The 57,671-nt window shown below is 34.5% G+C and carries 45 protein-coding genes and 2 other annotated features (1 of these 47 running past the window's edge); of the genes, 18 read left to right on the top strand and 27 right to left on the bottom strand.

Annotation, left to right across the window (positions count from 1 at the left end):
* Positions 1 to 707 carry the start of a GspE/PulE family protein gene (locus J2Z35_RS05710; RefSeq protein WP_209660389.1) on the bottom strand. It extends 973 nt beyond the left edge of the window, so only the first 707 of its 1,680 coding nucleotides appear in the window; its start codon is at positions 705 to 707; the stop codon falls past the left edge of the window.
* 622 nt (positions 708 to 1,329) lie between these two features.
* Here J2Z35_RS05710 and J2Z35_RS05705 point away from each other — a divergent pair.
* On the top strand, positions 1,330 to 2,394 hold the full coding sequence (locus tag J2Z35_RS05705; protein ID WP_209660387.1) for an FAD:protein FMN transferase: 1,065 nt from the start codon (positions 1,330 to 1,332) through the stop codon (positions 2,392 to 2,394).
* A 117-nt stretch (positions 2,395 to 2,511) separates the two neighbouring features.
* Here the strand turns inward: J2Z35_RS05705 and J2Z35_RS05700 are convergent, their stop codons facing one another.
* The 4 genes from J2Z35_RS05700 to J2Z35_RS05685 all read right to left on the bottom strand — a co-directional run bounded on the left by J2Z35_RS05700 (position 2,512) and on the right by J2Z35_RS05685 (position 7,472).
* A complete protein-coding gene (locus tag J2Z35_RS05700) occupies positions 2,512 to 2,862 on the bottom strand; it encodes a hypothetical protein (protein ID WP_209660385.1) in 351 nt (116 codons plus the stop codon).
* 27 nt (positions 2,863 to 2,889) lie between these two features.
* The gene (locus J2Z35_RS05695; protein ID WP_209660383.1) at positions 2,890 to 4,323 is read right to left on the bottom strand and encodes a YfcC family protein; all 1,434 of its coding nucleotides are present in this window, start codon (positions 4,321 to 4,323) and stop codon (positions 2,890 to 2,892) included.
* Positions 4,324 to 4,440: 117 nt separating this feature from the next.
* Entirely contained in the window at positions 4,441 to 7,089 is a 2,649-nt protein-coding gene (locus tag J2Z35_RS05690) for a M14 family metallopeptidase (RefSeq protein WP_209660381.1), read from the bottom strand.
* A 68-nt stretch (positions 7,090 to 7,157) separates the two neighbouring features.
* The gene (locus tag J2Z35_RS05685; protein ID WP_209660380.1) at positions 7,158 to 7,472 is read right to left on the bottom strand and encodes a hypothetical protein; all 315 of its coding nucleotides are present in this window, start codon (positions 7,470 to 7,472) and stop codon (positions 7,158 to 7,160) included.
* Between the two features lie 147 nt (positions 7,473 to 7,619).
* Between J2Z35_RS05685 and J2Z35_RS05680 the strand changes: the two genes are divergently transcribed.
* Both J2Z35_RS05680 and J2Z35_RS05675 read left to right on the top strand, forming a co-directional pair.
* Positions 7,620 to 7,853, top strand: a complete 234-nt coding sequence (locus J2Z35_RS05680; RefSeq protein ID WP_209660378.1) for a glutaredoxin domain-containing protein — start codon at positions 7,620 to 7,622, stop codon at positions 7,851 to 7,853.
* Positions 7,854 to 8,062: 209 nt separating this feature from the next.
* Positions 8,063 to 8,683 (top strand): glycoside hydrolase family 73 protein, encoded by a 621-nt coding sequence (locus J2Z35_RS05675; protein ID WP_209660375.1) that lies wholly within the window; start codon positions 8,063 to 8,065, stop codon positions 8,681 to 8,683.
* Positions 8,684 to 8,722: 39 nt separating this feature from the next.
* Here J2Z35_RS05675 and J2Z35_RS05670 read toward each other — a convergent pair whose 3' ends face one another.
* From J2Z35_RS05670 to J2Z35_RS05660, 3 genes are all read right to left on the bottom strand, one after another.
* A complete protein-coding gene (locus J2Z35_RS05670; RefSeq protein WP_209660374.1) occupies positions 8,723 to 10,681 on the bottom strand; it encodes an endonuclease MutS2 in 1,959 nt (652 codons plus the stop codon).
* Positions 10,682 to 11,029: 348 nt separating this feature from the next.
* A complete protein-coding gene (locus tag J2Z35_RS05665; protein WP_209660372.1) occupies positions 11,030 to 12,265 on the bottom strand; it encodes a glycosyltransferase family 4 protein in 1,236 nt (411 codons plus the stop codon).
* A 111-nt stretch (positions 12,266 to 12,376) separates the two neighbouring features.
* On the bottom strand, positions 12,377 to 14,638 hold the full coding sequence (locus J2Z35_RS05660) for an ATP-dependent Clp protease ATP-binding subunit (RefSeq protein ID WP_209660429.1): 2,262 nt from the start codon (positions 14,636 to 14,638) through the stop codon (positions 12,377 to 12,379).
* A 400-nt stretch (positions 14,639 to 15,038) separates the two neighbouring features.
* Between J2Z35_RS05660 and nox the strand changes: the two genes are divergently transcribed.
* Positions 15,039 to 16,373, top strand: a complete 1,335-nt coding sequence (nox, locus tag J2Z35_RS05655) for a H2O-forming NADH oxidase (RefSeq protein ID WP_209660370.1) — start codon at positions 15,039 to 15,041, stop codon at positions 16,371 to 16,373.
* 233 nt (positions 16,374 to 16,606) lie between these two features.
* Positions 16,607 to 17,629: a branched-chain amino acid aminotransferase gene (locus tag J2Z35_RS05650; protein WP_209660368.1), complete on the top strand. Its 1,023-nt coding sequence runs from the start codon at positions 16,607 to 16,609 to the stop codon at positions 17,627 to 17,629.
* An 86-nt stretch (positions 17,630 to 17,715) separates the two neighbouring features.
* Here J2Z35_RS05650 and J2Z35_RS05645 read toward each other — a convergent pair whose 3' ends face one another.
* Entirely contained in the window at positions 17,716 to 18,309 is a 594-nt protein-coding gene (locus J2Z35_RS05645; RefSeq protein ID WP_209660366.1) for a 50S ribosomal protein L25, read from the bottom strand.
* Between the two features lie 93 nt (positions 18,310 to 18,402).
* Complete coding sequence (locus J2Z35_RS05640; RefSeq protein ID WP_209660365.1) at positions 18,403 to 18,546, bottom strand: hypothetical protein; 144 nt, start codon at positions 18,544 to 18,546, stop codon at positions 18,403 to 18,405.
* A gap of 225 nt (positions 18,547 to 18,771) precedes the next feature.
* On the opposite strand from J2Z35_RS05640, the gene J2Z35_RS05635 reads away from it, so the two are divergent.
* Complete coding sequence (locus J2Z35_RS05635; RefSeq protein ID WP_209660363.1) at positions 18,772 to 20,271, top strand: leucyl aminopeptidase; 1,500 nt, start codon at positions 18,772 to 18,774, stop codon at positions 20,269 to 20,271.
* A 136-nt stretch (positions 20,272 to 20,407) separates the two neighbouring features.
* On the opposite strand, the gene J2Z35_RS05630 is transcribed toward J2Z35_RS05635, so the two are convergent.
* From J2Z35_RS05630 to J2Z35_RS05615, 4 genes are all read right to left on the bottom strand, one after another.
* Positions 20,408 to 22,144 carry a cyclic nucleotide-binding domain-containing protein gene (locus J2Z35_RS05630; RefSeq protein ID WP_209660361.1) on the bottom strand — a complete coding sequence of 579 codons (1,737 nt, stop codon included), beginning with the start codon at positions 22,142 to 22,144 and terminating at the stop codon, positions 20,408 to 20,410.
* Position 22,145: 1 nt separating this feature from the next.
* The gene (locus J2Z35_RS05625; RefSeq protein WP_209660359.1) at positions 22,146 to 23,342 is read right to left on the bottom strand and encodes a glycosyltransferase family 4 protein; all 1,197 of its coding nucleotides are present in this window, start codon (positions 23,340 to 23,342) and stop codon (positions 22,146 to 22,148) included.
* Entirely contained in the window at positions 23,339 to 24,565 is a 1,227-nt protein-coding gene (locus J2Z35_RS05620) for a hypothetical protein (RefSeq protein WP_209660357.1), read from the bottom strand. The genes J2Z35_RS05625 and J2Z35_RS05620 overlap by 4 nt, the downstream gene beginning before the upstream one ends.
* 105 nt (positions 24,566 to 24,670) lie before the next feature.
* A complete protein-coding gene (locus J2Z35_RS05615; protein ID WP_209660355.1) occupies positions 24,671 to 25,069 on the bottom strand; it encodes a hypothetical protein in 399 nt (132 codons plus the stop codon).
* A 182-nt stretch (positions 25,070 to 25,251) separates the two neighbouring features.
* Here J2Z35_RS05615 and rpsD point away from each other — a divergent pair, with 182 nt between their 5' ends.
* On the top strand, positions 25,252 to 25,830 hold the full coding sequence (gene rpsD, locus J2Z35_RS05610) for a 30S ribosomal protein S4 (protein ID WP_209660353.1): 579 nt from the start codon (positions 25,252 to 25,254) through the stop codon (positions 25,828 to 25,830).
* A gap of 97 nt (positions 25,831 to 25,927) precedes the next feature.
* Here rpsD and J2Z35_RS05605 read toward each other — a convergent pair whose 3' ends face one another.
* The 3 genes from J2Z35_RS05605 to J2Z35_RS05595 form a co-directional block, all read right to left on the bottom strand.
* Positions 25,928 to 27,010 carry an HD-GYP domain-containing protein gene (locus tag J2Z35_RS05605; protein ID WP_209660346.1) on the bottom strand — a complete coding sequence of 361 codons (1,083 nt, stop codon included), beginning with the start codon at positions 27,008 to 27,010 and terminating at the stop codon, positions 25,928 to 25,930.
* 37 nt (positions 27,011 to 27,047) lie between these two features.
* Positions 27,048 to 27,737, bottom strand: coding sequence for a beta/alpha barrel domain-containing protein (locus J2Z35_RS05600; protein ID WP_209660344.1), 690 nt, complete (start codon positions 27,735 to 27,737; stop codon positions 27,048 to 27,050).
* 213 nt (positions 27,738 to 27,950) lie between these two features.
* A complete protein-coding gene (locus J2Z35_RS05595) occupies positions 27,951 to 28,979 on the bottom strand; it encodes an HD-GYP domain-containing protein (RefSeq protein WP_209660342.1) in 1,029 nt (342 codons plus the stop codon).
* A gap of 386 nt (positions 28,980 to 29,365) precedes the next feature.
* Here J2Z35_RS05595 and J2Z35_RS05590 point away from each other — a divergent pair, with 386 nt between their 5' ends.
* On the top strand, positions 29,366 to 31,009 hold the full coding sequence (locus J2Z35_RS05590; protein ID WP_209660340.1) for a methyl-accepting chemotaxis protein: 1,644 nt from the start codon (positions 29,366 to 29,368) through the stop codon (positions 31,007 to 31,009).
* Between the two features lie 55 nt (positions 31,010 to 31,064).
* Here J2Z35_RS05590 and carB read toward each other — a convergent pair whose 3' ends face one another.
* The 4 genes from carB to J2Z35_RS05570 form a co-directional block, all read right to left on the bottom strand.
* Positions 31,065 to 34,274 (bottom strand): carbamoyl-phosphate synthase large subunit, encoded by a 3,210-nt coding sequence (gene carB, locus J2Z35_RS05585; RefSeq protein ID WP_209660338.1) that lies wholly within the window; start codon positions 34,272 to 34,274, stop codon positions 31,065 to 31,067.
* Positions 34,275 to 34,283: 9 nt separating this feature from the next.
* Complete coding sequence (carA, locus tag J2Z35_RS05580; protein WP_209660336.1) at positions 34,284 to 35,336, bottom strand: glutamine-hydrolyzing carbamoyl-phosphate synthase small subunit; 1,053 nt, start codon at positions 35,334 to 35,336, stop codon at positions 34,284 to 34,286.
* A gap of 48 nt (positions 35,337 to 35,384) precedes the next feature.
* Positions 35,385 to 35,605 (bottom strand) — a binding site (T-box leader).
* Between the two features lie 205 nt (positions 35,606 to 35,810).
* On the bottom strand, positions 35,811 to 36,164 hold the full coding sequence (locus J2Z35_RS05575; protein ID WP_330623397.1) for a GIY-YIG nuclease family protein: 354 nt from the start codon (positions 36,162 to 36,164) through the stop codon (positions 35,811 to 35,813).
* Complete coding sequence (locus J2Z35_RS05570) at positions 36,157 to 36,612, bottom strand: GNAT family N-acetyltransferase (protein WP_209660334.1); 456 nt, start codon at positions 36,610 to 36,612, stop codon at positions 36,157 to 36,159. The genes J2Z35_RS05575 and J2Z35_RS05570 overlap by 8 nt, the downstream gene beginning before the upstream one ends.
* 268 nt (positions 36,613 to 36,880) lie before the next feature.
* Positions 36,881 to 37,101: a binding site (T-box leader), on the top strand.
* A gap of 163 nt (positions 37,102 to 37,264) precedes the next feature.
* Between J2Z35_RS05570 and J2Z35_RS05565 the strand changes: the two genes are divergently transcribed.
* The 7 genes from J2Z35_RS05565 to J2Z35_RS05535 all read left to right on the top strand — a co-directional run bounded on the left by J2Z35_RS05565 (position 37,265) and on the right by J2Z35_RS05535 (position 45,021).
* On the top strand, positions 37,265 to 38,542 hold the full coding sequence (locus J2Z35_RS05565) for an argininosuccinate synthase (protein ID WP_209660332.1): 1,278 nt from the start codon (positions 37,265 to 37,267) through the stop codon (positions 38,540 to 38,542).
* Between the two features lie 13 nt (positions 38,543 to 38,555).
* Positions 38,556 to 39,872, top strand: coding sequence for an argininosuccinate lyase (argH, locus tag J2Z35_RS05560; RefSeq protein ID WP_209660330.1), 1,317 nt, complete (start codon positions 38,556 to 38,558; stop codon positions 39,870 to 39,872).
* An 80-nt stretch (positions 39,873 to 39,952) separates the two neighbouring features.
* Positions 39,953 to 40,999, top strand: a complete 1,047-nt coding sequence (gene argC, locus J2Z35_RS05555; RefSeq protein WP_209660328.1) for an N-acetyl-gamma-glutamyl-phosphate reductase — start codon at positions 39,953 to 39,955, stop codon at positions 40,997 to 40,999.
* Between the two features lie 13 nt (positions 41,000 to 41,012).
* Positions 41,013 to 42,233 (top strand): bifunctional ornithine acetyltransferase/N-acetylglutamate synthase, encoded by a 1,221-nt coding sequence (gene argJ / locus J2Z35_RS05550; RefSeq protein ID WP_209660326.1) that lies wholly within the window; start codon positions 41,013 to 41,015, stop codon positions 42,231 to 42,233.
* Positions 42,234 to 42,243: 10 nt separating this feature from the next.
* Complete coding sequence (argB, locus tag J2Z35_RS05545; RefSeq protein WP_209660325.1) at positions 42,244 to 43,098, top strand: acetylglutamate kinase; 855 nt, start codon at positions 42,244 to 42,246, stop codon at positions 43,096 to 43,098.
* Between the two features lie 10 nt (positions 43,099 to 43,108).
* Entirely contained in the window at positions 43,109 to 44,296 is a 1,188-nt protein-coding gene (locus J2Z35_RS05540; RefSeq protein WP_209660323.1) for an acetylornithine transaminase, read from the top strand.
* 185 nt (positions 44,297 to 44,481) lie between these two features.
* Positions 44,482 to 45,021, top strand: coding sequence for a GNAT family N-acetyltransferase (locus J2Z35_RS05535; protein ID WP_209660321.1), 540 nt, complete (start codon positions 44,482 to 44,484; stop codon positions 45,019 to 45,021).
* A gap of 106 nt (positions 45,022 to 45,127) precedes the next feature.
* Here the strand turns inward: J2Z35_RS05535 and J2Z35_RS05530 are convergent, their stop codons facing one another.
* On the bottom strand, positions 45,128 to 46,429 hold the full coding sequence (locus J2Z35_RS05530; RefSeq protein ID WP_209660319.1) for a DEAD/DEAH box helicase: 1,302 nt from the start codon (positions 46,427 to 46,429) through the stop codon (positions 45,128 to 45,130).
* 467 nt (positions 46,430 to 46,896) lie between these two features.
* Here J2Z35_RS05530 and J2Z35_RS05525 point away from each other — a divergent pair, with 467 nt between their 5' ends.
* The gene (locus J2Z35_RS05525; protein WP_209660317.1) at positions 46,897 to 48,480 is read left to right on the top strand and encodes an ABC-F family ATP-binding cassette domain-containing protein; all 1,584 of its coding nucleotides are present in this window, start codon (positions 46,897 to 46,899) and stop codon (positions 48,478 to 48,480) included.
* A gap of 144 nt (positions 48,481 to 48,624) precedes the next feature.
* Here the strand turns inward: J2Z35_RS05525 and J2Z35_RS05520 are convergent, their stop codons facing one another.
* The 3 genes from J2Z35_RS05520 to J2Z35_RS05510 form a co-directional block, all read right to left on the bottom strand.
* Positions 48,625 to 49,491 (bottom strand): radical SAM protein, encoded by an 867-nt coding sequence (locus J2Z35_RS05520; RefSeq protein WP_209660315.1) that lies wholly within the window; start codon positions 49,489 to 49,491, stop codon positions 48,625 to 48,627.
* Between the two features lie 57 nt (positions 49,492 to 49,548).
* Positions 49,549 to 51,369, bottom strand: a complete 1,821-nt coding sequence (pepF, locus tag J2Z35_RS05515; protein ID WP_209660313.1) for an oligoendopeptidase F — start codon at positions 51,367 to 51,369, stop codon at positions 49,549 to 49,551.
* A gap of 92 nt (positions 51,370 to 51,461) precedes the next feature.
* Positions 51,462 to 53,768, bottom strand: a complete 2,307-nt coding sequence (locus tag J2Z35_RS05510) for a bifunctional diguanylate cyclase/phosphodiesterase (RefSeq protein WP_209660311.1) — start codon at positions 53,766 to 53,768, stop codon at positions 51,462 to 51,464.
* Between the two features lie 314 nt (positions 53,769 to 54,082).
* Between J2Z35_RS05510 and J2Z35_RS05505 the strand changes: the two genes are divergently transcribed.
* Complete coding sequence (locus J2Z35_RS05505) at positions 54,083 to 54,673, top strand: biotin transporter BioY (RefSeq protein WP_209660309.1); 591 nt, start codon at positions 54,083 to 54,085, stop codon at positions 54,671 to 54,673.
* Between the two features lie 112 nt (positions 54,674 to 54,785).
* Here J2Z35_RS05505 and J2Z35_RS05500 read toward each other — a convergent pair whose 3' ends face one another.
* Positions 54,786 to 55,898 (bottom strand): DUF3810 domain-containing protein, encoded by a 1,113-nt coding sequence (locus J2Z35_RS05500; RefSeq protein WP_245330780.1) that lies wholly within the window; start codon positions 55,896 to 55,898, stop codon positions 54,786 to 54,788.
* An 18-nt stretch (positions 55,899 to 55,916) separates the two neighbouring features.
* Positions 55,917 to 56,906: an ornithine cyclodeaminase family protein gene (locus tag J2Z35_RS05495; RefSeq protein ID WP_209660305.1), complete on the bottom strand. Its 990-nt coding sequence runs from the start codon at positions 56,904 to 56,906 to the stop codon at positions 55,917 to 55,919.
* Positions 56,907 to 57,161: 255 nt separating this feature from the next.
* Between J2Z35_RS05495 and J2Z35_RS05490 the strand changes: the two genes are divergently transcribed.
* On the top strand, positions 57,162 to 57,605 hold the full coding sequence (locus J2Z35_RS05490; protein WP_209660303.1) for a DUF3841 domain-containing protein: 444 nt from the start codon (positions 57,162 to 57,164) through the stop codon (positions 57,603 to 57,605).
* Positions 57,606 to 57,671 lie beyond the last annotated feature (66 nt).

The raw sequence follows: 57,671 nt of genomic DNA, 5'->3' as shown, positions 1-57,671 counted from the left end.
ATCTTTATCCTTGTTACAAGGGCTGAGTGTGTTGATTTAGCTGGGGACATTACTTCTTTAAGCTCTCCATCTACTCTATATCTTATTCTTACGGACTTTTCAAATGGCTCTATATGTATATCACTGGCCTTTGATTTTACTGCCTGACTTATTACAGAGTTTACTAGCCTAACCATTGGTGCATTAGTTACATCTTCGTCTTCTTCTTGCTCTGCTAGATTATCAGATAATCCACTTTGAGATTTAAATTCTTCTACTGCTTTTTCCGCTTCTTCACTAGAATCGTAATACCTAACTATTGCTTTTTTTATATCTATTTTTGAGCTAATAGCAACATCCACACTTAATCCTGTTGATATCCTTATATCATCTATGGCCACCATATCAAGTGGATCAGACATGGCTACCATTATTTTTCCCCTATCCATTGATACAGGGATTGCATTGTGTTTTTTTGCAAGTGATTCACTTATTATCTTTGGCACCTTTGGGTCAATAAAGTATTTATTGAGATCTATATATGGTATTCCTAGTTGGTACTCTAGTACCCCAAGAATCTGTTCTTCCGTCAGTATCTTTTCAGCTATAAGCAACTCTCCAAGCTTCATCCCTTTTTGTTTTTGGAGACTTAGTGCGTTTTCCAGCTGTTCATTTGTGATTATTCCAGAAGATGTTAGGATATCTCCAAGTCTCATTTTAGGCTTCATATTTTCAACTCCCTTTAATATTACTCTTTGGACTAACAATCTATTTTTATGTGATTTACTAGATATATTGTTTTAATTTTCATAGTCTTGTTACCCAGTTTTTATAGGCTTAAAGAATTGTTTTGGGAATTAGTCTTGTTTTTTTGTATAAAAAAAGCCGAAAGGAAAAATCCTATCAGCCGGTTACGCCACTGCATCCATGCAGCATAAGGCGTCCATCTTTAGCTGCAGTTCATTTGCTCTGTTTCATTTTTTATAATTTAACAGAAATGTAATTGATTCTATTTTACTATATTTTTCATTATAATAAATAAATAGTCCTATGTAAAGAACTAAAATTAAAATAATTTATTTTACATTTTTTGACAAAAATACATTTATAGTTCATTTTGTAACTTAAGTTTATCCAAATTCATTATATATTAATAATTACTAAACAGGAACCAATTTTTCCAATTAATATAAATAATTTTTTTAATAGCCTATTATTAAAACGCTACTTAAATTGTATGTATTCTTATTTATTCTTTTCATATTCTTTTAAATGATGTATCCTATTTAGGTAGAATTTTAATTACAAAGTGAGGTGTAAAGTGGTAAGAAATTTCTTACTACGATTGTCATGATTAAAAAGATCTTATTGTTTAGTTTTTTAATATTATTTATAGCATTTTCAGCTATTGGATGTACTGAAGAAATTCCTGAAGATGAAACATACGCTACAGAAGATGAAGAATCTCTATCTGGTCCATTTTTCTTTTTAAATTCTGTAATGGATGTAAGAATATTTGATGAGGATAACGACACTGAAGAGGTCAGAAGGGCTATTTCAAAGGAAGTACAAAGAATAGAATCTCTAATGACTATGAGAGATATGAATAGCGATGTATCAAAAATAAATGAAAATGCTGGAAAAGAGCCTGTAATTATAGATAAAGATACTTTTCACGTAATTGAAAGATCTCTTTACTATAGTGAAATCACAGATGGAGCTTTTGATATTACAGTTGGCCATCTTGTAGACCTTTGGGGTATAGGAACAGAAGACCAAAGACTTCCTTCTGAGGAGGAAATAAACCTTTCTTTGTCCTTAATAGATTATAGTGAAATAGAGCTAGATAAAAAAAATCTTTCTGTTTTTCTCAAAAGAGAAGGTATGATGATAGACCTTGGGGGTATAGCTAAAGGATACGCTGCTGATAGGGTCACTTCCGTCCTTGCCGAGCATAACGTAGAATCTGCTATCATTAATCTTGGTGGAGATGTGTATGTTCATGGGGATAGAGATAATAGAGATTTTAGAGTAGGAATACAGGACCCTTTTTCAGACAGAGGGGAGCATATGGGGATATATAATGCGAGAGATAAATCTATAGTGACTTCTGGAAACTATGAAAGATTTTTCGAAGAAGATGGGGTTACTTATCACCATATTTTATCCACAAAAGATGGATATCCTGTGCAAAACAACCTCGTATCTGTAACAATCATCTCTAATCTTTCTATAGATGGTGATGCACTATCAACCGCCATATATGCTATGGGCATAGAAGATGGACTTAATCTTGTGAATAATCTTGATGATGTTGAGACTATTATAGTAACTGAAGATAAGGAAGTATATGTATCAAATGGAGTTATGGATTTTTTCACTATATCAGATGATTCTTTCAACCTTAAAAATTAAAACCTTTTAAAAAAATATTACTAGGCAAAATATATCTCTACTATAATATAAATACTTAATATAAATACTTCAAAAGATAAAGGTATGAACAGAAAAATCTGCTCATACCTTTTAAATTTAAGATTTTTGGTCTAATCCGTAGCATTCTATAACTGGAACTACAAATAAAAATCCCATCCCAGTCTTTTTTTCTATTTCCAGCTCGTCCTTAACCATAGATACTGCTTTATCTAAAGTCTCTTTATCTTTAATTACGCTCAAAATAGTTTTGTTGTATGGTCTATTTCCCTCTATCATTTGTCTTATTGTCCCAAAAAAAGGTATTGATATATCATTTTCTAGTAGAAATTTTCCCATTCCCATACTATCAAGAGATGTGGCTCCAAGACCCATATCAAACATTCTTTTAAGAACATAATCATATTTTGAAAGGTCATTGACTATTAGTATCATGCAGTATCCTTGCATATTTATCTCCTACTTCCCACTATATTTTTAAATTATCCCTAAAGCTCCTATTATTAACATTATAATAGTTATTGCAAAAATTATTAATAAAAATTTCCAAACAAATTTTAGCCATTTGTCATAAGGTACTCTTGCTATTGCAAGTCCTCCCATTACAACAGCACTTGTTGGAGTAATAAGGTTTACTATTCCCGATGCAGATTGATATGCAGTGATTACTACATCTCTACCAACACCTGCAAAATCACCAAGAGGCCCCATTATAGGCATGGAAAGAGTAGCAAGACCTGATGTGGATGGTATTAAAAATGACATTGGAATATAAAATAAATAGGCAAGTACGCTAAAGGCTATGGATCCAGCGTTTGCAAGGGTCTGCTCTCCAAGGTTTAGTACTGTGGCAGTCATATTACCTTCATTCATTACTACAGTAATTCCTCTAGAAAGTCCTACTATAAGGGCCACTCCAAGCAAATCTCTAGACCCTTCTACAAAGCTTGCAACAAGCTCTTTTTCGTTAAGCCCTGCAACAATACCAATAAGTATTGCCATTATTAAAAATAGGGCCGCTAATTCTCCAAACCACCACCATAGTGTTGGGATAGCTTCTATTCCCATGTCTTCAAAAGGTATAACCCCATAAATCATAACAATAAAAGTTATGGCAAATAGCGCAAGTATACCTTTTCTTTTTCCTGTAAGCTCTGGAAACTCGCTATCATCTTTTTGGGATAAGAAATGCTCCTTATCTGCCTCTCTAGAGCTATAGGTAAGAGATTTTGTAGGGTCTTTTCTTACTTTTTCTGCATACCTCATTACAAAAAGTATTGCTGCAATCTCTCCTATAATCAAGATAGCTAATCTAAGCACTATACCCTGTCCAAGGGATATCCCTGCAAATCCTGATGCTATACCTGTTGCAAAAGGGTTTACTGTAGAGCCCAAAACTCCTACTCCAGCTCCTAGAAGTATTACGGCAACAGCTGTGATAGTATCATAACCTGCGGCTATAAACACGGGTACGAGAAGGGGGTAAAAGGCTATGGTTTCCTCTGCCATACCGTAACTTGTTCCTCCAAGTCCAAATAATACCATAAGGATAGGAATCATTATCCTTTCCTTTCCTTCAAGGGTATGGGTGACCTTTGCTATCCCTGCATCGATAGCTCCTGTCTTCATTACTACTCCCAAAAATCCACCAATTACTATGATAAAGAGAGCTACGTCAACCGCATCTTGAAATCCTTCAATGGGAGCCATAAGGACATCAAACGGACCTTGAGGGTTGCTATCCACTTCTTGATAAGTTCCAGCTATAGGTACATCTCTGCCGTTTAGCTCTTCAGTTTCATACTGACCCGCTGGAACAACCCACGTCAGTATAGCCACTATAATAATAATTCCAAATAAAATACTATAGGCTGTAGGCATTGAAAACTTTCTTTTGCTTTGCTCTGACATTTTCTTTCCTCCTTTTTTAATTAAATCAAATTCCTTTAATTTACTACCCTAAAAAAAAAATTAAAAACAGAGCCTCAAGACCCATAAAAAAAGGAGCCCGAAGGCTCCTTAATGGTTTTAGTTTGTATTATAGATGCTGTTACTAATCCATCTGTAAAGATGTCTAGTATGAAGCTTGTTAAATACATTTCCAGCTATAAGAGTCAGTTCTTGTCCATCTACTCTTCCTTTAGCTGCCATGGATTTTCCGCTTAGCTCTTCATTTCCAGGCCACCACCCAGATACATAAAAATCTCCCGAATTTCTTACATTTACAAGAGATTCAAATCCAGAAGGAATTTGCTCTATCCATGTTCCTGAATTAGAATACATATAATCGTTGCTTTTATATCCAAGGGTATTTAGGCTTGATTTATTCATTACTGCATGAAGAAGTCCTTCATGATAGAAATCGGTGGTCTTAACTTCAAGACCTTCCAACTTTCCGCTTTCAGCAATCACACTTAAAGCTGAGCCTCCTATAGCTATCATTGGCTTTGTACCAATCAGCTCAGGATCTAATGAACCTGAATCTGTTACGATAATGTCTCCACCTTCGTCTACAAGAGTAAATCCCATCTCTTCAAGTACTATTTTTAATGCTTTACTTCCTATTGCCTCTATTTTAAATTCATTTAAAACTCTTCCCTGAGGCATCTCAGAAAGGACTTCAAATCTTAGCTGATAATCATCCCCTAGGGATTCAACTGCATCAGAAGAAACAGCAAAACCTTCTCTTCCTTGTCCAAGGCTCACTATAGTAACAGGCATATCTTGTGCTATAATCTGGTTTACAGCTTTTATAGCTTCTACAGAGTTATTATGAATAAGGTGGTATTCTCCTTCTTCCATAGTGCTTGAAGGAGCCTTTTCCCAACTTACATCTCCTAATCTTCCTGTAAAGTATCCATCTTCTCTAACTTCAAATATATCAAATCCTCTAAGTGCAGGGAAGTTCATTACTATCTCGGCATACATCTCTTCCCAACCAGATTCATCCATACCACTATAAAGTACGTGATTTGCATACCCTCTTTTTGCCTGTTTCATATCTATTACAAGGTCCCCTGATTTAAACTCTCCTATATCATATAGAAGCTGAGATACCTCTACAGAATTTCTTGTAAAATACTCTATCATTCTAAATGCTTCATTATTGTTCTTTTGTCTATCAAGTCCCATTGGTATTACATAGTAGTCAGGGAAGAAGTTGTCGTTATCTCCTCTTAATCTTCCTACTACTTCTCCTTCAGGGTTTACTAGAGCTTCATCAGCAGCTCTATCATCTATATTTTCTATTCCTCTTTGGAAATATCTTAGCTGATTTATAGCAAGCATATCTTTTTCCTCAAGGGCATAATGAACTGCAGCATATCCTGCATAAAGACCAGCCTTGTATGATTCTTGATTCATCTCAGGCACTTCTATAGTATGTCCAAGGGCTCCATGATGCATAGCATAGGTTGCTGTATATGCAGATGTAGCATCATCCCATCCAGTTCCCCAGTCAGTAAGAGGTATTAGATAAGATTCATATTTAGAGTTTGCCACTCCTGCTCTTCCCATTCTATTTGCATTTTCTAAAAGACTATCATAAAGAAGGTCAGTCTCATAATTTGGATCATGAGGTGGAGTACAAGGCTCTATTAGGAAGCCTCCTACAAACCCATGAAAATCAAGGAATATAAGGGGGTTATATCTAGAAATCTGCCCTGACATTGCCTTTGTTTCAGGTTGAGTCTGATATCCGTTGTCTCTATTTATATCTAGCTCGTTGGCATTTGCTCTTGTGTTTGCATAAAGTCCGTCTGGATTTTGAGTAAAGCTAAATATAAATATAAAGTTGTCTAAAATCTCATCCATATTCATAGATACATTTAATCTATCTCCACTTTCATCTGTTGTGGCATATTCAATTGTGTCTTTCATTGCAAAATCTTCAAATAGCCCGACAATAACATCTACCATAGGTTGCTCGTCTGGATGGATGTTGTTCATAAATATAACATTTTTATAATCCCCATCTCCACTTTCAATCATGTTTATCATATTTTGAGGATTATTAACCATCATAGGAACAGTTACATCAAGATAATTACTTACATCCTCTTGAGTTTTTGCAATTATTCCAATTTGAAGTGGTCTTCCCTGTACAGAGGTACCATATTGCTCCACTGTCACATATCTATCTGTGTTTGCATTTCTTCTTATTTGGTCTACCTTAGCTACCATAGCATCATAATTCATATAGCTTTCATAAGGCATCAGGTTAATAGATATAGAAGCTTGAATATTATTTTCAGTATCTACCGCCTTAAGCTCATATAAACCTATGTGGTTAGGATATTCAAGTCTTATATTGTAAGGTCTTCTAAGACTAAGGTCTGTAGTATCAAAAAGAAGTCCAAAGTTAAGATTTGCTTTTAACTGTCCGTTTTCAATTACAGGATCACCTTCAAAGGTTATGTAATCTCCTCCTGTAAATCCTCCTGTTTCCATACTCCATTTTTTCCACTCGGATAACTCTTTATCTTCCATATACCACTTTACATTTTCAATCTTAGAATTTTGACCAAGGTTAGCCACAAATTCTATCTGAGATTCTTCTGTCATATACACAGTTGTAGTAGGAAGGTTCCCATTGTTTTGCTGGGCAAAACCGGGAGTAATTAGGGACAACAGTATAGCAAAAACCGTTATCAAAGATACAATACTTCTTTTTCTCATACACTTTCCTCCTTTTTATTTTAATCATGATATTCTTACCCCTATTAATTCAGAATCTTCACATAAATTTATAAATTTTCCAAAAATTTTCTTATTTTTATTTCATTTCCTTCGTTTGTGAGTAAAATATTTGTTTCCCTAAGTTCATTATTCTGTGGATATCTCACCCTTATCATAAAGTCATCTTTGTCTGCACCATATATTTTTATGAGCTCCATATCTGGACTTATACTTACTTCATATTTTCTTAAATTTTTAAAGTGCTCAAGTTTTACTCTTTTTTTAAAATCTGAGGACATCAAATCATATATTCCTTTTGTATCATCTTTTTTTAAAAGTGTATTTAACTTTCCTATCATCTCTTTGATTTCATTTGTTTTCATAGCCCAGCCTCCTCTTTTATGGCTATTTTTTACCCTTTTGAAAAATTTGCAAACTACTATTGACAGGATATAATATCGATGTTATTATATCTGTATATTAGGATATATAGATATAATAAAAAAATTAATATTTGGAGGTTTTTATAAATGAAAAAAGTAGTAGTATATACAAGCCAAACTTGTCCGCATTGTCCCCCTGTAAAGGATTATCTTACAGAAAACAACATTCCTTTTGAAAACAAAGATTTAAGCACCGATGCAGCTGCTAGGAAAGATCTTATGAAAAGAGGAATAATGTCTGTACCTACTATCATCATAGACGATACGGATATAATAGTTGGATTTGACAAAGATAAGATTGACGAAACATTTGGATTATAAGTATTTTAAAAATACAAATCATTAACCCTCCCTCAAAAGAGATGACCTATAGGTTGTCTCTTTTTTTTGGAAAAATATACCTTAATTTACCCTATTTGGTATATAATTTTGGTAAGGTAAATCTAATTAAGTCATTCTTATTCTTATTCTTTTAAGCAAAGCCTAAAACTCCTTTGTTTTAATATAGATTCGATACAGGAGAGGATATAATGTCCCGAAAACCAAAAAGAAAATCAAGAAAAAACAAAAATTTTTTTATATATCTACAGTTGGCCTCTACTGCCATAATTTCGATTTGCATAATGATAGTAGTCATTTTTACTGCAAACAGAATTTCAAATATTTCGGATGTAGATGAGGACAGTTTAACACAGTCCAGAGAAAATTTCATAACTGCTGTTGCGCCCTATGCAGTAGAAAATCACAAAAAATATGGGATTTATCCTAGTATTACAATCGCTCAAGCAATCCTTGAGAGCAATTGGGGAGAATCTCAGCTATCTAGAGAATATAACAATTATTTTGGAATCAAGAGCTTTAATGAAAGTGATCAGAGAGTCGTCCTTCCCACCTACGAATATGTAAGTGGAGAAAGGGTAAAAATAGATTCCGCTTTTAGGGCTTATGACAATCTTAGCAAGTCTATAGAGCATCATGGAATTTTGCTTGGGCAAGCAGATAGATATGAAAAGGTCAGATCTGCATCTGGTTATATAGAGGCCGCTAAGGCTCTTTATGAAGCAGGTTATGCCACAGACCCGAGATATCCCGAAAAAATTATGAATATAATCGAAGAATATAATTTATTTATATATGATAGCGAAACATAACAAATATGTTACTTTTATTGAGATAAAAAAATACCGCCTCTAATGGCGGTTATTTTTTTGCATCTCTTTTCTGATTTTTTTTAGGGCTTTTTTAGAACCTCTTTCTAAGTCATGATTTAATTTTCGTTCTTTATAATCCTTAAATAACGTATCTAAATCATAACCAGCAGGATAAAGTTCCCCTGCTTTTCCAAGTAGTTTTACTCTAGTGCTATGAGGTTTATAGATAGTTTTGTCTACCATGACTTCAATATTTCCAAATTTATCCTCTAAGGAGTATACAAGACCTATAAGATTTTCCTCAAGTAGCTTTACTCTATCTCCTCTTTGAAATATTATTTTGTCTCTTTGAGCTAAAAAGGCTTCTTTACTTTCTTTATTTTTTTCGACTTCTTTTTTCTCTTTTAAAACCTTTAAGACCTTTGATTTTTCCTCATCTGAGATATAAGGAGGTGGTTTAATAGTTGGGGCTTTAATATAGTTTTTTGCCCTTTCTATAATCTTATTACCTATATCAAATTTTTCTATTATCCAAAATGCATTGCTATCTCCCGACTCTCCTAGTACTAGTTCATAAAGAGGCCTTAGAGTTTCTTTATCAAATTTTACTGATGCATTTTGAAATCTTGGATGCTCTAGTGCAAATTCCTTTATTTCTCCATAATGGGTTGTGGCAACTGTAATGCATCCCTTGTCGCTCAGCTCCTCAAGTATTGATATTGCAATTGCCGCGCCCTCCCTTGGATCTGTCCCTGTACCTATTTCATCTAATATGATTAGACTGCTCTTTGTGGAGCTTTTAATGATATTTGATATATTTTGCATATGAGATGAAAATGTACTTAGGGAGTTTTCTATGCTCTGATTGTCCCCAATATCTGTAAGTATTTCCTTAAATATGCTTAATCTAGTTCCCTCCTTAGCTGGAATATGAAGTCCAGACTGAGTCATTAACGAAAGAATCCCTACAGTTTTCAGGGTTACTGTCTTTCCTCCTGCATTAGGTCCTGTGATTACGAGGGTATTTTTATCTTTTCCAATTAAAAAATTAAGAGGTACTACTTCTATTTCTTTAAGGAGGGGATGTCTTCCTTCTATTATTTCTATTATTCCTTCTTCATTTATCTCTGGCTCTACTGCATCAAGGGCAATTGAATACCTTGATTTCGCAAAAACCATATCATACTGTGCCATAAGCTCTAAATTTTGATTGATGCTCTTTATCTTTTCATATATGATGCCAGTCAAATATGCGAGCACCTGATATTCCTCAATCGCCTCTTCTGCTTTTAGAGCCTTTAGCTCAGAGTTTGCCTTTGATACCGCTTTTGGTTCAATAAAGGCAGTGGATCCTGTGGATGAGACTTCAACTATACTGCCCTCTATTTGGTTCTTATATGCAGCTTTGATTGGAATTGTATAAAATCCGTTTTTAATACTTATAAAAAACTCCTGTATATATTTCTTATTTTTAGAGGAACCTAAAAAGTCTCTTACTAATTTATCTATCTTCTCTTTAGTGTTTTCTATATGTCTTCTTATTTTAGATAGCTCTTTTGTAGCCTCAGATGACACAGACTGACCTTTGATGCACCTATTTATTTCTTCTTCTATACCCATGCAGTCTATCATAGAGAAAGCATAGGCTCCTATGTTAGGGGCATACTCTAGATTTTTTTCCATAAAGGCTTTAGTGTTTCTGCTTGCTCTCAAAAAATCTCCGATATTCCTTATATCCTCTGGCTCTAGTATTATCCCTTTGTCTGCCTTTTCTATGACTGATTTTATGTTATTAAGCCCTCCAAGGGGAGGTACGAGATTTTTTTTCAGTAGGTTTTTTCCTTCACTAGTCTCTTTTAATCTATTCTTTATAGCACGTTTATCTTTAAATGGAGCTAATGCCTCTACTAGCTCTTTTCCTAGTCCGCTTTGACAATATAGCTTCAGCTCTTCTTTTATTTTTTCATATTCTAGAGTTTTAATAGTGTTTTGATTCATTGCTTTTCTCCTTATAATCATGTTATATTTTCGCTCCATGATTCACCGGGAAAAGTCCTTTAATATTAACTGCTTCATCCTTAGTTATATTTCCACAAAAAAGCTACAGTCCAACTGTAGCTAGTTTAATCTCATCTAATATAATTAGGGGATTATATGGGCTCAATTAGTCACTTTATCGTTTTTTTCACAGCAAACAAACCTGCATCATGGATTACAGATTTTTGAAGCTATGAAAATATACAGTTAACGATTAAAGGACGAAATCACTCATAAAACACCTCTAGATTTTTTATTATTACTCTTTTATTTTACTCCCTAAGGAAAATTTTGACAAGTTTTATATTTTTAATTAAAATTATGTTCTTTTTTGATTATTGCATCTATTTTTTTGCAAAGTCCCTCCCATGATATCTTTTCGATTTCTAGGTTAGTCTCTTCATTGGAATATAAGGACTTTTCTATCATGGTTTTTATGGAGTCTCCAAGTCTTTTTTCAAAATCCTCTAAATCCTCTTCATATGGAGTATCCACAAGCTTCATCCTTGGTAGTTTTACAAATGATAGCCTATCTATCTCTCCAAGACTTTCATATATCCACTTTTTAACTCCAGGTATGTCTGTGCAAACCACAGTCAACCCAGATGCAAGTGCCTCTATGACAACTATTGGAAGTCCTTCATAAAAGGAAGGAAGGACGAAAATATGACTGCTGCTATAGATTTGGGCTATATCATATTGATTGAGTCTTCCTAGTACTTCTACTTTATAATCTACAGAAGCTATCTCTTCATCTATAAGGTCCATTTCCTTTTTCGAGCCGCTTCCCCCTATCAGTCTCAGTCTTATATTTTTATAGGATTTACTAACCTTTGAAAGGGCTTTTATAAGAGAAAGTACTCCTTTTTGCTTGCTAAGCTTTCCTGTGTATACTATATTTATAGTTTCTGTAGGCTTTTCATGCTTTCTGTCAAAGAATATACTACTATTGTAGCCTGTCCCTGCCACCTTTATATTAGAAAATCCAAATATTTCTTCTATGGATTTTTTTTGATCTTCATGAAGGGCAATTGCCAAATCAAGTCTTCTTATATTATCTATAATATAGCTCTTTTTTAAATCATGACTCTTTAGCTGTCTAAGGCAGGTACCATGGCATATCCCTATAACTTTTTTGTCCTTTGCTATATCTCTAATCATAGCTGTAAGGAGGTAGAGATGATGACTGATAATTAAATCAGGCTCAAATTCATTTATTGCATTTTTAATCACCTTTTCAAATGAAAATTTGAAGGAAAGGTACATCTCTTCGTCCATATCTCTATATCTTGTACTTTCATAGGGCATTACATCACTCATCCCTAAGACCTTAAATGGCATATCCGTTGTTTCGTAATAGACAGGGTATACATCTACCCCTTCAAGGACATCCTTCATATCTTTAGGGACTCCTTCATTTTTAGATATTCCTGCAACAAGACCCTGGGTATAACCAAGGTTTTTGAACCCTTCTATCAGTCCACAAAGGTATACTCCACTTCCTGTGCTATGGGGTTTTTGAGTAATTACATGAAGCACCTTCATATTATCCTCCAGATAAAATAACTCTTTAATTAAAGAATTTATTAGATTTTTTATTCACAAAAAGGGCAGTAAATCATCTGGATTCTGCCCTTTAATGTATTTTAATAATTTTTATCTTGATTTTACTATGCTTACTGATGTATCTATCATAACGGCTAGTATATCATCTTGATCCCTTACTTCTTTTCTAAGATAAAGCTCTGCAATTTCATCCTCTATATATCTTTGGATTGCTCTTCTTAGAGGTCTTGCTCCATACTGCTCATCATAACCTTTTTCAAAGAGGAAGTCCTTGACGTCATCACTAACATGAAGGTGAATTCCCTTTTCCATAAGCTCCAGCTTTACCTCTTCTATCATAAGGTCTATTATAAGTCTTACTTCATCTTTTCCAAGCTTGCTAAAGACTACTATATCATCTATACGATTTAAAAACTCCGGTCTAAATACTTCCTTTAGGGCTGACTTTACTTGCTCTTTTGATTCCTTTACCTCTTCTTTTCCAAATCCAAGACTCTTATATCTATGGGTAGTTCCTGCATTTGAGGTCATAATAATTACCGTGTTTTCAAAAAATACTGTGCGGCCATGTCCGTCTGTAAGCCTTCCATCCTCAAGAATCTGAAGAAGCATATTGAAGACATCGCTATGGGCTTTTTCTATTTCATCAAATAGGATTACAGAGTATGGTCTTCTTCTGACCTTTTCTGTAAGCTGGCCTCCTTCATCATAACCTACATATCCAGGAGGAGAGCCTATGAGCTTGGAAACCGTGTGTTTTTCCATGTATTCACTCATATCTATCCTTATCATATCATCTTCACTTCCAAAGAGTTCCTTTGCAAGGGCTCTAACTACTTCTGTCTTTCCCACTCCTGTAGGTCCAACAAATATGAAGGATGCAGGTTTCTTTCTTTTCCTAAAGCCTGATCTATTTCTTCTTATTGTTCTTGATATGCTATTTATAGCTTCATCCTGACCTATTACTCTTTTGTGAAGTCTTGACTCCAGATTAAGAAGCTTTATAGCCTCTTCCTCAGTGATTGCTTTTAGAGGTATCTTCGTCCATCCTTCAATGACATTTGCCACATCATCTACAGTGATTGGAGTCATTATTTTGTCTTTTTCAAGGAGTGCTATTTTTTCTTCGAGACGTATCTCCTCAGCTTTATAATAAGCTGCGTCCTCAAAGTTATTTATAAGGATTGCCTTTTCTCTTAATCTATTTATTTTTGAAAGCTCTATCTTGTAATCCTCTATATCTACAAGAACTTCATTTAAAAGATTGGCTCTAGATCCAGCCTCGTCTATGACATCGATAGCCTTGTCTGGAAGGAATCTATCTGTAATATATCTCTTTGACATCTTCACAGCTGCTTCTATAACTTCATCAGAGATACTCACCTTATGAAAATCTTCATAATAACCTTTGATTCCCTTTAATATTTCGATTGAATCCTCCTCTGAAGGCTCATCAACGATAACAGGCTGAAATCTTCTCTCAAGTGCTGAGTCCTTTTCAATATGCTTTCTGTAATCCTCAAGAGTAGTGGCTCCAATAATCTGTACCTCTCCCCTTGCAAGGGAAGGCTTTAGAATATTTGCAGCGTTCATAGTTCCTCCATGAACCTCTCCTGCTCCCATAATATTGTGAACCTCATCTATTACAAGAATTATATTTCCAAATTTTTGAGCCTCTGTGATTATAGACTTCATTCGTCCTTCGAACTGTCCTCTAAACTGAGTCCCTGCAACTATAGCTGTCATATCAAGAAGATATACCTCAGCCTTTAGAAGCTTTGATGGAACCTGTTTTTCAGCGATTCTAACTGCTAATCCCTCAGCTATAGCAGTCTTTCCTACTCCCGGCTCTCCAATTAGTACTGGATTGTTTTTTGAACGTCTGTTTAGGATTTGTATTACTCTTTGAATCTCCTTTTCTCTTCCTATTACCTTGTCCATCAAATGCTCTTGAGCTTTTTCTGTAAGATTAGTGCCATAGGTGTCCAGAAATTTTTTCTTTTTTCTTTTTGGTTTTTCATCATCTTCTTCATAAACACTTTCGCTGTATTCATCTGACTTTTCCTTTTGTAACATATCAGAGCTATTTGAGTCTTGAAAGTTGGAAAGAAAATCTGTATCGTCCCCTTCGTCAAAGTCGTCCATTCCATCTTGAGCTGCATTCATCTGCTCTGTTACTGCTTGGATCTCATCAGGAGACATACCGGTTTGCTCTATAAGCTGGTCTATTCCAGGAATATTAAGTTTTTTTGCACATTCTATGCAAAGCCCTTTCATTTCAGGCTTTCCATTTTCATATGTGGATGCAAAAAGCATGGCAACGTTCTTGTTGCAAGAAGAGCATTTTTTCATTTTACTTCTATCCTCTCTATATATATCAAATGAATTTTTATTTGAGTTTTTGTTGATACCCATTTACAAACTTTCCTACCATTATTATACAACAGTTTATATATAATCATCAAATCGCATATCCAAACCCAATATTTTTAAACATTTTTTTCTTGAAAATTTTTTAAAAATTTTTCTATAAAGTGTTGCTAAATTTATAACCAGTGATATAATTATTTCCAAAGTTAATTTATACTATTTAGGTATAGATTAACTTTATGACGAGTAATGTTAACTTTAAATATAGTTTATTAGGTATGGGATTATTTGAAAAAGTATTGGGTAGGAATTGTTTTGATAGATAAATATCAAACTAAGCAGATGATTAATTAATTTAAAATATAATTTAGGAGGAAATTAAATGAGCAAAATACTTATAGTAGGGGCAAATCACGCAGGAACTTCTGCAGCAAAAACCATTTTAACTAATTATCCAGAGCATGAGGTTACTGTACTTGATGCAAACTCAAACATCAGCTTTTTAGGATGCGGGATGGCTCTATGGATTGGAAACCAAATAAGCGGACCTGAGGGACTTTTCTACTCAAGTAAAGAACAACTTGAATCACTGGGAGCAAAGGTTTATATGCAGTCTCCAGCTGAAAAGATAGATTATGATCACAAGGCTGTATACGCAAAGGATATGGATGGAAACGAATTTAGCTTAAACTATGATAAGCTTATACTAGCTACAGGTTCACTTCCTATAATTCCAAATCTTCCTGGAAAAGACCTTGAAAATGTACAAAAGGTTAAGCTTTATCAGCATGCACAAGATGTAATTGCGAGACTTGAAAATCCTGATATAAAAAATGTTGTCGTTGTAGGTGCTGGATATATCGGAGTAGAGCTTGCAGAAGCCTTTGAAAGACATGGAAAAAATGTGACTCTTATAGATGTTGCAGATACATGCCTTCCAACTTATTATGACGAGCCTTTTACTGATATGATGAGAGAAAACCTTAGAGAAAATGGAATAAATCTTGCATTTGGAGAAACTGTGGTTGAGCTAAAAGGAGATACTAAGGTCAAAGAGGTAGTTACAGACAAAAATACTTACCCAGCTGATATGGTAATTCTTTCAATAGGATTTAGACCAAATAACGAGCTAGGAAAAGACAAGCTAAAGCTTTTCAAAAATGGAGCTTACCTTGTTGATAAAAAGCAGCAGACAAGTATAGAAGATGTATATGCTATTGGAGATTGTGCAACTGTCTACGATAACTCAATCCAAGATACTAACTATATAGCTCTTGCTACTAACTCTGTAAGATCTGCAATAGTTGCAGCTCATAATGCTGCTGGAAGCTTCATAGAATCTCCAGGAGTTCAAGGGTCAAACGGAATAGCAATATATGACCTAAAGATGGTATCTACAGGTCTTACCTTAAAAAGAGCAATAGGCCTTGGAATCGATGCTTTGGCTACAGATTTTGAAGATTTTCAAAAACCTGAGTTTATAGAAGAAGGAAATGAAAAGGTTAAGATAAGAATAGTCTATGATAAAAACACAAGAAGAATAATAGGAGCTCAAATGGCATCAAAGCATGATATGTCCATGGGAATTCATATGTTCTCACTTGCTATTCAAGAGCAGGTTACAATCGACAAGCTTGCACTTACTGATATATTCTTCCTTCCGCATTTTAATAAACCATATAACTATATTACTATGGCGGCTATATCGGCAAAATAAAATCTTAATCTAAAATTAAGAAGCTTCATTAAAAGAAATTAATTTTTCTTTAGTGAAGCTTTTTTAAATTTATTTTTTATTAAAGATACTTTTTAGCATTCTGAGCTAACCTATAGATTTTTATTAATAAAAGCTATTTCCGCCTTGATATTTTTGAATATTCTAATCTTTAGGCAAACGTTTTTTATATGTTATAATGTATTTAACTATTACCTAATGGGAGGGATATGATAATGAGTACAGAAACTATAGACTGGGGAAAGCTTGGATTTAGCTATATGAAAACAGACTTCAGCTACATATCATACTATAAAGACGGACAATGGGATGAAGGTAAGCTAGTTGAAGAAAACACTATAACAATAGCTCAATCTGCAACAGCGCTTCATTATGGACAGCAGTGCTTTGAAGGACTAAAAGCTTATAGAGCAAAAGATGGAAGCATCCAGCTTTTCAGACCTGATGAAAACGCAAAGAGAATGAACAGAAGTAATGAAAGAATCATGATGCCAGAGCTTCCTGTTGAGAAATTTATAGATGCATGTATGCAAGTAGTAAAAGCTAATGAAAGATTTGTACCTCCTTATGGAACTGGTGCTACTCTTTATCTTAGACCATTTCTAATTGGAGTTGGAGACAATCTTGGGGTAAGACCTGCACCAGAATATCTATTCTGCGTATTTTGTGCCCCTGTAGGACCATACTTCAAAGGTGGACTTGCTCCAGTAAACTTTATGACTTCTGATTTTGACAGAGCTGCTCCTTACGGAACAGGAGCTGCAAAGGTTGGAGGAAACTACGCTGGAAGCCTTATGCCTCACGAAGAAGCTGTAAAAAAGGGTTTTGCTGATTGTATATATCTTGACCCAGCAACTCATACTAAAATAGAAGAAGTTGGAGCTGCTAACTTCTTTGGAATTACAAAAGATGATAAGTTCATAACTCCAAAGTCACCATCTATACTTCCAAGTATTACAAAGTATTCTCTAATGCACATAGCTAAGGAGTATCTTGGAATGGATGTAGAAGAAAGAGACGTACTAGTTGACAATCTAGATGAATTCAAAGAAGCTGGTGCTTGTGGTACTGCTGCTGTAATTACTCCTATTGGAGGAATATCTCATAAAGGCAATCTACATGTATTCCATAGTGAAACAGAAGTAGGCCCTGTAACTAAAAAGCTTTATGATACACTTTACGGAATTCAGTTTGGAGATGTAGAGGCTCCTGAAGGCTGGATATATAAAGTAAAATAGTAGATAGCATAAAAAAAGGATTTGCATACCCTCTAGTGGTAGGCAAATCCTTTTAATTTTATTAAATCATAAAAATTTTTCAGATTTTATTCTTCTGATTTTTGACCTATAACCTCAGGCTCAGTAATCTCATCTTCATCAGACTCAGTCTCTACTTTAGGAACTGTAACTGTTACTACCACAGAGTCCATAGCATCAAGAACTTCAAGATAATCTGGAAGCTTTATATCTGAAAGCAGCATAGTATCTCCTGCAACCATTTTTGATACATCTATATTTATATCTTCTGGACTTTCATTAATAGAATACTTAGCATCTAGCTCTGTAAGTATTTGCTGTACTATAAGGCCACCTTTTTCTACAAAATCCTTACCTTCAAGATGTATTGGTATTCTCGCATGAATCTTGTCCTTAGCTGTCACTTTTAGGAGGTCGAAATGGATTATTTTTTCATGGTTAAGTACATCCCTTTGAATGTCTTTGATATAAACCTTATGGCTTTCTCCGTCTACCTCGCAAGAAAAAACTGAACTTTGCCCATGTCTTTCATACTCTTTGAAGAATTCTTTTCTTGGTACCTTTATACTTTTGGGATCCATTTCATGACCGTATAGTACTCCCGGAATCATATCCTCATTTCTAACTACTGCAGGTTTTTCTTCTCTGATTTGTGTTTTCATGGTCCATTTCTCCTTTCATATTTTAGTGCTCTATGTACTTTTACCCTATGCACATCCCTAATTAACATTTATAGTCAAAAAAGACAAGTAAGTTTATTGCTTACTTGTCTTTTTTGTGTTTTCAACCTTTATTTTGTGAACAACTTTTGTGAGAAGAGAAGATATCCTTCTTCTCTCATAATCGCGTCTAAAATCTGATTTGGCTTGAATATCCCTGCAGATGTCTTTTTCCTTCATAAATTATCACATCCCAAAGCATAACTATTAAAGTATTTCACATTATTATAATTCTACTAAGAAATGGAAAATCCTTCAAAATGATTAAAGATAATATATTCAACGATTTCAGAAAATACTATATGTATAAAAATTTCTAAATATTAACTTTATAGTTCTGTTCAGTGTAGTTTTATTAGGGTATAATCTTATTAATATTGACTATAATTGAAAGGGGATTTAAAAATGGATATAAGAATAAGCAAACATGGAGAATCTACAGCTCTTTGTGATACTGCTATAATACCTTTTACAGAAGGAATAGAGATTTCCGAAGATTTACTTTATCTTGATAGTGACATAGAAGCAATGGTTAGCCATCTACTTAGAACTGAGGTCTTTACCGGAAAAAAAGACCAAATAGAGTCATTTAGGCTTGCTCGAGAGGAAAATCCTAGAAACGTAATACTAGTAGGACTAGGAAATGAAAAGTGTGCAGATGCTTTTACAGTTCAAGCGGCTATATCCTCTGCGGTAAAGGAAGCTAAAAAACTTAAATCCAAAGCTATTGAGATACATCAGATATTTAGCTCATGTGCTATATCAAAGAGTGAAATGGTTGCCGAAATCGCTAAAAGTGTAATCCTTGGAGATTATGATTTTCTATCATACAAGACTGCAAATGAAGAAACTAAAGAAATCGTGGAAGCAAATATCCTTGTACACAATGAAGATGATATAGAAGAACTAGAAAGAGGCCTTGCAGAAGGAATGATGGAAGGTCACTCTATATGTGTAGCTAGAAATCTTGTAAACGAGCCCTCAAATATTATGACTCCTTCGATGCTTGCTCAAGAAGCTGAAAAATTTGGCAAGGAATATGGATATTCTGTGAAAATTCACAATGAAAGTGATATAGAAGCATTTGGAATGGAAGCTTTTCTTGCGGTTGCTAAAGGTTCCGCTGAGCCTATGAAGCTTATAGTAATGAAATACGAAGGAAACCCAAATAGCAATGAGGTTTATGGATTAATCGGAAAAGGACTTACCTATGACAGTGGCGGATATTCAATCAAGCCTACAGATGGAATGCTTACTATGAAATCTGATATGGGCGGTTCTGCTGCTACTATAGGTGCTATGAATATGATAGCTTCTCAAGGCTTGAAAGTTAATGTGACTGCAGTTGTAGCAGCCTGCGAAAATATGATTTCTGGACATGCCTACAAACCTGGAGATGTGATTGGTTCAATGGCTGGAAAATATATTGAGGTGAATAACACTGACGCCGAAGGAAGACTTACCCTTATAGATGCTGTAACCTATGCCATTGAAAAAGAAGGAGTCAGTAAAATTATTGACATAGCTACACTTACAGGAGCAGCTCTTGTAGCTCTTGGAGATAAAATCACATCTTGTGTAGCTTCTGATGATGATATGTACAAAACAATGGAAGATGCTTCAAAGATATCTGGAGAAAAAATATGGAGACTTCCTGCGGAGGAAGCTTACAAAAAACTCCTAAAGTCTGATGTCGCAGACCTTAAAAACTCTGCTGGAAGACTTGCAGGTACTATAACTGCAGGATTATTTATAAAGGAATTCACCAAAGACCTTCCGTGGGTACATCTTGATATTGCAGGAACATCATGGAGTGACAAGCCTTCTGCAAATTGCCCAAGTGGGGGTACAGGAGCTGGAGTTTCTCTTCTTTATAACTTCTTTAAAAGAGTGCAGCACAGATAGAATTATTTTTAAATCAAGGTTTAAATTATATAAAAGCTTATTACACAAAAAAGCTGGGAATATTTCCCAGCTTTTTATTTTGCGTAAAATCATAATATAATTTTATTGCCCTTTAACTTTTGAGGTTTTCTTAATGCTAATATATACTCTGGCCTCTGCCTGTAAGATCTGTATATTTTTCGTTTAGCTTTTTAAGTTTTAGTGAAAGTTTGGCATTTAACATTTTAAAGATTCTCATACCTAGAATTGGATTTGAGTCTACAAGACTCAAAAGCTCATCATGGTCTATTTCAATTAATTCGGAATCTTCGTATGCTATTATATCAACATAGGACATAAATGTCTTATCCATAGTCTCTCCAAAATATTCCCCTTCTTTAAGATGAGCCAGCTCCACCTGATCTCCATCATTATCCTCTTTGACAATTCTAACAGAACCATTTGAAACTATTCTCATAGTCCTTACTTTTTCGCCACTTTTTCCTACATAGGCTCCCTCAGGATAACTGCGTATTTTTGCAATTGCAGATAATGTCTCTACATCTCTTCCTTCAAGTGCATTAAAGAAATCCATTGATTTTAGAAGCAATTCGATTTCTTCTCTAGGCATTGATTTTACAAAGACCTGCTTTTCATACTTCTTTACATATCCCAGCTCAGCTTCATTTATTATCTCTCTAATATCAACCATATATTTCTTTGTAAATGCAAGTAGCCCTTTCCAGTCTTTTTGAAGTCTTTGAAATTCTTGAAAAACGTTAAATTTAGGCTTTGCATCGTATTTTGAAAGATAAATATTGTTCATAGTTTCCTTTGCCGCTTCTACATCTCCACTGCTGAAATAATCCATTGCAAGCATTATATTTGCTTTGAATATCATATCTTCAAGCTCATGTGTGAGAAAATTTCCTGGATACGGGTCAAAGTCTTTTGCAGTTACCATATTCATATTTGGAGTCTCGACCTGACTATCAATCTTTGCCTTTTCATATAAGAATCTATAAATATCTTCTCTGAATCTCTTCCATACTGGATGAGTCTTTTTAGGTGGAAGATGCTTTATAGAAAGCTCTCTATCAAGGAAGAAATGAAAACCAAACATCTTTGCATTTATAAGATAGTCTATATCCTCTCCTCTTGTTATATTTGGATCAAAGGGCACTGTCTTGAAAAGATTTCTGTGTATTACCATAGCTCCTCCAAAAGCAAATGGAGTAAGCTTAATTCGTGGCTGTTGACCTATTATCTTGTCAAAAGCCTTTCCCTTGTATCCAAATCTATCCCAGTATGTCATCCACGGCTCTATGTCTACATCGTCATAGTAGTTGCCATATTTATTGAGATAATAGCCTGCGATACCATCAATCGTTTTGCCGTAGAGTCTTCCTCCTATAAATTCTGTGGCTAAGTCCATAAAATTTTCTTTTTCAAATAGTTCATCATCGTCTATAAGAACAGCTACCTCAGCGCCAAGAATATATGCCGCATATATGCACATGTTTCTTACATTTGCATAGCCTTTTATATTCATAATATCAATAATTTCTTGCTTTGTATTATTTTTCATGGCAAGCTCTTTAATTTGGTTGAGTTCATCCGGCGTCAAAACGAATGTCTGTACATCAAGCTTCACTTCTTCTAATATTTTTCTTACTTTTTCTTTGGCTAAAGAAGTAAGGTCTTCACTTGTGGGAGATACTATAAGCGCAAGCTGAAAATCCTGATTATTTAGGATTTTAATACTTTCTAAGGTTCTTTTGAGGGTACCATCTTCATCAATTGGCGTTGGATGGTCATATACTGCATCACCCTCCGCATGTCCATCTTTTTTGGATCTTGAATAATAAACTGGAATCACCATTACAGTCCTCATATTAAAGCTCCTTTCCTTCAATCACATCTTGGTAAACCTGTGTCACTTCCTTTATGACTCTTTTCCAAGAAAAATTCTCCATTGCAAATCTATGTGCCCTTTCTCTTTTTTCTTTTTTATCTTCTCTTTTTATTTCACTAATTATCCCATTTGCAAGACCTATAAAATCCTCTTCATCTATTACTGTACCTATTGAATCATCAACAAAATCCACAAGTCCTCCTCCGCTTGTAACTACAACTGGAGTCCCGCAGGCAAGAGCCTCTATAGCAACAAGTCCAAAAGGCTCCTTTCTGGATGGTACAGTTGAGACATCGGCAACATTGTATATATCAGCCACCTTTTCCTGATTTTGGTGTCCAAGAAAGTGAAGATTTTTGATGTTTAGCTCTTCTTTTAATGCCATAAGCTGGTCTTTGAGCTCTCCATGTCCAACAATCAAAGTAGCGACATCCCCAAGCTCATCTTCATATATCTTGGCAGCTCTTATAAGAAGATCCACTCCCTTGAAATCTGCAAGCTTTCCTACAAATGAAACAAGGTATTTTGGACTCTTTATCCCAAATTCCTTTAATACTTCTTCTCTTGATACATTTTTTAAATTGAAGATATCCTCATCAAAACCGTTTAATATAAGGGTTCTCTTTTCTTTTGGGATTTTATAGAGTTCTCCCACTTCTTTGTCTACCTGCTTGGATATGGTGATTACCTTCCCAGCGTGTTTACCCCCTTCAAGGGCATAGGGAACATACCTTTCATCTATCACAAATCCTTTTAAGTCAGTGCCATGGGCGGTTACTACATATGGAATACCTGCCCTATATGCACAGTAAGGACCTATCCAAAGATGTTGACAATGAGCTATATCAGGCTTAAACTCACTTACTGCCTCATCGACTGCCCCTTGCATAGCATCTATATATTTTTTCATCTCCTCATCTGTAAGATTATAAAAGGTTTTGTTACTCCTCGGATGAGTAGTAAAACAAGGAAAATTAAAATCCAAATCATATTTTTCATTTTCCTCATTTTTAAAAAGTATAGTCTTAACCTTATAATCTGCCTTGACTTCATAATGGTCAGGAACTATAAGAAGTACCTCATGACCCTCATCATGGAGCTTTTTTGCAATATTTTTTGTATATATTCCACTTCCAGAACCTTCTAGTGGAAAATGATTAATTATTAAAACCTTCATTTGTGCCACCTCCTGCAAACAAGCCTGTCCTTTATTTTTTCAAATCCTTCTATTGAAAGCTCGTATTCTGAACGTATTCGCTTAAGATCGTCCATAGAGTTTTCTATAGCTCTTGGCATTATAAGAAATCTTCTATCTTTCAGATATCTAGCCATATGGACAGAGCTTTTTATAAGATGATCCCTCTGGTATTTATAAAGCTCTCTATAGTCTTTACCATCTATATAATTCATAAAAGGATTTCTTCCAATCCATCCAAGGGATGCATAATAAAATCTGTCTCTAATGGCCTTGCTTCTTTGAATGTCAGGGGGATTCGGAAAGTCAGAATAGGTGTTATGAAATATAAGAAGGTCTATATCTACAGCCTTTAGATTACTGTTTTTTGCAAAATTTCCCATAAGAGTATCTTCTCCTCTTGTAAGAACTAGCTCATCAGCTACAACATAGGTTGAAGAAAAAAACGGAGGAAGGTTTCTAAATGCTTTAAGCTTGATTGCCATATTTCCACCAAGGAACTTATCTGTTTTGAAAGGTTTTCTCTCTTCATTTGCATATACTATACATTTTTCTTCTTTGCATTTCTTTACAAAATCAAGAGCCCCTTCCTTTTGGAGGCCTTTCATATAATCATCCAAATAATCAAAGTCCATAGGAGGAACTATATAGTATCCTGAATAGTCACTTGTGGTAACCATCACATCCTCATCTTTGAGGTATTTAAAGTGCTCTCCAAAAAAATCTATCTCTTCAAGTTCATAATTCTCAAGCTCTTTGGTGTCTTCAAGAGATATATAATCAGGAAGAGAAGACTCTCTCTTCTTTTTCTTGAGTAAAAGAGGGTATACATCAGTATCCACAAAGAAAAGGACATCCATCTCAAGGAGCATTGCCTTTATAAGAACCGTATTTCTATATGTGCTATATGGCAAAAGTCCATAGGTTTCGAAGGTATCTGAATATATAAGAGGCATGAAATCCTTAGTCTTTATACCTCGTTTTCTAAGGTCCCCTTCCATATCATAGCTATGATTTACCTTTATTAAATAGGTATTTGAAAATTCTTTTTCTAAGTTTTCCACAAAGCTTCTATCGTAGCCATGAGAATAACATATGATTAAAGCATCTATATTATGTCCGAATTTTTGAGCGTTTTTCACGAAATCCATTACAGATATATCGCTATTGATGTATTTTGTTATTAGCCCTAGGGCAACCTTCAAAACCATCACTCCTTTCAGTACAAAAAAAGAAAAAACTTCTACTATGCTTTAGTAAAAGTTTTTACCCGTTTTTCTATAATTATAATCGCATATGATGGATTTTTTCTAAACCTGACTCATCAGCCTTTTTAAAACGTCCTGTATCTTTCTTCTTCCATTTTGGACATGCATTATAGCCACAATGATTAGCACTTCATTTTCAACCTCATCATAGGAATAGGCATAGTGACTTTTTATAGTAAACTCCAGATTTACCTTTTCAAGCTCAGCCTTGGCAAGCTCATCTGCAAGTGTCATAAACTCATCTATTTCATTTTCGTCATTATAAAAATCCTTGGAATCAGGGTTTAGTTCTTTAACTCCTATGCTCAGCTTGTATGCCAAAGCATCTTCTCTTTTGGTTCTTTTACTCATATCTTCTCTTAGTTTAAACACTGTACTATCTTCTATTAGTTTTCCTATTTCTTCACTGTCAAAAACCTGATCTCCTAATAATTGATACACTAAAATCCCTCCGCTAATCTTATTTAACTTAATTATAACATTTATAATAAAAGTTACAATTCTAAGAGAGATTTTTCATTTGATAGGAAATATCATTTACTAAGTTGGAATTTTATTGTATAATATTTATTGGCTGCTGGACGTAATTTATTATGTTTAGTATTTTTGAGGAGGAAGTTATATTGGCAAGACCAATGGGACCGAGGTTTAAAATTGTTAGATCCCTCGGAGTTAATGTATTTGATCACCCTAAAGCTTTGAAAAGAGGCCCAAAAAGTCATGGGAAGATTTCTGAGTATGGAAAACAGCTTAGGGAAAAGCAAAAACTTAAGGCTTATTACGGAGTCTTAGAAAAGCAGTTTAAAATCTATGTAAAAGATGCACTAAAGTCTAGAGAAAATCCTGGGGAAAAGCTAGTACAAAGACTAGAGCTCAGACTGGATAATATTGCTTACAGACTTGGCTTTGCAGCCACTTTAAGACAGGCAAGACAGATGGTAGTACATGGTCATATACTAGTAAACGGTAAAAAAGTAGATAGACCTTCATATAAAATAAATATAGGGGATACTATTTCTTTGAGGGAAAAATCAAGATCAAATGAAATGTTCAAATCTAATTTTGAGGAGTCTCTTTTAGGAGTAAGCTACTTAGAAAAGGATAAAAACAATTTCTCTGGAAGTCTTATAAAGCTTCCACTTAGAGATGAAATTCCTATAGAAGTCATAGATTCTTACATCATAGAGTTTTACTCAAGATAAAATCAAAGCCTTTACCTTTTTATTAGGTAGAGGCTTTTTGCTTACAGTCTATTAAATCTGATTCCAATCAAACATTTACTATAAAATATTTTTGAAGCTATATAAATTCTTTTATAGACAGATCCTTATATTGAGCTGCACTTAAATCAATAATATCGTCTGTATCAAATAGCTTAATCACTGGCTTAGAGAGATTCTTGCTGGTCATAAATATTATCTCTCCTTCCCTTTCGTCTGTAAGTCTTACTGGATTTCCTATATAGCTGTTTCCTACTCTTTTGAAAAATTCAGTAAGAATCCTTATATCCAGCTTGTCCATAAATTCTCTTTCCATTATTATTATAGCATCAAAGGGTGTCAGCTTTTCCCTATATGGTCTGGCTGATGTAAGAGCTACAAAAACATCTGCTATAGCTATAATTTTAGAAAAAAGAGGAATTTCATCTCCTTTAAGTCCATTTGGATATCCTGAACCATCTATCCTTTCATGATGGTAAAGAATTCCGTCTTTTATTGTATCTTCAAGGTCGTAGGAACTTAGCATATCAAGAGAATGAAACACATGCTTCTTTGTTTGTATATACTCATCCTCAGAAAGCTTTCCTTTTTTCATTATTATAGACTGAGGGACTGATGCTTTACCTATATCTGAAAGTATTGCACTTATTGTAAGGTCTGTAAGTGTTTCATCATCAAGACCAATCCATTTTCCAATAGCATAGGCTGATAAAGATACACTGTAGCAATGGGCAAAAGTTTCATTTTCTTGATTTTTAACCTTTTGCATAAGCTGAAAAACATTTATATGTCTTCCCTTTTTGAGATTCAAGGTCTCATCAAGTATAGCTCTTAGAGTCTGAGTATCTGATGATTCACTGAATATCTGGTCCTGAATTTTATTGACTGCTGATTCAAATTCTTTTTTAAAATCATCAATCTCTTTTTCTATAACCTTGTCTATCGGGCTTGCCTTCGCTTTGGGTTCATCTGCTTTTACTACTGTTGGCTCTTGAAGATAAAGTATTTTAACCTTATCGATACCCTGTTTTTTCATAAGATTTTTGAAAATGATAACATTTGATATTGAAAAACCTCTTCCAACTATCATATTACCCTGATCACTATATATATCCTCATCTACAATCATGCCTGCAACTATTTCATCAATAGATATCCTCAACAATAATCTTCCTTTCACTTAAAATTTTTCTTTCTGATTAAAGTGTCTCTCTGTAATTATCCATGATGTCTGAAAATAGCTCTCCACTTGTTGGAGGAGTATAGGTTATTGCGTTAGCTCCTGCTTTTATTGTATCTCTGATACTATCTACTGTAGGCCCACCTGTAGCTATTATTGGTACTTCAGGAAATCTTTCTCTGATATTTCTTACAATTTGAGCAGTCTTTGCTCCTCCCGAAACGTTAAATATAGAAACTCCTGCCTTTATTCTCCCTTCTATATTTTCCTTTTCAGAAACCACTGTAATTACTATAGGAATATCTATCCTTTTTTTCATCTCCATTATAAGTGCATTTGGTGTAGGTGCATTAAGAACTATTCCAAAGGCTCCATTTAGCTCTGCATGTAGAGCTATATCTATAGACCTCTGTCCCGTAGTAATCCCTCCACCAACACCTGCAAACACAGGGCTTGGAGAAACGTCTATTATTGCGTGAGTTATAGATAGCTGAGGGGTAAATGGATATACCGCTATAACACCATCAGCATTGGAATTTTTTATTATTGCCACATCTGTTGAAAATATAAGAGATTTGATTCTTTTTCCAAATATATTAATCCCACTGGCTTCGTATATCTCCTTAGGAACCTCTACTATCCTTTTACGTAGCTTTGATTCTATAACTGGGATGAATTTTTTATCTTTTATTGGATTTTCCAATTTCATACCTCCAATCATTAGATTATCTTTTGATTTAATATATCATATCCGGCTCTTTTAGTCTGCAAAAAATCCATAAAATCAACCCTTAATTTTTACAAAAAAAACACCTCAAATTCTTAATTTAGTCTAAGATGGAGGTATTTTTTTAAAATATATTTGAAATTTTCTTTGTCTTTTGAAAGAAAGATTAATTTATCACCAAATTAAATATGGGCTCTAAAAAATCTCTATTATTATTTTATCCTTATGCTCATCACTTTGAAGGTTAATCACTTTTCCATCCTTTAGTTTTATATACGGCATAGATACTTCGTTTTCAGGAACAAATACTATCTCTCCTGAATTTCCATCACTTAATTTTACTGAGCTTCCGATAAATTTGGAGCCTATTCTGTGAAGGAATACATAAAGAGTCTTTACATCCAGCTTGGTTATATATTCTCTTTCCATAAGCTTTACAGCTTCAAATGCAGATAGCTTTTTTCTTAACTCATTTTCAGTTGTAAGAAGCTGATAAACCTCTGCCACTCCAATGACTCTTGCATATGGATGAATATCATCCTTTGTAAGTCCCTTCGGATAGCCTGAGCCATCTGTCCTTTCATGGCTTGATAATGCTCCCTCAAGTACATCCTCTGATATATTTTCAAGTCCTGAAAGCATTTCTTTGATCTTTAGCTCCTTGTCGAAGCCTACATATGCAAGTATCGAGCTAAGAAGCGAGGCTTCACATATTTCTTTTAATTCATTTTCATTAAAACCAAGCCATTTTCCTAAAGAATAGGATATAAGGGAGGTCTCAAGCATATTAGAATACTCATCTTTATTTTCTCTTTTTATTTCTTCTACTAATTGCAAGATAGTCAGAACAGAATTTTCATGCTCCTTTGCAATCTCTGCCCCTTTTTCCAAATCAGTAATGCTTGATATATCCTTGCTCTCCTTAAATGCAAGGACTTCACCCTTTAAGCTTTCTATAACCTCTGAGAATTCTTCTTTAAATAGATTTACTTCATGCTCTATTCTTTCCTTAAGATCTTCTGATTCAACTATTTCAATCTCGCCTTTTGAGGTTTCTTCTTCTCTTATTTCAATTTCCGAAATTTCATTTCTTTTTAGTACTATTGATACAAGTTCAGGATTTTCTACTTTAAATCCTTTATATAAAAGAAGAGCTCCTTTTTTGCTAAATATGTCTGCGTTAATTATCATCCCTTTTTGAAGTTCTTTTATGGATATTCTCATAGATTATTTCATCTCCTGTTCTATTTTCTTTTTTCATAGAATATATATCGGGATAATGCAGAAAATATGGATAGGCTTTATCTCCCAAGTTTTTTTCTTATTTGATATTTTTGACTCATAAATATTACTTTATCCATACCCTTAATATTTAAATCTTATTCTTACTTTGTGATAATTTTTTATCTTTAAAATTAAATAAGTCCCTTATTTTTATTATATCCTCTTGTAGTTATAGATTATATGTATATTGTGTATTATGATTATTTCTATATATATTATTTATTTTTTTTGTTTAATATTAAATCCTTGTTAAATTGTTTTTACAGAAGTATAATATTAAGTATCATTTGAATTTTCAAAATAAATAGAAGAAAGGCGGTATGGTATTGAGAATACAGAATATGAAAATAAGGACCAAAGTCCTGTTAGTTCCACTTCTTATAGTTTTAGTATCCAACATATTAATTGCAAGTGTTACTACATATGTGGCAAGAGGATATCTACTTAATCAAATGCAAGAAGATGGAGGAGCATTTGCTCAAAGCACTCTCGACAATCTTAAATTTATGAATTTTTATTCTGATTCCCAAGTGAATCATTATCTATCGGGAGTTACTATGTCTGATAGCGTTGTATATGCTGCAGTAATAGACAGCGACAATAACGTAGTATATCATAGTGATGCATCAAAATCCAATACTCAAGAGAATGATCCAAACCTTACTGCACTCATAGCCACAGGAGAATCTGGAGGAGTAGAAAGTTATTATGCTGTGGAAAATATAAATGTCTATACAGTATCTATTCCTTATGACCATTCCTCTAATAGATTTTTTATAATAGGTCTTTCTATGGCAAATGTATATAAATCTGTATCTACTCTGATTACAGTATCAGTTACTATTACAAGTATTATACTGGCAATTGCATTTGTAGTTTTACTTATAATATCAAGACATATTACAAAGCCAATCAATGAGCTTTCTACTGTCTGCTCTCATGTATCTTCTGGAGATTTGTCTATAGATGTTCCTCAATATGGAAATGATGAGATTGGAAAAATGGCCGCAGGATTCAAGGTTATGAGAGATAATATCAGGGATATGGTTGGAAGCATTCAGGATATTTCAAATATGGTAAAAACCACTTCTTCTCAAATTAGCGACTCTGCATCTCAGCTCACAGAAACATCTGAACATATAGCATCAGCAAGTTCTTCTCTTGCTGAAGGCTCTGAAAAACAGGTTCATTATATGGAAGATATCATGGAAAACTCCTCTTCAATTGGAGAGAATGTAGATGGATTAGATAATAACCTATCTGAACTTATGGACAGCTCCCAAGATATGAGCGTAGATGTATCTAATGTTCTTGAGAGTATGAAGAGTATGGAGCTTCAAATGGATACTATAGCACAAAGTACAGAAGAATCAATGCATATAATAAAAGATATGGACAGCATATCTTCTCAAATCGGAAAAATAGTAGGGGTAATCAATTCAATAGCTAATCAAACAAACCTTCTTGCCCTAAATGCAGCTATTGAATCAGCACGTGCTGGAGAGGCTGGAAGGGGATTTGCAGTAGTGGCTGACGAGATAAGGAAACTAGCCCAGCAGTCTATTGATTCTGCTTCCGATATTTCTAAACTTATAGTGAACACTCAAGAAACTATACTAAAGTCTAGGGAATCCATAGAAAAAGGCAAGGATGAGAGCAGCAAAGGTAAAGATGTCCTAAAGGATGTCCAAAGCTCTATAGAAAATGTCCAGCTGAGTTTTGATACAAGCAACAACAAATTGATGGATGTTAAAGAAAGTCTAAATCTTTTAAATGAAAGTAAGGAAAATATAATTGGAAACCTTAATCAAATAAATGCTATAATTTCAGATTATGCGGCCTCCTCTGAAGAGGTATCTGCCTCAACAGAAGAACAAAGTGCTTCTATGGAGCAGATGAGTGCTCTAGCCGAGGAGCTGTTCCAAAAATCTCAAGAGCTAGATACTAATATCAGCAGATTTTCACTTTAAAAGAAAAAAGAGATTATATTAGCTAAATTGATTAGCCTTTATAATCTCTTTTTCTTTAGTCCTCAAATATGTTTATTGCATGAAGCTCTTCTCCTGAAACTTTTCTTGTTTTGTAGTAAAGCATTGCTTCAAGAGTATCTAGGGATGTAAATACCTCTATAGAGAACTCTGCCCCTAGTCTTCTGATTTTAAAACCGTCTCTTGAGCTATCATTTCCCTTAGTAGCAGTATTTACTATAAAATCCACTTCTCTATTTTTTATGATATCTAGGATTTTATTATCCCCTGATGAAAGTTTCTCTACAACCTCTGAATCTATTCCCCAGCTTTTTAGAGCCTTGGCTGTATTTTCAGTTGATATAAAGCTGTATCCAAGGTTTTTAAGAGATAAAGCCATCTCTTTAAAACCTTCCTTGTCTTTATCATTTAGGGTTATAAATATCTTTCCAGTGTCAAATCCTGGATCCTTATATGCTCCTATAAATCCTTTATAAAGGGCTTCTTCAAGGGTGTAACCTACTCCAAGAACCTCTCCTGTTGATTTCATTTCAGGCCCCAAGCTAGTCTCAACCTGTGGAAGCTTTTGAGTTGAAAATACAGGTACCTTTACAGCTATCTTGTCAGCAGTTTTATATACGCCACCTTCATATCCCATCTCTTTTAGAGTTTGTCCCATAGTGATTTTTGTGGCCACATCTACTATAGGAACTGAGCTAACCTTGCTGATGTATGGCACTGTTCTGCTGGCTCTTGGGTTTACCTCTATTACATAAAGCTCATTTTCGTATTCCACAAACTGTATGTTTATCATTCCCTTTACATTTAGGGCAAGTCCAAGTTTTTCTGTGCAGGTGTATATTTTTTCTTTAATCTCTTCACTTACATTTTGAGAAGGATATACTGTAATACTATCTCCAGAGTGAACTCCAGCTCTTTCAAGATGCTCCATAATACCTGGTATAAGAACCGTCTGGGAATCGCAAAGTGCATCAACCTCAAGCTCTTTTCCAAGGAGATATTTATCTATAAGTACAGTGTTTTCACTATCTTCTTCAAATGCATTTTCAAGGTATTTCTTTAGGGATAGTTCTTCGTATGCAATCTCCATACCTTGACCTCCTAGAACATATGATGGTCTTACAAGTACAGGATATCCAAGCTCTTTGGCAGCAGTTATACCATCATCAACCTTTTTCACTGCCTTACCTTCAGGTCTTTTAATATTTAGCTTTTCCAAAAGCTCTTCAAATCTGTCTCTGTCTTCTGCTATATCTATACTATCAAATGATGTTCCAAGTATTTTTATGCCTTTTTCCTGAAGATATTTCCCAAGCTTGAGAGCTGTTTGCCCTCCAAACTGTAGTATCACACCAAGGGGCTTTTCCTTTTCAACTATGTTCATTACGTCTTCTTCTGCAAGAGGTTCAAAGTAAAGCTTATCTGATATGTCAAAATCCGTACTTACAGTTTCTGGGTTGTTGTTTATCATTATTGTTTCATAACCCATTTTTTTAAGTGAGAGTACGCTATGGACGCATGAGTAGTCAAATTCGATTCCCTGGCCTATTCTTATTGGTCCCGAGCCAAGCACAATTACCTTTTCTTTATCTGACTCTATGACTTCATCATATTCGTCGTATGTAGAGTAATAATATGGAGATAAGGCTTCAAACTCACCACTACAGGTGTCTACCATCTTATATACTGGCATGATTTTCATGGATATTCTTTTTTCTCTTAACTGATCTTCAGTAATACCCATAAGACTAGCTATCCCTCTATCTGCAAAACCTTTTTTCTTGAGCTTTAAAAGAGTCTCTTTATCAAGGTCATCAAGGGTCATCGTCTTTAGCTTTTCCTCTGAATCAATAATTCCCTTTAGTTTATTTAGGAAAAATCTATCTACTCCAGTAATTTGAGCTATCTTATCTATTAGATAGCCTCTTCTTAGCATCTCGCAAATATCAAATAGTCTTTCATCATCTGGCACAAGTACTCTTTCCTTGAGCTCTTCAAGGGATTTTAGTGATGCACTTTCATGAACCAGGTTATATTTTTTTATTTCAAGGGATCTTATTCCTTTAAGAAGGGCTGATTCGAAGTTTGAGCCAATGGACATCACTTCTCCAGTTGCCATCATCTTGGTTCCAAGAGCTTTTTTCCCGTATTTAAACTTGTCAAATGGCCACTTTGGTATCTTTACAACCACGTAGTCAAGGGCAGGCTCAAAGCATGCATAGGTCTTCTTTGTGACAGAATTCTCTATTTCATCCAATGTGTAACCAAGGGCAATCTTTGCAGCAACTTTTGCTATAGGATAACCAGTTGCCTTAGATGCAAGGGCTGATGATCTGCTAACCCTTGGATTTATCTCTATTACTGCATATTCAAAGCTATCTGGATGAAGGGCAAACTGTACGTTACATCCTCCCTCAACTCCAACAGCTTCAAGTATGTTAAGTGCCGATGTTCTAAGCATCTGATATTCCTTGTCTGAAAGGGTCTGACTCGGGGCTACTACTATACTGTCTCCTGTATGAATTCCAACTGGGTCAAAGTTTTCCATGTTGCATACAGATATTTTATTGCCGCTAGAGTCCCTCATTACCTCGTACTCTATTTCCTTCCAGCCTTTTATACTCTTCTCAAGTAGTACCTGGCTCACTGGGCTAAGCTTTAGTCCAACAGAAAGTATTTCCTTTAATTCGTCCTGATTTTCTGCTATTCCTCCACCGCTTCCACCCATAGTATAAGCCGGTCTTACAACTATTGGATATCCCATGATTTCTGCAAGAGCTATACCTTCATCCATTGTATTTATAATATCACTTTGGATTACAGGCTCATTTATTTCATTCATCATTTTTCTAAAAAGATCTCTATCTTCACCTTTTTTTATGGATTCAATTGATGTACCAATAACTCTTACGTTGTATTTTTCAAGTATTCCTTTATCCGAAAGCTGTACAGCTAGATTTAGCCCTGTCTGTCCTCCCATTCCAGCTAGGAGAGAATCTGGTCTTTCTTTCGCTATTATCTTCTCTATAAATTCAGGAGTAAGGGGCTCTATATAGACCTTGTCAGCCATTTCCCTATCTGTCATTATGGTGGCAGGGTTACTATTGGCAAGTACAACTTCAATACCCTCTTCCTTAAGGGCTTTGCAGGCCTGGGTTCCTGAGTAGTCAAATTCTGCTGCCTGTCCTATTACTATTGGGCCTGAACCTATTATAAGCACTTTTTTTATAGATTTATCTAACGGCATATTTTCCTCCTACGCTATAAGTTCTATGAATTTGTCGAATATATATGTGTTTTCCTTTGGTCCTGGGCAGGCCTCAGGGTGAAACTGTACGCTGTATATTGGAAGGTTTTTATGTCTCATTCCCTCTACCGTATTATCATTGAGGTTTACGTGGGTTATAGCCATATCCTTAGGTACTATATCAACGTGGTATCCATGATTTTGAGATGTAATGTATATTTTATTTTCTTCCATGTCTTTTACTGGATGGTTTCCACCTCTATGTCCATACTTTAGTTTTTCAGTACTTCCATCAAAGGTAAGGGCCAGAAGCTGGTGACCTAGGCATATTCCCCCTATAGGAATTTTTCCTACAAGGCCTTTTATATTGGTTATAACACTAGATAAGTCTTTTGGGTCTCCAGGGCCGTTTGATAAGAATAGTAAATCAAGTCCTAACTTTTCAACTTCCTTAGCGGTAATATCGTATGGTAGCTTAGTAACTTTATGACCTCTTGCTGCAAATTCTCTTACTATATTCTCTTTTACTCCAAAATCCCATATCCCTATGTGGTGTCCATTTCCATTTGAAACTGTTATTATTTCATTGACACTCACCTTTTTTATGGCATCTTTGTTACAAAATCCTTTTAATTTCTCTTTTATCTCATTTTCTGCTACTTCGCTTAGGGCTATATAGCCCTTCATACTCCCATTTTCTCTAATTATTTTAGTAAGTGCTCTAGTGTCAATTCCCTCAATTCCAATTACCTTTTGGTTTTTCAGATATGTGTCTATGTCAAGTTCACATCTAAAATTGTTTGGAATTTCACATCTTTCTTTAACCACAAGAGCCTTAAGGTGACATTTTTTAGACTCATAGTCATCAAAGTTTATCCCGTAATTTCCTATAAGAGGATATGTCATTACCACGATTTCTCCGTAATATGATGGGTCTGTAAGAATTTCTCCATATCCTGTCATAGCAGTATTGAAAACTACTTCACCTACAGTATCTTCAAGGTGTCCGAACCCTTTTCCCTCAAAGATTAGTCCATTTTCTAAGATTAGTTTAGCCTTCATTTTATCCACCTTCCATTGATTTATTCCGCAAAAAAAGCTTCATCTCCAAAAAGAGACGAAGCTTATATGTCCGTGGTACCACTCTAATTGACAGTATAAGTTTCTATACTATCCTCTCATAACCATAACGGCGGTGACCGTGCCTTTATACTATATTTCCAAAGGCATCCTCAGGGGCCCTGTTCAATCAAGTTAGACTACCGATCTTCCACTCTGTATCGGCTCGCTGGAGACATACCTCAATTTACTTTTCCCATCTCAGGATTTTCTGATTATTTTTTAAGGGTAATTATAATGATTTTCCGAGGGATAAGTCAAGGGGTTTTTTTAAAAAAATATTTTTGGCTAAGTAATCATAGTCATCAAGCTATTGATAATTCGTGATTTTTCCACGTGAAAAAAATATTTTTTTGAATTTCCTAATTTTTAGTTTTAGAGAATATTATCTGTATTTAGTTTTTTTATTTAAGTTCTTTATTTAAGCTCTTTATTTAAATTTTCTTTAATCATATTTTTCTTAATCATATTTTCTTTTTCGGCTTTTTTAAATTTTTTAATCTGAATTTCTCTTTTCATGGCTAGACTCTTTGTGCTTAGTTCTTCAGAATAAACCATTTCCACTGGAAGCCTTGCTCTTGTGTACTTAGATGCAACTCCCATATTATGTTTTTTGATTCTCTCTTTTAAATCAACTGTATAACCAGTATAGAGAGTACTGTCTATGCACCTTAAAATATATACATAGTATTTTTTTATGGAATCACTAGAATCTTTTTTTGCAAAATCCTCTAATTTTCCATTACTATTATCATTTAACTTTTCACTCACCTTTGGAAATTTCCCTTCTCATATCTATATGCTTTATTCCATCCTCAAGATACATGGGAGATATCTTTACAAAGCCAAATTCTTCATAAAAATTTTCAAGATGCTCCTGTGCTCCTATAGTAACTATATCCTCCTTCATGACATTATCAATATATTTAAGTCCTTCTTCAAGAAGAAGGTTCCCAAGTTTTTTCCCTCTATGATTTCCCTTTACAATAACCCTTCCAAGTGATGCGCTCTCATAGCTCATTCCCTTTGGAAGTATTCTCATATATGCGATGATCTCACTATTTTCTTCAAAATAAAGTTGGATAGAGCCTATGTCCTTTCCGTCTATCTCAGGATATGCGCACTCTTGCTCTACTACAAATACATCTACCCTAAGCCTTAATATCTCATATAATTCTCTTGTGCTTAGCTCTTCAAATTTTTTTATAATAGTTTTCATTTCATTCCTCCAATCCTTATGTATTTAAAAGTATATCACAGCAAATTATTATTTTTTTGAATAATCGACCTAAAACCACAGGGAAAAATTAAAAATTAAAAAAAGTTTTTTTAATTTTTTTCCTTGGATGGGAAAATGTTTTTTTAAAGATATATAAGGTAAATTTTAATGAAATTATAGGACATTTTAAAAATCATTAGTTATAAAATTTTATTTTTATTGTTGACAAGGGGTATGCTATGCCTCTATAATCATAAAAAATTGCAAATTCAGTCCTAAGAAGGGAACAGTAAGTCAAGGTATGTCTCCAGCGAGCCGATACAGAGTGGAAGATCGGTAGTCTAACTTGATTGAAGAGGGCCCCTGAGGATGCCTTTGGAAGAGTAGTATAAAGGCACGGTAACAACCGTTAAAAGTTTCGAGTGGTTGACGTTTGTGCACGAACGTCTTCAATTAGAGTGGTACCACGGATATATATCCGTCTCTTGTTTTCAGGAGACGGATTTTTTTATTGTAAAAAAGCGAGGTTATCTATATGAATATAAAAAAACTAAGGCAACTCTAAATAAAAACTTTATTTATACTTATAATTTTGAAAATTTAAAAATAAGATTTAAAAAAATAGATAAATTTCAATTAGGAGGAAATTAAAATGAAAAAAGATAAAATCGTACTTGCATATTCTGGTGGACTTGATACATCAATAATAATTCCATGGCTTAAGGAAAACTACGATGCAGAGATAATAGCGACTTGTATAGATGTTGGGCAAGATGAAGATATGGAAAAAGTAAAATCTAAAGCTATAGCATCTGGGGCAACAAAGGTTTATGTAGAATATTCTACTGATGAGTTTGTAAAGGACTATGTATACAAGGCTATAAAAGCAAATGCTTTATATGAAGGCAAATATCTTCTTGGAACATCCCTTGCTAGACCTTTAATGGCGAAGAAGCTTGTAGAGATAGCACACAAGGAAGGTGCTGCCTACATATGCCACGGATGTACCGGAAAAGGAAACGATCAGGTAAGATTTGAAGTTGGTATAGCAGCCTTTGACCCTTCAATAAAAGTAATTGCTCCTTGGAGAATCTGGGATATAAAATCCCGTGAAGATGCAATAGATTATGCACAGGAAAAAGGTATTAAAGTCCCTTGTACAAAAGAAAAAATATATTCAAGAGATCAAAACCTACTTCATATAAGTCATGAGGGTGGAGATCTTGAAGATACAAATAACGAGCATAAAGATGACATACTTTATATGATGACCAAAACCCTTGAAAAGGCAAGCAATACATCTGAGTATGTAGAAATCGAGTTTCAAAAAGGTGAAGCAGTATCAGTAAATGGAGAAAAAATGAAGCCTCACGAAATACTCACATCTCTTAACGCTATAGGCTCTAATCATGGAATCGGAGTCCTAGATATGATAGAAAATCGTCTTGTGGGGATGAAGTCAAGAGGAGTATATGAAACTCCAGGTGGAAGCATATTAATAGAAGCTCACAAACTTCTTGAAACTCTAACTCTAGACAGAAATACAGTTCATACAAAATCTATGATGTCTATAGAGTACTCAAAACTAGTTTATGATGGACTTTGGTTTAGCCCTTTAAAAGAAGCTCTTGATGCGTTCTTTGACAAGACTCAAGAATTCGTAAGTGGAGTTGTAAAGGTAAAGCTTTATAAAGGAAATATAATGCCATCTTCTATAGATAGCCCTTATGCACTTTATGATCAAGGAATATCTTCATTTGGAGAAAGTGACCTATATAACCAAAAGGATGCTGAAGGATTTATAAATCTCTTCTCCCTTCCTACTAAAATACAGACTATGATGAAGAAAAAAAATGAAATTAATTCACTTGAGAATCAGGTATCTGCAAACAACTGGGTTGTAAGAATATCAGAAAATATACAGTACTAAACAGGAGGAATATATGAAACTTTGGGGTGGACGTTTTGAAAAACAAGAAGATAAGTTTATGGACAAGTTCAACAGCTCTTTTTCTATAGATTCAAGACTTTATAAGCAGGATATAATGGGCTCTATAGCCCATGTAACCATGCTCTGCAAGTGCCATATAATAACAGAAGATGAAAAAAATCTAATGATAAATGCACTTAAAGAGGTTGAAACTGAGATTGAAGAAAATAAACTTGTTCTTGATGGAGATTTTGAAGATATCCATACCTTTGTGGAATATAAAGTAACGGAAAAAATAGGAGCTACTGGAAAAAAAATTCATACAGCTAGAAGTAGAAATGACCAAGTAGCAACAGATATGAAGCTTTATGTAAAGCTTTCGGCAAATAATGTCATAAGCGCTTTAAAAGCTCTACTTGATGTGATTGAAGAAAAAGCCAGTACTTCAAACTTCCCTATGCCAGCCTATACTCATCTTCAAAGAGCTCAGATAGTTACATTTAAGTACTATCTTATGGCTTATTATGAAATGCTTCAAAGGGATATCAAAAGAATTGAAAGTGCAATTTCTATAATGGACTCTTCTCCCCTTGGAAGCTGCGCACTAGCTGGAACTACCTATGATATAGATAGAGATCTTACAAGCAGTCTTTTAGGTTTTAAGGAAGTACAAAAAAATACATTAGATAGCGTAAGTGATAGAGATTATATAATCGAAATGATAAGCCACTTTAGCCTTCTGATGATGCATCTTAGCAGACTCAGCGAGGAGCTTATAATCTACTCCAGTAAAGAATTTTCATTTGTGGAGCTCGATGATGCATACAGCACAGGGAGCAGCATTATGCCTCAAAAGAAAAACCCTGACTCCCTTGAGCTAGTCAGAGGGAAAACTGGAAGACTCTACGGAAATCTTATGGGAATACTCACAGTCATGAAAGCCCTTCCCCTAAGCTACAACAAGGATATGCAGGAGGATAAGACTTACTATTTTGAAAGCCTTGATACTGTGATTGACTGCATCACAATTGTAAGTGGAGTAATAAAAACAATGCACATAAAAAAAGAGGTTCTTTCAGAAGCTATAAAAGGAGGATTCTTAAACGCTACAGAATATGCCGATTATCTGGTTAAGAAGGGGGCTGCATTTAGAGATGCCCATGAGATAGTTGGAAAAACTGTAAAATACTGTGAAGAAAAAAAATGCGAAATAGATGACCTTGATTTAAATGAGCTGAAAAAATTTACTCAGCTTGTTGATGAGGATATTTATAACTACATCAAATCATCTTCTTTTATGAAAATGGGAACTAAAAAGGATATGCTTTAAGTATATGCTCATGGCTTGGCAGGGTTCAAACTGCCACCCATGACTTTTTTTGAAGAAAAAACAGGATTTTGAGGTGAAATATGATAAATGCAGGTATTTTAGGCTCGACTGGATATGCAGGAGCAGAGCTTGTAAGACTCCTTTCTTCCCACAAGGATGTAAACATAAAATTTTTAGACTCAAGAACATATGATAAAGAGGAGTATACTAATCCTTATCCTCACTTGAAAAACAAATTAGATAAAGTTTGTAAATCTATAAATATATTTGAGTCAGAGCTTTTGGATGAAGTGGACATAGTCTTTTGTGCTCTTCCCCACGGATTAAGTCAGGATGCAGTAAAGGTTTGCATCTCAAAAGGAAAAAAAATCATAGATCTTTCTGCAGATTTTAGAATAAAAGACCCTTCTCTTTATGAAAAGTGGTATAAGACTACCCATAATGCAAAGGAAGAGCTAAAGAGTGCAGTATATGGGCTTACAGAGATATATAGAGAAAAGATAAAATCATCTACAGTGATTGCAAATCCTGGATGCTACCCAACAAGTATACTCCTTGCCCTTTATCCCCTGCTTAAGGAAAATATAATATCTTCAAAGGGAATAATTGCAGACTCAAAATCTGGAGTATCTGGAGCTGGAAGAAATATTATGGATTCAAATCTATTTTCCCAGTGTAATGAAAACATAAGGGGCTATAGTATAGGAGAGCATAGACATATACCAGAGATAGAGCAGGAGATTGCAGCCTTTGCAGAAGAAGAGGCCTCTATTCAGTTCACTCCTCACCTAGTACCTCTAAATAGAGGTATTTTAAGCACTATCTATGCTGACAATAAAAAGGGAGTAACTCAATACGACCTTGAAGATATCTATGGAAACTACTATAAGGATGAATATTTTATAAGATTATTCTCAAGGGGAGAGCTTCCTCAAACCAAAGGTGTGAGTGGATCCAACTTTTGTGACATCGGTCTTAAGGTTGATGAAAGAACAGGAAAAATAATAATAGTATCGGCTATAGATAATCTAATCAAAGGAGCTGCTGGTCAAGCTGTTCAAAATATGAATTTGCTTTTTAATCTTAAGGAAAATTCAGGACTTGAGCAGATGCCTCTGTGGCCTTAAGTGGAGGTAAAGGATGAAAAACTTTAAAGTATTTGATGGTAATATCTCATCTCCAATAGGTTTTTTAGCTAGTGGAGTACACTGCGGAATTAAAGAAAAAAATAAAGATCTTTCTATAATATATAGCGAATGCCCTGCTGTATGCTCAGCAGTATTTACTAAAAACAAGGTTATCGCAGCACCTCTTGTCGTTTCAAAAAAACATATTGAAGACAAGTATGCCCAAGTAATTGTGGTAAATAGCGGAAATGCCAACGCCTGTACCGGTGAACAAGGCATGAAGGATGCAGAGCTTATGGTAGAGCTTACATCTAAAAAGCTTCTTATTTCAAAGGAAAATGTAATAGTATCATCAACTGGAATCATAGGAGTTCCAATGCCTATGGACAAAGTAAAAGTCGGAATAGAGGACGGTGTTAAGGCCCTTTCTAAAAAAGGAGGCCTAGATGCTGCTCAGGCTATACTCACAACAGATAAAAACATGAAAAATATTGGCGTTGCGCTTGAGATTGATGGTAAAAAAATAACTATTGGAGCAATGGCAAAGGGTTCAAGAATGATACATCCTAATATGGCTACCATGCTTTCTTTTCTAACTACAGATGCAAAGGTAGAGCCGACTTTTTTTCAAAATCTACTCCAAGAAGTGACAGGGCTTACTTACAATATGATTTCAGTTGATGGGGATACAAGTACTAACGATATGGTTGTATGTATGGCAAATGGTCTTGCATCAAATAAGGAAATCGAGTATGACCATCCCCAAAAGGATAAATTTATAGAAGCCTTCAAATTTGTACATGAATATCTTGCAAAATCCATAGTACAAGACGGTGAGGGCTCCAGTAAATTTATAGAGGTACAGGTAATTAAAAGCCCAACAGAAGAAGATGCTAAGCTAGCCGTAAAATCCATTCTCAATTCAAACCTTGTAAAGACCTCTTTATTTGGAGAGCAGAGCAACTGGGGCAGAATCCTTTGCAGCATAGGCTATTGCAGTGCTGATATAGATATAAACAGTATTGATATCTCTATAGGGGCAAATAATGCCATTGTAAAGATGTTTTCCAAGGGAAAAGCCCTAGATTACTCTAAAACAGAAGCTTCAGAGATACTTAAAAATAAGGATTTGAAAATAATTGTTAACCTCAATTCTGGAGATAAAGAAGCTGTAGGCTGGGGCTGCGACCTTTCATATGATTATGTAAAGATAAACTCAGCTCCAATAGCATAGGAGGCATATTATGATTTTGTCGGCTAAGGATAAGGCTCACGTCCTTCTTGAAAGCCTGTCCTATATAAAAAAATTTCATAATCAAACAGTTGTCATAAAATATGGCGGAAATGCAATGATTAATGAAGAGCTAAAAAACTGCGTTATAAGAGATATATCCCTTTTAAAATATGTTGGGCTAAACCCTGTGACTGTTCATGGAGGAGGCCCTGAAATCACAAAGATGATGAATCACTTTGGCAAAAAAGCTCAGTTTGTAAATGGACTTAGAGTCACAGATGAGGAAACCATGAAAATGACAGAGCTAGTACTTCTTGGAAGCATTGCTCCTCAGATAGTCTCTCTTTTTAATATGAATGATGTAAAAGCTCTTGGTCTTAGCGGTAAGGACGGAAAAATAATAGAGGCTAGTCAAAGAGATAAAAACCTTGGATTTGTAGGAAAAATAGAAAAAATAAACACAGACCTTATCACATCTGTAATAGAAAAGGGATATGTTCCTATAATATCTCCAATTGGAATAGGAAAAAATGGAGAAAGTTATAATATCAACTCAGATGAAGTTGCTGGAGCTATAGCTACATCCCTTAAAGCAAAAAAATTAATCCTAATAACAGATGTGGAGGGTGTTATGGAGGATTACAAAAATCCATCAACCCTTATATCCCATATAAACAAGGCAGAAGCTCAAAAATATATACAAAACGGAGTAATAACAGGTGGTATGATTCCTAAGATAAACTGCTGCACAAGTGCTGTTGCAGGTGGAGTCGAAAGATGCCACATCATCGATGGCAGAGAGTACCACTCTATACTTCTTGAAATATTCACAAATGATGGTATTGGAACTATGATTACCGCATAGGGAGGAAGCTATGGAAAATATTATAAACACCGGTAAAACCTATCTTATGAACAACTACGGAAGATATCCAATTTGTTTTGAAAAAGGAGATGGTTGCAAGGTATATGATAAAGATGGGAAGGAATATATAGATTTTTTAGGAGGAGTTGCGGTTAACTCTTTGGGATACGGGCATAAAAATCTAGTTAATGCCATAAAAAATCAAGCTGAAAAACTAATTCATATCTCAAATTATTTTTGGATAGAAAATCAGATTTCTCTAGGAAAGCTCCTTGCAGAAAACTCTTTTGCAGATAAGGCATTTTTCTGTAATTCAGGAGCAGAGGCAAACGAAGCTGCAGTAAAGCTTGCTAGAAAATATGCCTATAAAAAATATGGTTCCCATCAAAATCATATAATAGCTATGTCAGGCTCTTTTCATGGGAGAACCTTAGCTACCCTTAGCATGACTTCAAATAAAAAATATCAAGAGGGTTTTGGACCTTGTCCTGAAGGATTTTCCTTTGCAGACTTCAATGATATAGAGTCCCTTGCAAAGCTAATTACAGAAAATACATGCGCAGTGATTTTAGAGCCTATACAAGGAGAAGGTGGAGTAACCCCTTCTGATATTTCATATCTAGAGGAAGTAAAGGAGATTTGCCAGAAAAATAATGTCCTTTTGATTTTCGATGAAGTACAGTGCGGAATGGGTAGGACTGGAAATTTATTTGCCTATGAAAGCTACGGTGTGACTCCAGATATAGTTTCCCTTGCAAAGGGACTTGGGAGCGGCTTTCCTATAGGTGCAATTATAGCAACTGATGAAGTGGCTTCAGCCTTTGAGCCAGGAGACCACGGTAGTACCTTTGGCGGGAATCCCCTTGCCTGCGCTGCAGCCCTTGCAACCTTAAATACAATTATTGAGGATGGATTTCTAAAAAACGTATGTGATACATCTACTTATTTTATAGAAAAGCTAAATGAACTAAAGGAAAAGCATAGCATTGTAAAAACTGTAAAAGGTAAAGGACTGCTTCTTGGTCTAGAGCTAAAAATAGAAGGAAGTGAGATTGTAAAAAAAGGGCTAGAGAAAGGCATTTTAATTAACTGCACAGCATCAAATGTCCTTAGATTTGTTCCTCCCCTTATAATAAATAAAGAAGAAATAGATTTCCTTATATCTGCTCTAGATAATATCTTAGAGTTTTATAGGTAAACTTAGCTATTAGCAATATTTTCTTCCATACATTCTAAGATTATTTGCCTTATCTTTTATAACTATATCCACATGTAACCTTTTCTTAAGAAACTGGACTTGAAAATATGGTAAAATATTCTAGAAGGTGTATCTTTATTTGAGCAAAGGCTCATGCTATCTTCTAGAAAAGGAAGGTGCCATATATGGAAAGTATACTCATACAAGGTGAAAGCATATCCCTTGTCTATTCCAAGGAAGAATATATTGACTATATCATAGAAGCAGAAAGTGATCCTCATAACGCGCCTTACGTGTTTCAATGGACTAAGGCTCAGCATATTGAAGCCATGGAAAACCCTGATATCTTGCATATAACTATAGTTGAAAACGAATCTTTTGAGAAGGTTGGTTATGCTATAGTTGCTGGAGCAAAAAGCCCCCATAAAGCAATCGAGCTTATGAGGGTAGTCATTAGCAAAAAAAGTCATGGCTACGGAAGAGAATCTCTAAATCTCATCAAAAAGCTTGCCTTTGAAATCCTTGATGCTCACAGGCTATGGCTTGATGTTAAGGAATATAATTATAGCGCTATCAATTTATATAAATCAGAGGGCTTCAAAAAAGAAGGTCTTCTTAGAGAATGCATCCTCTATAACGGAAACTTTGATTCCCTTGTAGTTATGTCTATTCTAAAAAAAGAATATAAGCAGCCTTCAATTGAAGATCTTATATTTGAGCCGTAAAATTATACACATACATCCTAGATTATTTAGACTCCTAAAAGAGCTATAAAATCTAGGATGTTTTAGGTTTATCATTAATTAATTTTTATAGGTCTTTTAGCTTCTTTTAGAGCTTGTTTTTTTTAGGGCTTCTCTTTCCTTTTCTTCCCCTTTTATTTTCCTTATCTAAAAAATCCTTAAAAGTCATTCCCTTTTTTTCTTTATTTCCCTGGGTTTCTCTTCCTCTTTTATTTTTATCTCCAGAATTTTCGCTTTCCTTATTTCCTCTTCTAAAATGTTCTTCTTTATTATGATGCTTTATCATCTCTATTTTCTTTATATCAGCTTTTATATCACCTTCAAGCTTTTCTAAAGAGGCACTATGCTTTGGCGTCACAAACGTAACTGCAACTCCTTTTTCCCCTGCTCTTCCTGTTCTCCCTATCCTATGGATATAGCTTTCTGTATCTAGCATCATATCGTAGTTATATACATGAGTGACACCTTCTATATCAAGACCTCTAGCTGCTACATCTGTAGCTACAAGAAGCTGAACCTTTGCATTTCTAAAGTCCTTCATAACCTTTTCTCTTTTTGCCTGACTCAAGTCCCCGTGAAGCTCGTCAGAGTTATACCCTCTTGCTCTTAGAGCTTCATTTAGATTCCTCACCCTTCTTTTAGTTCTGCAAAATATTATAGCCATAAAGGGCTGCTGCTCATCTATCATTTTGCATAGAGCGTCTTGCTTTCCTCTATCTGTTGTCTTTACTATTATCTGCTCTATTTCATCAAGTGTTACGTTTTCACTTTTTACACTTACATAATGGGGCTCTTGCATATAGGTTTTGGCTAACTTTTTTACATCTTTGTTTAAGGTTGCTGAAAAACACATTACCTGCTTCTCATCTGGGGTAAAATTAAGTATTGCATCCACCTCTTCTATAAACCCCATATGAAGCATCTGGTCCGCTTCATCAAGAACTAGCATTTGGAGGTTGTCTAAGTTTATGCTTCCCCTTTTTAGGTGATCAAGAAGTCTTCCTGGTGTTCCTATTACGAGATGGATATTTCCTTTTAGCTTGCTCAGTTGTTTTTCAACATCCTGCCCCCCATAGGCAGAAAGGACATTTATCCCCTTTACAGATATCAGCTTTTGAGCTTCCTCTGTAATTTGTATTGCAAGCTCTCTAGTTGGAGTTATTATAAGGGCTTGAATCTCATTTGCGGATGGGTCTATGCTTTGAAGGATTGGTAGTAAAAATGCAAGGGTCTTTCCTGTCCCAGTTTGGGCCTGAGCAATTACATCCCTTCCCTTTAATATATATGGTATAGACTTTATCTGCACAGGGGTTGGAGTCGTTATCTTAAGCTTTTCAAGTCTATCTGTCATTTCTTTTTCTATTCCAAGTTCCATAAAATCTTTTATCATAATTTTGTCCTCTCAATATAAAACATAAATTTGGTTATCTATTTTAAAGTAGCTCACTAAGGTGTGGATTTTATTTATCCCTTCGAAAAATCCATAAATCCATTTTTTAATAGCTTAATACTTTTGTTATTGTGAATAGTCTTTTTTACTAATAATAAAATTTTATATTACCATATTAACAGTTTTTTTTCATCAAATGATTTTTATAGTCCTAAAATTGTAAGTAAATTTAAAAATTACTAATTACTGATTATTAACTTATATCCACAATTTTTTTGTTGATTTTATGTAAATTCACATACTTATCCACATAAATCACAGTATTCTATCCACATATCCACAAATATTTTTTGTTTTTCTGTGGAAAATTTTGTCTTTATAGTATTCATTTTATTTGTTTTATATGATAGAATAGAAATCGTGTGTGTATTTCATTTTCATGAATAAACAACTGGAGGAATATATAATTGATTACTGTAACTAATTTAGCACTCCGTTATGGAGATAAAAAACTTTTTGAAGATGTAAATCTTAAATTTACACCAGGAAACTGTTATGGAGTAATAGGTGCAAACGGCGCCGGAAAAACAACTTTTCTAAAGATCCTTTCTTCTGAAATCGAACCAAATTCAGGAGAAATATCAGTTGCTCCAAATACTAGAATGTCTGTACTTAAGCAAAATCACTATCAATATGATGAATATACTGTAATGGACGCTGTAATAATGGGAAATGAAAGACTTTACCAGATTATGCAGGAAAAAGATGCAATATATGCAAAAGAGGATTTTTCTGATGAGGATGGTATAAAAGCCGCTGAGCTTGAAGGAGAATTCGCTGAAATGGATGGTTGGGAAGCTGAATCAGAAGCTTCTTCACTTCTTCAGGGTCTAGGAATCTCTACAGACCTTCATTACAAAAATGTAAAAGACCTTGAAGGGTCTGACAAGGTTAAAGTACTTCTTGCTCAGGCACTTTTTGGAAAACCAGGAATCCTTATTCTGGATGAGCCTACTAACCATCTTGATGTAAATGCTATAAAATGGCTTGAAGAGTTCCTTATAGGCTTTGAGGGTACTGTAATAGTAGTGTCCCATGATAGATACTTCCTTAACAAGGTATGTACTCATATGGCTGACGTGGACTTTGGAAAAATCAAGCTGTATGTAGGAAACTATGACTTCTGGTATGAGTCTAGTCAGCTTGCCCTTTCTCTTATGAAGGATCAAAATAAGAAAAAAGAAGAAAAAATCAAGCAGCTTCAGGACTTTATTGCGAGATTTAGTGCAAATGCATCTAAGTCAAAGCAGGCTACATCAAGAAAAAAGATGCTCGATAAAATAAATATCGACGAAATCCAGCCTTCTACAAGAAGATACCCATATGTAGGATTCACTATGGATAGAGAAGTTGGAAATGACATACTTATGGTAGAGAATCTATCAAAGACTATAGATGGAGAGCAGATACTGAATAATGTATCATTCACAGTAAGAAAAGGTGACAAGATTGCATTTTTAGGTGAAAGTGAATTAATGATTAGTACATTGTTTGAAATTCTATCTGGCGAAATGGAGCCAGACAGTGGATCATTCAAGTGGGGGGTTACAATAACTAAATCTTATTTCCCTAAGGACAACTCTTCATTCTTTGAAGGATGCACCCTTAGCATAGTTGATTGGCTAAGACAGTTTTCTGAGGAAAAAGCCGAGACATATATAAGAGGATTCCTTGGAAGAATGCTGTTTTCTGGAGAAGAAGCCCTAAAGGAAGTAAACGTACTTTCTGGAGGAGAAAAGGTTCGTTGTATGCTATCTAGAATGATGCTTAGCAACTCAAATGTACTCATGCTAGATCAACCTACAAATCACCTTGACCTTGAATCAATCACTGCTTTAAATAATGGACTTAAGGACTATAAGAGTAATATTCTTTTTGCATCCCATGACCATCAGTTTATGCAGACAATCGCAAATAGAATCATAAAGCTTACAAAGGATGGTTCAAAGGATTATCTAATGACATACGATGAATACCTAGAGCAAGCTTAAATCAGTTAAGGACCAAAACTGCTTTAATCCTTATTACTTTTAAATATTATATTTTTACAATCTATTAAACATGGTATTGCCAAAGGCAATACCATGTTTTTGCTTTGAGTAATTTCATATTTATTTTAAGCAATTCCACTTACTCTAAAGCCCTCTTAAATGCTCAGGCTTGAAAAAATCCTCTGACAATGCCTCATCTATATTTTTAAGCAATTCATCTTTTTCCTCGTTAAGTATCCCTCCTAAGGATATATAGTTTGATGCATGGTTTGCCCTAAATATAGAGCCTTTTAAATCTGTATTTTCTATAAAGAGCCTTATCTCCTCAAGAACTTCTTTGGGGCTAAGAAGTGAAAACTTATCGTTTTGCCAGTCTTCATAAAGAGGAGTACCCTCTTCAAGCATCAGTGTTAAAAACGACACATATTCAGGATTTATACGATTTACAACCCTTGCAGATTCGATAGCATGCTCTTTAGTTTTCTCTTTTCCCCCTATTCCTGAGATGAGTGTAATCGATATAGGAATCTGTGCAGCCTTTAGCTTTTGTCCAGAGCTTATTATCTCTGAAGAAGAGACTCCCTTTTCTATATCTTTAAGTATCTGGTCATCCCCTGATTCAATCCCTATATACACTATTCCTAGACCACTTTCCTTTAGGGCTTTTAAGTCCTCCTCAGACTTTAGAAGTATATCCTTTGGGGCTGCATATATACCCACTCTTTCGCACTCAGGAAAAATTTCTTTAATATAATCAAGTATTTGAATCAATTTTTTGGCAGGAAGTACTAGAGCATCTCCATCTGCTAAAAATATTCTCTTTATATATCTGTAATTTTCTCTAGCCTCGTCAAGATCCTCTTTTATTTCTTCCCATGATTTAATTCTAAAGCTCTTATCTTTATACATACTGCAAAATGTACATTTGTTATGGGCACATCCAACTGCAACTTGAACTATAAGACTTCTTGCCTCACTTGGTGGTCTATATATACTTCCTTCGTACTTCATGATTCCCTCCGTATTATAAATAAAACTTAAAACGCCCCATGAAAGAGGCGTCCTATTCTATAGATTTTTTGTTTTTTCAATCTCTTTTGTAAGACTAATTATCTCATCTATTATATTTCCAATATATTCTATTGTATCAAGTAGAGGTTTTTCAGTTGTAATATCAACTCCAGCAAGCTTTGCAAGCTCCACTGGGTTTAGAGTCCCTCCTGCTTTTAGTACACTCATCCAGTCATTTACTGCCGGACTTCCTTCTTCTTTTATTCTTTTCATTACAGCTGTGGCAACTGTGAGGCCCGCACTATAGGTGTATGGATAAAGACCTTTATAATAATGAAGCTGCCTCATCCATGTAAGCTCAGCCCCCTCTGTTATATTTACTGTATCTCCCCAAAATATCTCAAGGCTTTCCCTTTTTAATCTATTAAGGTCAGAGGCCTGCACGCTCCCTCCAGAATCTATAATCTTATAAACCTCTCTTTGAAAATGAGCTTCAAGAAGATGGGTGACAAAGTTGTGATAGTATGTCCTACTTATCATAGAGGATAAAACCCATCTTTTAAATCTCAGGTAATCCTCTTTTTTCATAAGATAATCTGCCATTATCATTTCATTCATAGTAGATGGAGCCTCTATAAAATAAAGGGATGGCCTAGAATCAAAAATATTTTGGTTTTTGTGGGAAAGATAAAAATGACCTGCATGTCCAAGCTCATGTGCAAGGACGAATACCTCTCTCATCCTCTCTGACCAGCTAATCAGTACAAAGGGATGGCTTAGATAAGGACTTGCACAAAATGCTCCTGTTGTTTTTCCTTTGTTTTGAACAAAATCTATCCATCTTTCATCAAAGCTTCTTTTTATCATATCAAGATAATCTTCTCCAAATATAGACAAAGCTTTAAAAAGATAATCCTTTGATTCCTCTACAGATATACTTGGCTCAAAGTCTGGGTCTACTGTCAGCTTCAAATCAGCAAACTCTAGCTTTTCTATATTATGAATTTCCCCTAAAAATTTTGCATACTTTCTCATATGTGGAGCTAATTTTTCCATAATAATATCTATCTGCCTATCATAAAGACTTCTATCCACTTCTTGAGGAAAAAGAAGGCTATCTATCACAGATTCAAACCCTCTAAGGTCTGAAAGGATTTTTTCTTTTAAAACCTGGGTTCCAAAGGTTCCTCCCATAGTATGCTGATATGCTTTTAGCTGCTCTGAAAAGGCTCTAAATGCCTCTCTTCTTATATCCTTATCTGTTTCATATTCATAGTGATTTTCAAAAATTACAAAGCTTAGGGGATACTCTTTCTCCCCTACTTTAAAGGGCTTAAAATCAAGATCTGCAAGCTTAGCTTTACTATATATAGCAAATGGGGACTCCAAAACTGAAGATAGACCTGCAAGGACCTTCTCTGTCTCTTCATGAAGGATATATGGCTTGAATCTCATTATTTCATTTAGATAGTTTTTGTTTGAACTAGAAAGTTCAATCGCACTTTCTATGATTTCTTTATTTTGATTTAGTATTTCACCTCTAATAAAGCTCAGCCTTGCTGCTACCTTTGATTGAAGGTTATTAAATCTTCCCTGCCTTGCCTGATTTGAAGAGTTTGACTGGTCCACAGAAACCTCCAGAAAAGCATATGTACCAGCTTTTCCAAGTAGCTCCAAAACTTCCCTCAAAGAATCTAGGCAACTTGCTATAGTTTCAGGATCAGATAGCTTTCCTTTAAAACTTTGCTGAAGAATTTTGGATTTTTCATCGATTGCTTTATAATCTCTTTCAAACTCTTCTTCACTCTGATAAAGAGCACCTAAATCCCATGTAAGTGATTTATCTACTTCTTCTCTTCTTAAAACTGAAGTGTCCAATACTATTCTCCCCCTTTATCTTTTATCTTAACGCTATAAGCTTTAAGATTCCCCTTTTATTTTGATTTAATCTTTAATAAAATAAATAGCATCTACAGTTGCTTAAGTAGGGACTCAAGTATTTCTGGCTTTAAGGGCCTGCTTACAAGATATCCCTGTATCTTATCGCACTCCATTGATTTTAGCATCTCAAGATGTTTTTCAGTTTCCACTCCCTCTGCAGTAACTTTTATATTCAAGGATTTTGCCATTGTAATAATAGTGCTAATTATGGCCTTTGCATTACCATCAGATACCATATCCTTCACGAAGCTTCTATCTATTTTTAAGGTATCAATAGGAAGCTGAGTAAGATAGGAAAGGGATGAGTACCCAGTCCCAAAGTCATCTATGGAAATCTTTATCCCCATATTTTTGAGTTTTTTAATTTGCTCAAGCTTGTCCTTTACATTAGTCATTGCACTTGATTCTGTAATTTCAAGTTCCAGATATTTAGGGTCTAACTCCGTAAGCTCCAGTGCTTTTTGAATCTTATCCATAAATCCCATATCTTCAAGCTGAAGAGGGGAAAGATTTACTGAGACTTTAAAATCCCCTAAGTTTTTATCTTGCCATAGTTTATTTTGCCTGCATGCCTCAGTAAGCACCCATTCTCCTACATCTACAATAATTCCTTTTTTCTCCATAAGCTCTATAATATAATAAATGGGAATATGTCCCCAATCCTTGTTGTCCCATCTAAGGAGAGCTTCATTTCCTACTATTTGATTTGTCCTTATATCCACTATAGGCTGATACACAAGGTAAAATTCTTTATTTTCAAGGGCATGATAAAGGGAGTTTTCTATTTCCTGCTCTTGTTTGATAGCATGATTTATATCTTCGTTGTATATCTCATACCCATCTCCGCCGAGCTTTTTTACCTTTAATTTTGCAATTGTTCCATGGTGTATTACATCTTCAACTCTATTGTTTGTAAATTCTAAAAGACCTGCTCCTATGCTCACCTTGAGCCTATATTCAATCCCTTTAATCTCTAAAGGCGTGCAGCATATAGCTTTTAGTCTTTTGAGTCTTATATGAATTTCCTCAAGATTTTTATCTACTAGAAACAGTATTATTTCATCTCCAAAATACCTTGCAATTAATTCTCCATCACCTATAAACCCCTTTATTGAATCTGAAAGCCTTTTTAAAACTATGTTTCCAGTTTCATAGCCTCCAATACTGTTTATCTTTTTGAAATCATCCACAGAAACCACTGCAATATATCCACTTTGCTCTTCATGGATATTTCTAAAATATTCTAACGTATGGGGAAGTTCAATTAAAAAACTATTATAGTTGTAAAGACCCGTTATAGTGTCTTTATAGGTAAGCTCTTTAATCTGATACAGCATTTTATTGAAGCTTTTAGCTGCATCTCCCACCTCATTTTTTATAGACTCATCAGCTCTTACTGAAAAATCTCCATTGGATGCCTTTTCAAATACCTTTTTCAAGTTCATTATTGGCTTGGAGATTGTATTTGAATAAATGATAGCAAATATTATTACAATTATAAGGCCTATAATAAAGCTTATCTCCAAATATTTATAAATAGCGTTTACTTCCATATATGCCTCTTCTTGGGATAAAGACATTAAAAATACCCACCCTGGAGAGCTTTCTATCTTGGAATGAATTACAATAAATTCTTCCCCTGTATCTTCTTTATACAGGTTTATCCCCTCACTTGTACTAAGTATTTTATCTTTTACAGACCTGTCACCTAGCACATCTATAAGTGAAGTTTCATTATCTATTACTCTCGATGGATGGCTGATAACTCTTCCCTGTTCATCTGCAATCCATGCATAGCCTGTCCTTTTAAAATTTATTTCACGTACTATTTGGTTTAAAAACTCTGTAGATATTACTCCATTTACAAGACCAATTGTCTGTCCATTTTGCTTCACTGCATGAGAAATTGTAATTATGGGTGCGCCCTCTATATATGGGCTTTTAAAGGGACGAGAAATAAGCTCATTCTCTGATCCCAAAATTATTCTTTGAAATTGCTCCTGAGATGATATATCTATTTCTACATCATAAGTAGTCCATGCACTCCCTGCAATATCAGAAATAGTTAGATTTCTAAATTTACTTCCATCTGATATAGAAAGAAGAAATGGTTTTATCACATCCATATCCAGAGAAGAAATTACAGATGACCTTGAAATCATTCTAATCTGCTCACTTAACCCTTCAAGCTCCTTGCTTACTTCATCCGCTCTAGAACTTGTAATTTCCTGATATTGATTTTTTATCTCTTCAGGAAGAGATTGAAGTCTATGGTTAATTACTAGTCCAAGGCTTAGGAATAGTAAAACTGCCATAATTATCATATATATTGACATTTGGGTTCTAATGGATTTCATATTTTCCCTTTCACAAAGCATATAATTTATATTAGATTTATCTGTATATTTTAATTCCTATTATATTTTACTTTATTTCTAAATATTATATAACCGTTTCTAAAAAATAAGTGCCACGTATATATCCTAATATATATCGACATTTTTTGCAAAATCTATTGTAAACCTCGATATTTTTATAGTTGATGTTTCTTTCTGTAGGTTATATAATTCATAATATAAAGAATATATCTTCTATATTTTAAAAATATTCCTTTGCTAAGAAGCAGGAAATCTCAAATCAGGAGGAAAAGATGAAAATTTTAACCACAAAAGAACTTATACTTTCAGCTATATTTGCTGCAATGACATGTGTGCTTGCCCTTATTGCAATACCCCTTCCATTTACACCTGTTCCAATAACTTTACATGTAATGGGAGTTGCTATGGCCGGAGCTACCCTTGGAAAAAAACTTGGATTTATATCCCAAGGAGTATATATGCTTCTAGGAGCTATTGGTCTTCCTGTATTTTCAGGGGGAAGAGGCGGAATAGGCGTAATCCTTGGCCCAACTGGAGGATACATAATCGGATTTGTAATTGGAGCTTTTGTAATCGGATTTTTAGTAGAAAATCTTTCTAGATATGCTAATGGAAAGAAAAGCGAATTTTTCATATTATTCTTTTCAATGATTGTAGGACTTGCAGTAATATATATCATAGGAGCGCTTCAGCTTAAAGCTGTGCTTGGCCTTACTACCCCTCAAGCAATCGCTAGTGGCGTAACTCCTTTTATAGCCTCTGATTTTGTAAAGGTAAGCTTGGGAGCATTTGTAGCTTACTATGTGAGAAATGGACTTAAAAAATCCAATCTAATGCCATCAAATAATAAAGTGGCCGCATAGTTATAACAAATAATCATAAACTGATATCTCTAAAATAAAAAACCCTAAGCTATTCTAATTGTCTATACTTTAGAATAGCCTAGGGTTTTAGTTTGAGATATGAGTAATTATTTCAAATAATCTTATTAGCTTTAAAATGAGCAATCATTAAATCTACCATCCGTCCATAGCTTTTTACTCCATCATCTTGTCTGTTACTTCTTAAATAACTATCATTTACCCTTTCTGCAACCTCTGAAGTCTTACCTTCATATCTTCTCCAAAATTCTCTATAACTTACTATATCTCTTCTTAAGTCTTCTGAGTAAAGACTTGCAACCTCACGTGCTAAATCAGAGTCTTCTCTTGAAAGTGCATTCATAGAGTTAAAGAGTGCAAGAATCGTAGCTGAATACTGAAAATCAAAATCCGGATGTAGCTTCCCTGTTAGATATGCCACAAAGTTGGCTTCATCCTCTCTTGCTATTCCTCGTTGATGGGCCATCTCATGAAGAGTCGTTGCAGGAAGGAGTAGATGTGGTATGGCTGTATTTACATTTGCTTCTGCTGTAAAAGGAAAATACATTCCTGTGATTCTTGTATATAACATAGGCTTTGATAGGGCAATTGATTTTGGCTTTCCATATCTTCCCGAGAGAGGCCTTATCTTTTCTCCCGCATTTTCAAATCCTTTATCTGCCCTTAAAAATACATCCCTATATCCTCCAGAAATTGTCATTAAACCTTTTTCATCTTCTTCAACTAGAGTTCTAAGATTATTTGCTTTTTCTACAAGAGCTAGATTCAAGTCATAAAGCTCCTGCTTTGTATACATAGAAACTTCTAGGTTTATCATTTGTGCAATTGATATTCTGCTATAGTTAAATCCCCATAAAAACATAAATAGTATGTACAGTGCTGAAATATAAAGAATGATTTTTCCTGAAAATTTAAAAAACCCTCCTTTAAACATCTTGTATATTAGAAGAAAAAATACAAATGGAATTGCAATAAGGTGAGATACATATAGTATCTCACCTAAAGAAAATGGAAGTATTCCTGTAATTATGTTTATTCCTTGGATTATCCATTTATTTATAGTTAGGGAAAAATATTTTTCCAAAATATCTTGTCTTTGTTCAAATAAAATTCCTAAAAAAAATGTACATAAAGCAATTCCAAGAACTGCAAATGATACTGGAATTTCTATTTTTTTCCTTCTACTATATGCTTTTTCTAGAAACATAATCATTCTCCTACACGCTTATAGAGTAACTTCTCTTCCCATATTCATATTCTTTGCTTTTTCATAAATACCCTTAGCTGTCACAATATCAAGTACTGCTGTACCTACGCTTTTAAATACCGTAATCTGATTTTCATCTTCCCTTGATTTTGTTTTGGAAAGTATAAGCTCTCCAAGCTCTCCCATTATCTTTTCTTTTGAAAATCTTTTATTTTCCATAGGTATAATAAAGTCTCCAGCCTCAGAAAGTACTCCATCAAGCGTATCAAGATATATAAGAGAAGCTCTATCTAAAATAACTTCATCAAGCTCCCTGCTATCAGGAGTGTAGGAGCCCATGGCATTAATATGTGCACCAAGTTTTACCTTTGAGCCATCGAATGTAGGAATTTTTGATGTGGTAATAGTTGTTATGATATCTGCATCCTCTATGCATTCCACAGATGTCTTTGAGGTCTTTATATTGCCCTGAAAGTCCTTAAGCTCATATCTTAGCATACTTGCAAAAGCTTCTGCTTCATCATTTGATAAATCAAATACTTTTATCTCCTCTATATTTCTTACTGAAAGAACAGCCTCTACTTGGGCTTTGGCTTGTCCCCCTGTACCTATTAGAGCCATTATTTTTGAATCTTTTCTTGATAAAAGCTCAGTTGCACATCCTGCAACTGCTCCTGTTCTAAGTTGAGTGAGATAGGTACCGTCCATCACTGCTGATACTACTCCTGTATTTGCATCTAAAAGAATCATGCTAGCTGGCACAGCAGGTAATCCAATTTTATGATTATCTGGAAAAATTGATACTATCTTTATCCCAGCAGCATGAATTTCATCTACATATCCAGGCATAAAAAGTGCATTCCCATTTGATTTTTCTATATTGATTCCTGTCCTAAGAGGTATATTACTTTTTCCGCTAGTATAGAGTCTAAGTGCCTCTGAGGCAAGATTTACAGCCTCTTTCATAGTAACTGCTCTTTTCATCTCTTCTTTATTTAATATAATCAAAATTATCCCTCCAATTTATCTTATCTATATTTATTTAATTAAAAATCTAGTTATATATTAAAGTATTTTCAAAATTTTAATTATATATTCTAAATCTACTATATCATAATTTTATATGTTTTATGTATAGCCATAACATATAATCTTATAATCATGTGTATTTATTCATATCTGTATCATTTTTATTATAATCTGAATTATTCCCTAATAAATGGATATAAGTTTCAATAAAACACTATAAAAGGAGATAATCTGATGAATCCTCAAAATCCTTTATCTAAAAACGGAAAAGCAATTCTTTGGACAAGGCAGCATGAGCATAGTCTTAATGATTTGAAGACAGATGGTGTTTTTAGAATTAAATATAACTATCTTTATGAAAATTATCACGATATAACAACCTACTATACGAAGCTTTATAAATGGTTTGTCGCTGAAGCAAGCTCTATGGTTCCAAAGCCTGAAAAAGTAGAATATCCCATATGGTGCTCTGTGAGTCCAGAAAACACTCTTCCGGCCATAGAAGGCACTGTTGTTTATGAACTTGAAATAGATGAAAGTGAAGTTATATATTTTGATGGTTCAAAATGGGACTATGTCCTTAATCATCATTATGTTGCCAAAAACCCTGAAGACCTTAAAAAATATCAAGAAGAGATGTATATAAAAGCCCGAATTATTCATAAAAAAATAATTTAGGCTCTTAATTCAGAAATTAGAAAATTCCACAATAAAAGTTCTTAATTTTAGTTTTCTACTCAAATG

Origin of the sequence: Acetoanaerobium pronyense, assembly GCF_017874355.1 — a bacterium.
GTDB classification, from domain to species: Bacteria; Bacillota; Clostridia; order Peptostreptococcales; family Filifactoraceae; genus Acetoanaerobium; species Acetoanaerobium pronyense.
Note: the sequence above shows the minus strand (reverse complement) of the source record. Positions and strands in the feature narration are given on the sequence as shown.

Coding starts and splice junctions, on each gene's coding strand:
- J2Z35_RS05705 (WP_209660387.1), top strand. CDS start 1,330: ATGATTAAAAAGATCTTATTGTTTAGTTTTTTAATATTATTTATAGCA.
- J2Z35_RS05700 (WP_209660385.1), bottom strand. CDS start 2,862: ATGCAAGGATACTGCATGATACTAATAGTCAATGACCTTTCAAAATAT.
- J2Z35_RS05695 (WP_209660383.1), bottom strand. CDS start 4,323: ATGTCAGAGCAAAGCAAAAGAAAGTTTTCAATGCCTACAGCCTATAGT.
- J2Z35_RS05690 (WP_209660381.1), bottom strand. CDS start 7,089: ATGAGAAAAAGAAGTATTGTATCTTTGATAACGGTTTTTGCTATACTG.
- J2Z35_RS05685 (WP_209660380.1), bottom strand. CDS start 7,472: ATGAAAACAAATGAAATCAAAGAGATGATAGGAAAGTTAAATACACTT.
- J2Z35_RS05680 (WP_209660378.1), top strand. CDS start 7,620: ATGAAAAAAGTAGTAGTATATACAAGCCAAACTTGTCCGCATTGTCCC.
- J2Z35_RS05675 (WP_209660375.1), top strand. CDS start 8,063: ATGTCCCGAAAACCAAAAAGAAAATCAAGAAAAAACAAAAATTTTTTT.
- J2Z35_RS05670 (WP_209660374.1), bottom strand. CDS start 10,681: ATGAATCAAAACACTATTAAAACTCTAGAATATGAAAAAATAAAAGAA.
- J2Z35_RS05665 (WP_209660372.1), bottom strand. CDS start 12,265: ATGAAGGTGCTTCATGTAATTACTCAAAAACCCCATAGCACAGGAAGT.
- J2Z35_RS05660 (WP_209660429.1), bottom strand. CDS start 14,638: ATGAAAAAATGCTCTTCTTGCAACAAGAACGTTGCCATGCTTTTTGCA.
- nox (WP_209660370.1), top strand. CDS start 15,039: ATGAGCAAAATACTTATAGTAGGGGCAAATCACGCAGGAACTTCTGCA.
- J2Z35_RS05650 (WP_209660368.1), top strand. CDS start 16,607: ATGAGTACAGAAACTATAGACTGGGGAAAGCTTGGATTTAGCTATATG.
- J2Z35_RS05645 (WP_209660366.1), bottom strand. CDS start 18,309: ATGAAAACACAAATCAGAGAAGAAAAACCTGCAGTAGTTAGAAATGAG.
- J2Z35_RS05640 (WP_209660365.1), bottom strand. CDS start 18,546: ATGAAGGAAAAAGACATCTGCAGGGATATTCAAGCCAAATCAGATTTT.
- J2Z35_RS05635 (WP_209660363.1), top strand. CDS start 18,772: ATGGATATAAGAATAAGCAAACATGGAGAATCTACAGCTCTTTGTGAT.
- J2Z35_RS05630 (WP_209660361.1), bottom strand. CDS start 22,144: ATGAGGACTGTAATGGTGATTCCAGTTTATTATTCAAGATCCAAAAAA.
- J2Z35_RS05625 (WP_209660359.1), bottom strand. CDS start 23,342: ATGAAGGTTTTAATAATTAATCATTTTCCACTAGAAGGTTCTGGAAGT.
- J2Z35_RS05600 (WP_209660344.1), bottom strand. CDS start 27,737: ATGAAATTGGAAAATCCAATAAAAGATAAAAAATTCATCCCAGTTATA.
- J2Z35_RS05595 (WP_209660342.1), bottom strand. CDS start 28,979: ATGAGAATATCCATAAAAGAACTTCAAAAAGGGATGATAATTAACGCA.
- carB (WP_209660338.1), bottom strand. CDS start 34,274: ATGCCGTTAGATAAATCTATAAAAAAAGTGCTTATAATAGGTTCAGGC.
- carA (WP_209660336.1), bottom strand. CDS start 35,336: ATGAAGGCTAAACTAATCTTAGAAAATGGACTAATCTTTGAGGGAAAA.
- J2Z35_RS05570 (WP_209660334.1), bottom strand. CDS start 36,612: ATGAAAACTATTATAAAAAAATTTGAAGAGCTAAGCACAAGAGAATTA.
- J2Z35_RS05565 (WP_209660332.1), top strand. CDS start 37,265: ATGAAAAAAGATAAAATCGTACTTGCATATTCTGGTGGACTTGATACA.
- argH (WP_209660330.1), top strand. CDS start 38,556: ATGAAACTTTGGGGTGGACGTTTTGAAAAACAAGAAGATAAGTTTATG.
- argC (WP_209660328.1), top strand. CDS start 39,953: ATGATAAATGCAGGTATTTTAGGCTCGACTGGATATGCAGGAGCAGAG.
- argJ (WP_209660326.1), top strand. CDS start 41,013: ATGAAAAACTTTAAAGTATTTGATGGTAATATCTCATCTCCAATAGGT.
- argB (WP_209660325.1), top strand. CDS start 42,244: ATGATTTTGTCGGCTAAGGATAAGGCTCACGTCCTTCTTGAAAGCCTG.
- J2Z35_RS05540 (WP_209660323.1), top strand. CDS start 43,109: ATGGAAAATATTATAAACACCGGTAAAACCTATCTTATGAACAACTAC.
- J2Z35_RS05535 (WP_209660321.1), top strand. CDS start 44,482: ATGGAAAGTATACTCATACAAGGTGAAAGCATATCCCTTGTCTATTCC.
- J2Z35_RS05530 (WP_209660319.1), bottom strand. CDS start 46,429: ATGATAAAAGATTTTATGGAACTTGGAATAGAAAAAGAAATGACAGAT.
- J2Z35_RS05520 (WP_209660315.1), bottom strand. CDS start 49,491: ATGAAGTACGAAGGAAGTATATATAGACCACCAAGTGAGGCAAGAAGT.
- J2Z35_RS05510 (WP_209660311.1), bottom strand. CDS start 53,768: ATGTCAATATATATGATAATTATGGCAGTTTTACTATTCCTAAGCCTT.
- J2Z35_RS05505 (WP_209660309.1), top strand. CDS start 54,083: ATGAAAATTTTAACCACAAAAGAACTTATACTTTCAGCTATATTTGCT.
- J2Z35_RS05500 (WP_245330780.1), bottom strand. CDS start 55,898: ATGTTTCTAGAAAAAGCATATAGTAGAAGGAAAAAAATAGAAATTCCA.
- J2Z35_RS05490 (WP_209660303.1), top strand. CDS start 57,162: ATGAATCCTCAAAATCCTTTATCTAAAAACGGAAAAGCAATTCTTTGG.